The sequence below is a fragment of the Pseudomonas sp. NBRC 111127 genome, assembly GCF_001320345.1.
Taxonomy (GTDB): domain Bacteria; phylum Pseudomonadota; class Gammaproteobacteria; order Pseudomonadales; family Pseudomonadaceae; genus Aquipseudomonas; species Aquipseudomonas juntendi.
On the sequence record NZ_BCBD01000029.1, the window covers coordinates 1 to 44,840 of the forward strand.

Genomic DNA, 44,840 nt, shown 5'->3' on the forward strand with positions numbered 1-44,840 from the left:
TACAGCCTGGGCGGGCACAAGGTCAGCGCCGCCTGGCAGCAGCTGTCGGGCGACAGCGCGTTCCCTTATGTGGATGGCGCCGACCCCTACCTGGTCAACTTCGTGCAGATCAACGACTTCGCAGGCAAGGACGAGCGTTCCTGGCAGGCGCGCTACGACTACAACTTCGCCGCCCTGGGCGTGCCCGGCCTGACCTTCATGACCCGCTACATCAGCGGCGACAATGTCAGCCGCGCCGCCGGTGGCGAAGGCAAAGAGTGGGAACGCGACACCGAAATGAAGTACGTCGTACAAAGCGGCCCGTTGAAGAACGTGGCCGTGCGTTTGCGCAACGCCACATTCCGCTCCAACCTCGCCCGCGATGCCGACGAAGTGCGGCTGCTGGTGAGCTACAGCGTGGCGCTGTGGTAAGCCGCTAGCCTAACCCGATAACAACAACATTCACGGAGATCGACGATGACCTTTTCACTGCGCCGCCTCGTCCTCGCTACCGGCTGCCTGCTGTTGGCCGGCAACGCCCTCGCTGCCGAACCGAAACGCCCCGAATGTATCGCCCCCGCCTCGCCGGGCGGCGGTTTCGACCTGACCTGCAAGCTGGTGCAAAGCGCCCTGGTGCAGGAAAAGATCCTCAGCAAACCCATGCGCGTCACCTACATGCCCGGCGGTGTCGGCGCGGTGGCGTACAACGCCGTGGTCGCCCAACGCCCGGCTGACGCCGGCACACTGGTGGCCTGGTCCAGCGGTTCGTTGCTGAACCTGGCCCAGGGCAAGTTCGGCCGCTTCGACGAAAACGCCGTGAAATGGCTGGCCGCGGTCGGCACCAGCTACGGCGCCATCGCGGTGAAGAGCGACTCGCCCTACAAGACCCTCGACGACCTAGTCGCAGCACTGAAAAAAGACCCGAGCAAAGTGGTGATCGGCTCTGGCGGCACCGTCGGCAGCCAGGACTGGATGCAGACCGCCCTAATCGCCAAGGCCGCCGGGATCAACCCGCGCGACCTGCGTTACGTGGCCCTGGAAGGCGGCGGCGAAATTGCCACGGCCCTGCTGGGCGGCCACATCCAGGTGGGCTCGACCGATATTTCAGACTCCATGCCGCACATTCAGAGCGGCAACATGCGCATCCTCGCGGTGTTCTCGGAAAACCGCCTGGACGAGCCGGAGATGAAAGACATCCCGACTGCCAAGGAGCAGGGTTATGACATCGTCTGGCCGGTGGTGCGCGGTTTCTACCTGGGGCCAAAGGTCAGCGACGAGGATTACGCCTGGTGGAAGCAGTCGTTCGACAAGATGCTGGCTTCGGAAGACTTCGCCAAACTGCGTGACCAGCGCGAGCTGTTCCCGTTCGCCATGACCGGCGAAGAACTGGACGGCTATGTGAAGAAGCAAGTGGCTGACTACAAGACGCTGGCCAAGGAATTTGGCCTGATCCAGTAAGCCTGCCGGATCCACCACCCTCCCTGAGTAGGAGCGGCCTTGCGTCGCGATCGGCCGCTAAGCGGCCCCTGGAAATGCCTTGCGATGCTGCAGACAGATCGCAGTGGCTGGTTTTGCGGCCGCTTCGCGGCCGATCGCGACGCAAGGCCGCTCCTACAAGCGATCCCAACGAGGATTTTTTCATGATCCTGCAACGCATCTTCGCCCTGGTCTTGCTGGCGGTGTGCGCCGTGCTTGCCGTAATGGCCTGGCCCTACCAGGCGGCGTTTTCCTACGAGCCGGTGGGCCCGCGTGCCTACCCACTGCTGATGCTCGGCCTGATGGGCCTGGGCCTGCTGTACCTGGCTATCCGCCCGACCCCGATCGTGCGCAAGGACGACGAACCAGAACTGGACCGCGCAACCCTGATCAAGATCGCCGCGTGCGTCGGCCTGCTGCTGGTTTTCGCCGCCACCTTCGAACCCCTGGGCTTCATTCTCAGTGCCATCCTGGTAGGCCTGCCCATGGCGCGCCTGTACGGCGGCCGCTGGCTGCACAGCGCCATCGTGGTGGTGGGCATGAGCCTGTTCCTCTACTGGCTGTTCGACCGCGTGATGGACGTGCCACTGCCCCTTGGCCTGCTGAGCGTACTGGAGAACTGACACATGGATACCTTGAGCTATCTGGGCCAGGGCTTCGGCGTTGCCCTGTCCCCCTATAACCTGGTCACCGCCCTGTCCGGCACCTTGATCGGCACGGTGGTCGGCCTGCTGCCGGGCCTGGGCCCGATCAACGGCGTGGCCCTGCTGATCCCGATTGCCTTCGCCCTCGGCCTGCCGCCAGAATCGGCGCTGATCCTGCTGGCAGCGGTGTACCTGGGCTGCGAATACGGCGGGCGTATCAGCTCGATTCTGCTGAACATCCCGGGCGAGGCTTCGACCGTGATGACCACCCTCGACGGTTACCCGATGGCCCGCCAGGGCCTGGCTGGCGTTGCCCTGTCGCTGTCGGCCTGGAGTTCGTTCATCGGTGCGCTCATCGCCACCTGCGGCATGGTGCTGTTCGCCCCCCTGCTGGCCAAGTGGGCGATTGCCTTCGGCCCGGCCGAGTACTTCGTGCTGATGGTGTTCGCCATCGTATGCCTGGGCGGCATGGCCGGTGACAAACCGCTGAAAACCTTCATTGCCGCATTGATCGGGCTGTTCCTGTCGGCGGTCGGTATCGACGCCAACAGCGGCGTCTACCGCTTCACCGGCGACAGCGTGCACCTGGCCGATGGTATCCAGTTCGTGGTGTTGGTACTGGGCCTGTTCTCGATCAGCGAAATCCTCCTGCTGCTGGAAAAGACCCACCATGGCCACCAGGCGGTCAAGGCCACCGGGCGCATGCTGTTCAACTTCAAGGAGGCGGCTTCGGTGTTCGTGGTGAATATCCGCTGCGGCCTGCTCGGTTTCATCATGGGCGTGCTGCCGGGCGCTGGCGCCACACTGGCCAGCGCCGTGGCCTACATGACCGAAAAACGCCTCGCCGGCACCAGCGGCAAGTTCGGCAAGGGCGACGCCCGTGGCCTGGCGGCACCCGAAACCGCCATTGGTGCTTCCTGCTGTGGCGCCCTGGTGCCCATGCTGACGCTGGGCGTACCGGGCTCCGGTACCACCGCGGTGATGATCGGTGCACTGACCCTGTACAACATCACCCCAGGCCCCCTGCTGTTCGAGCAGCAGCCAGACATCGTCTGGGGCCTGATCGCCTCGCTGTTCATCGCCAACATCATGCTGGTGATCCTCAACATCCCGATGATCCGCATCTTCACCCGCATCCTGGCCGTACCAAACTGGGCGCTGGTGCCGGTGATCGCCATCATCACCGCAATTGGCGTGTACGCCGTGCATGCCACCACCTTCGACCTGTTCCTGATGGTCGGCATCGGTATCATGGGCTACATCCTGCGCAAGCTGGACTTCCCGCTGTCGCCGATCCTGCTGGGCTTCATCCTCGGCGGCCTGATGGAACAGAACCTGCGCCGCGCGCTGTCGATTTCCAACGGTGAACTGGGCATCCTCTGGTCAAGCCCCATCAGCCTGTCGGTATGGGTGCTGACCCTGTGCATGCTGACCCTGCCGCTGCTGCGCATCTGGCGCAAACGTGCGCAGCAGCGTCGGGCCATGGCCGATGCCTGACCGGTCACTGCCGCTGTACGTTGCAACCGGGCTGGTCGGCCTTGCTGGGGGTTTTGCCGCCAGCAAGGTCGGCTGGCCTTTGCCGTGGATGATCGGCTCGCTGCTGGCGATCATCCTGGTGCGCTGCCTGACGCCCTGGCAATTGCCGGAAATACCCAATGGCCGCAAATGCGGGCAGTGGGTCATCGGCATCGGCATTGGCCTGCACTTCACCCCGGCGGTGATTGAGCAGGTCGCCAGCCACTTCGTCCTGATTTTCTTCAGCGCGGTGTTCACTACCGTGACCAGCGTGATCAGCGTGTGGCTGCTCAGGCGCAGCGGCGAGGACCGCGCCACTGCGTTCTTCGCCAGCATGCCCGGCGGTTCGGGAGAGATGGTCAACCTTGGCGCGCGCAACGGCGCGGTGCTCAGCCAGGTGGCGGCCGCGCAGAGCCTGCGGGTGCTGGCTGTGGTGTTGTGCGTACCGGCAGTATTCAAGTACCTGCTGGGCGACGGCGTCGCGCTCAACCACGCAGGCAGCGTAAGTTGGAGCTGGTTGGCCCTGATTGCCCCGCTGGGCATTGCCGTGGCCCTGCTGTGGCAGCGCTTGCGCCAGCCCAACCCATGGCTGTTCGGGCCACTGCTGGTGGCGGCCTCGGTGAGCCTGGCCACCAACCTGCAGATCGCCCTGCCCAACGGCGCCAGCCAGATCGGCCAATGGTTGATTGGCAGCGCCCTGGCCTGCCACTTCAACCGCGAATTCTTCCGCCGCGCCCCATCGTTTCTCGCCCGCACCCTGCTGGCCACGGCATTGTGCATGGCCATTGCCGCCCTGGCTGCCTGGGCACTGAGCGTCCTGACGGCACTGGACTTGCGCTCGCTGACACTGGGCATGATGCCAGGCGGGATTGCCGAAATGAGCTTGACCGCAGAGACACTGCAGCTGTCGGTGCCGCTGGTGACGGCACTGCAGGTGATGCGGCTGCTGCTGGTGCTGTTCCTGGCCGAGCCGTTGTTCCGCGCGTGGAACGCCAGGCCTCGATGAACGCGGCGCCCGGCGAGCGGCGAACCCGCTGGCCAGGCGCTGCGCCAGTCCACATGACTACAACGGCGGCAACGCCCAGTTGATCGGCGCCAACCCGCGCTGCTCGAGGAAGCTGTTGGTGCGGCTGAAGTGCCCGCAGCCGAGAAAGCCGCGGTAAGCCGACAACGGTGACGGGTGCACCGACTTCAGCACCAGGTGCTTGGTGCCATCGATCAGCTTCTGCTTGCTCTGCGCATGGGCGCCCCACAGCAGGAACACCACGTGCGGGCACTGCTCGCTGACGACCTGGATGATCCGGTCGGTAAAGTGCTCCCAGCCTTTCTTGGCATGCGAGGCCGCATTCGCGCGCTCGACCGTCATGGTGGTGTTGAGCAGCAGCACGCCTTGCTCGGCCCAGCTTTGCAGGTAGCCGTGGCTGGCGATCGGGATGTTCAGGTCCCGCTGCAACTCTTTGTAGATATTGACCAGCGACGGCGGCGTGGCCACCCCGGGTTGCACCGAGAAGCACAAGCCGTGCGCCTGGCCAGGCCCGTGGTAAGGGTCCTGGCCGAGGATCACCACTTTCACCTGTTGCAGCGGTGTCGAGTTGAGCGCGTTGAAGATCAGCGGCCCTGGCGGGTAGATCTGCTTGCCGGCAGCGTACTCGCTACGCAGGAACTCGCGCAGCTGATGCATGTAGGGCTGGTCGAACTCACCGCGCAACGCGGCCTTCCAGCTGGGTTCGAGTTTGATACGGTCGTCGTCAGTCATGGGGCCTTCCATAAACAATGGCGCGACACTAGGTAAGCCCTACCCGCTTGTCAAACGATCCGACCGACGACCGGCATGATTGGCCAGGCAAGCCATACTTGGGCCATGACTTGCGCGAGGTAGTCCATGACCATTCATTGCGAGGTGCTTACCGGCGCCGATGGCGCCCGCATGGGCATCGCCACCCTCGATGCGCCCATGGCGCTCAATGCCCTGACCCTGCCGATGATCGAGGCGCTGGGCGACCAGCTGCAGGCGTGGGCGCGCGACCCCGGGGTGGTCTGCGTGCTGTTGCGTGGCAGCGGCGCCAAGGCATTCTGCGCGGGGGGTGATGTGCGCGCGCTGGCCCAGGCTTGCCGCGATCAACCTGGCAGCGTGCCAGCGCTGGCCGCCACCTTCTTCGCCGCCGAATACCGCCTGGACTACAGCCTGCACACCTACCCCAAACCGTTGCTGTGCTGGGGGCATGGCCATGTTCTGGGCGGCGGCATGGGGTTACTGCAAGGCGCCAACGTGCGCATTGTCACACCCAGCAGCCGTTTGGCCATGCCAGAGGTCAGCATCGGCTTGTACCCGGACGTGGGCGCCAGCTGGTTCCTGGCCCGGCTGCCAGGCAAACTGGGGCTGTTCCTTGGCCTGACCGGCGCCCCGCTCAACGCCCGCGATGCCCTGGACCTGGGTTTGGCCGACCGCTTCCTGGGTGAGCACCAGCAAGAAACCCTGGTCGATGAGCTGCTGCAACTGAACTGGCAGGAACACACCGCGTTGCAGCTCAACAGCCTGCTCAAGGCCGAACAGCACCGCGTGTGTGCCGAATTACCGGCCGCTCAATGGTTGCCGCGCCGGGCAGTGATCGACGCGTTGCTCGATGTTGCCGATGCGGCTGCCGCATGGCGCGCGCTGGAAAACCTGAAGCACCATGACGAACCATTGCTGGCCGACGCCGGCCAACGACTGCAGCAAGGCTGCCCGCTGACCGCCCATCTGGTTTGGGAGCAGATTCGCCGGGCGCGACACCTGTCACTGGCGCAAGTGTTGCAGATGGAGTACTGCATGAGCCTGAACTGCTGCCGCCACCCGGAGTTCAGTGAAGGGGTACGCGCCCGCCTGCTGGACAAGGACAACCAGCCGCGCTGGCACTGGCCGGATGTGGCGCAGGTGCCGGCAGCGGTGGTTGAGGCGCACTTCGCCAAGGTGTGGGAGGGCAGTCACCCGCTGGCGGACCTGGGTTAGTGCAGTGGCTGCCTAGCGCTGCCATTGCCCCTGCCCGCGCGGCCCATCACCTGGCCCACCGCCATTGCCTGGCCCATTGGATTGCCAGCCGCCCCGCGGGTAGCGCTGGCTGCCATCGCGGTAGTCGTGCCGGTCCCGGTCACCCCGGTAGTCATCACGCTGGCGGTTGCCATAGTCATGGCGCGGGTTTCCGTGCCACTGGGTCACCGGCGGGCGTGGCTGCGGCCGGTAGTTGGGTGCGGGCTGATAGCGGTAACGCGGGGCGGGCTGGTAGTAGTAGCGTGGTGCCGGCTGGTAGTAGTAGCGTGGCTGCGGCGCCACGTAGTAACGGTCATAACGATAGTACCCGGGCGCTGCATAGCGGTCGCTGGTGTAATAGTCGGAGCGGTAGTAGCTGCCACTCTCGTAGTAAGGCGCGCAGGCGGAAGTCATCGACCCCAGCAGGGCGATCAACAGGATTCGATAGGACATGGCGGCCTCCTGGACCGCTGGAGTGCCCGCACAGCGGCGCTGTCGGGCGTCGATGCGAAATGTGTTCACCGACATTGAATAAGACACCGGTAACAAGGTGCAGTGCCATTCCTGCAATAATTTGATACAGCTGCCCGGGCACCGAAAAACTTGCAGTCATTTCAGGGCCACCTCACTAGAATGGGCGGCTCGGCACACATCATGGGAAGATCATGCCTTTACGTTCCACCCTGTTTTCGCAGCGTTCGCTGATCTTCACCCTCCTGTTGCTGCTGGCCTGCGGCTTTCTCGCCACCTCGCTGCTCAGTTACTTCGCTTCGCGCAGCGCTATCCGTGACGGCATCATCAATACCGAGTTGCCGCTGACCTCCGACACGGTCTACTCGGAAATCCAGAAAGACCTGATTCGCCCGGTACTGATCGCCTCGATGATGGCCCAGGACACGTTTCTGCGCGACTGGGTGCTGTCCGGCGAGCAGGACACTGCACGCATGACCCGCTACCTGGGCGAGATCATGGGCAAGCAGGACACCTTCACCTCATTTTTCGTATCCGACCGCACCCTGACCTACTACCAGGCCAAGGGGGTGCTCAAGCATGTCGACCCTGGTGCCTGGCGCGACGCCTGGTACTTCCGCCTGCGTGACCTCAAGGCACCTTATGAGATCAACGTCGACTTCGACATGGCCAACCATGACAGCCTGACCGTATTCATCAACTATCAGGTGCATGACTATCAGCAACGCTTCATCGGCGCCGCCGGTGTCGGCCTGAGCGTATCGTCGGTGGTCAAGCTGATCGACCGCTACCAACAACGCTACCAGCGCGCGGTGCTATTCACCGACGCCAAGGGCAAGGTGCTGCTGACCGGCTCGGCAGGCGGCCCGCATGGCCTACAGGTGGGCCAGCAGCTCAGTGCCAACCCCGAGCTGCAAAACCTGCTGGCCGAACGGCGGGTACCCAGCGAAGGCAGCCACGAGTACCGTGACAGCGACCAGCACAGCCACTTCCTCAACGTGCGCCAGTTGCCTGAACTGGACTGGTACCTGCTGGTGGACAAACGGGAAACCGGCGCGCTCGATCGCATCCGTCACTCGCTGTACCTGAACCTGGCAATCTGCGCCATGATCACCCTGGTGGTACTGGCACTGGTACACGCCATGGTCCGCCGCCATCAGGCCAGCACAGAGGCCATGGCGACCCTCGACAGCCTCACCGGCCTGCTCAACCGGCGCAGCTTCGACCTGCTGGCTGCCCAGGCCCTGCGCGAAGCCCAGCGCGACAATGGCCCGCTGGTGGCATTGCTGTTCGACCTGGACCACTTCAAGGCGTTGAACGATACCCATGGCCACCTGGCAGGCGACGAAGTGCTGCGCCAGTTCGCCAATGTGCTGCAAAGCAGCCTGCGCCAGTCGGATATACTGTGCCGCTGGGGTGGCGAGGAATTCATCGTGCTGCTGCGTGAAGCCGAGGGTCGGCACGTCATCGAGGTGGCGGAAAAGATCCGCCAGCGCACCGAACAGCTGACCTTCAGCTACGACGACCAGCCACTGCGCCTGACCACCAGCATCGGCCTGAGCAGCCTGCGACCGGGGGATACCCTGCACACCCTGCTGACCCGCGCCGACCGTGCCCTTTATCGTGCCAAACAGGCTGGCCGCAACCGTGTCTGTAGCGAAACCCCATGACTGATCAGCAACACTGCCCCGCTTGCGGCGCGCTCAACCACTGCAGCCTGGCCGACCCACGCCGCGCCACCCAGGCCTGCTGGTGCTACGGTGTCACCATCGACCCGAGCGTGCTCCAGGCACTGCCCGCCGCGCTGCGGGACAAAGCCTGCCTGTGCCCGCGCTGCGCCGCCGTTGAAGACCAACTCCAATCACGCCCTTCCAGCTGACGCCAAGCCATGCGCCTCGATCGTTTCCTTGCCAACCTGCCCCACTGCAACCGTCAGCAAGCCCGGCTGATGCTGGCCCAGCGCCGTGTGCGCCTGGATGGCCAGGTCATCAGCGACCCGCTGGCCGAGGTGCGGGAGTTCAGCCGGGTGCAACTGGACGAGCAGTTGCTGCAGGCTGGCCGCCCGGCGCGCTACCTGATGCTGCACAAGCCGGCCGGCTGCGTGAGCGCGACCCACGACCCACAGCACCCCACTGTGCTCGAGCTGTTGCCGGCGGCGCTGCGTGCTGACCTGCACATCGCCGGGCGCCTGGACTTCAACACCACCGGCCTGATGATCCTGACCAACGATGGCCAATGGTCACGACGCCTGACCCAGCCAGCGACCAAGCTGCCCAAGCAGTACCTGGTGGAAACCGAGGACGAGATTGCCGAGCACTATGTGGCCAAGTTCCGTGAAGGCTTCTACTTCGCCTTTGAGAACCTCACCACCCAGCCCGCCCAGCTGGACATTCTAGGGCCGCGCCAGGCGCGGCTGGCGATTGTCGAAGGGCGCTATCACCAGGTCAAACGCATGTTCGGGTTTTTCGACAACAAGGTCGTGGGGCTGCACCGGGAGAGCATGGGGGCGATCCGGCTCGACCCGGGGTTGGCGCCCGGGGCCTTTCGGCAACTCACGCCGGAAGAAATAGGCACCGTCTAGCCCGCCCGCGAACTCACGCAACCTACCGCTGAGCGCTCGCCATACGACCGCTCAGCGCCAAACGTCACAATTAAGCCCGAACGGCACTTGCAGGATCCCCGCCCCCCTGCTTGAATCCCAATCGTCAGTCTGCATGTGACCGCTAAGTCACGATCGTAGACCCAGACACTTTTTGTCGGCCACCCAGGGCCTAGATGCCTTGGGGCACGGCAGATTGCCCGCCATACAACAACACCGTCGACGCAAGTGCCAAGGATCGACACAGGGCCCCGGTTACTCTTCAGGCGAATGCCTACCTGTCATAAAGAACGTGCACCCTGATGTCCTGTTTCGGGAATGCGCTCGCTTTGGGCCAGTGGCTTGAGTGTTCGGCCAAGCCGCCGCCAAAAGTGAACAACCCGTTGCCGCGACAAGCCACCAGGTGACGCGAATACCCTTTTTGCGCCAGGAGTCGATGACATGAGGCCAGAAATCGCTGTACTTGATATTCAAGGTCAGTATCGGGTTTACACGGAGTTCTATCGCGCGGATGCGGCTGAGAATACGATCATCCTGATCAACGGCTCGCTGGCCACCACAGCCTCGTTCGCCCAGACGGTGCGCAACCTGCACCCGCAGTTCAATGTCGTCCTGTTCGACCAGCCCTACGCGGGCAAATCCAAACCGCACAACCGCCACGAACGGCTGATCAGCAAGGAGACCGAGGCGCATATCCTCCTTGAACTGATCGATCACTTCCAGGCCGACCACGTGATGTCGTTCTCGTGGGGCGGTGCCAGCACGCTACTGGCACTGGCGCACCAGCCGCGGTATGTGAAGAAGGCCGTGGTGAGTTCGTTCTCGCCGGTGATCAATGAACCAATGCGCGACTACCTGGCGCGCGGTTGCCAGTACCTGGCCGCCTGCGACCGCTATCAGGTGGGCAACCTGATCAACGACACCATCGGCAAGTACCTGCCGTCGCTGTTCAAGCGGTTCAACTACCGGCACGTCAGCAGCCTGGACAGCCACGAATACGCGCAGATGCACTTCCACATCAACCAGGTGCTGCAACATGACCTGGCACGGGCACTGGAGGGCGCGCGCGCTATCGATATTCCGGTGTTGTTCATCAATGGTGAACGCGACGAGTACACCACGGCCGCAGATGCACGGCAGTTCGGCAAACACGTGGGGCGCAGCCAGTTTGGGGTTATCCGCGGTGCAGGGCACTTTCTGGACATGGAGACCAAGGCCGCCTGCGAGGACACCCGCAATGCCATGCTGGGCTTCCTCAAGCCAACCCTGCGTGAAGCCCGGCAACGTTACCAGCCGCTGCAACAGGGGCAGCATGCACTGGCTATCTGAGCAACTCGGCGCCTTGGTGCGGATACCCGCCGGCATGGGGCGCCGACACGCTTTTTTTATAACGTGGGCTTCTATTTCCCGCAGGGTTCTGGTAAAAAGTGCGGCGTAAGGCGGGTATAGTTTAGTGGTAAAACGAAAGCTTCCCAAGCTTTAGTTGAGGGTTCGATTCCCTCTACCCGCTCCACATTGCATTCCCCCGCATGGCGTTCCGGCAACGTCATCGCTGTCAAAAGGAGCGTTCGCTCCTTTTTTCGTTTCTGCCAATCGCTTCGATCTGCTGCTTTCGATGATCAGCAGCATGGCCAATTGCCTGTCGATCCGTTTCAATGCGCCCAGGGTTTCGTGAAACATTTCGAAAGGACGACGCATGTTGCTCTCCCGCTGGCTACCGGGCCTTGCCAACCTGCTGCACTACCGCCGCGAATGGCTGCACGCCGACCTGCAGGCAGGGCTGTCGGTGGCAGCCATCCAGATCCCGATTGCCATCGCCTACGCCCAGATCGTGGGCCTGCCGCCGCAGTACGGCCTGTACGCCTGTGTGCTGCCGATGATGGTCTATGCGCTGATCGGGAGCTCGCGCCAGTTGATGGTCGGCCCCGACGCGGCTACCTGCGCCATGATTGCCGGGGCCGTGGCGCCGCTGGCCCTGGGCGATCCGCAACGCACTGCCGAGCTGTCGGTCATCGTCACCGTGCTGGTCGGTGTCATGCTGATTGCCGCTGGCCTGGCGCGGGCCGGGTTCATCGCCAGCTTCTTCTCGCGGCCGATTCTGATCGGCTACCTCAACGGTATCGGCCTGAGCCTGATCGCCGGGCAGTTGTCCAAGGTGGTGGGGTTCAGCATCGAGGGCGACGGTTTCATCCTCAGCCTGATCAACTTCCTCCAGCGCCTGGGCGAAATCCACGGGTTGACGTTGTGCATCGGCCTGGCCGCACTGGGCCTGCTGATCTGGCTGCCACGCCGCTACCCGCGCCTGCCGGCCGCGCTAACGGTGGTGGCGCTGTTCATGCTGCTGGTGGGTCTGTTCGGCCTCGACCGCTTCGGCGTCGCCATCCTCGGCCCGGTGCCGGCCGGCATCCCGCAACTGGCCTGGCCACACAGCAACCTGGCAGAAATGAAAAGCCTGCTGCGCGACGCCCTGGGTATCGCCACGGTCAGTTTCTGCAGCGCCATGCTCACCGCGCGCAGTTTCGCTGCCCGGCATGGCTACGCCATCAACGCCAACCACGAGTTCGTGGCGTTGGGCGTGAGCAATCTGGCCGCCGGGGTTTCCCAGGGTTTTGCCATCAGCGGTGCCGACTCGCGCACGGCCGTCAACGACATGGTCGGGGGCAAAAGCCAGCTGGTCGGCATCGTCGCCGCCCTGGTGATCGCCTTGATCCTGCTGTTTTTCACCGCCCCCATGGCGTGGATCCCTCAGGCCGCGCTGGGCGCGGTGCTGCTGATGGCTGGCTGGGGGCTGATCGATATCAAGTCATTGGGCCACATTCGGCGCCTGAGCCGTTTCGAATTCTGGCTGTGCCTGATGACCACCGTGGGGGTGCTGGGGCTGGGCGTGTTGCCCGGCATCGTGTTTGCCGTGACCTTGGCGATACTGCGCCTGCTGTACAGCATCTACCAGCCTACCGACGCCGTGCTCGGCTGGCTGCCGGGCACCGAAGGCCAGGTCGACATTCGCAAGTTCAAGGATGCGCGGACGGTGCCCGGCCTGGTGGTCTACCGTTTTGACGACGCAATCCTGTTCTTCAATGCCGACTACTTCAAGATGCGCCTTCTCGAGGCGGTGCAAGGTGAGGCCCAGCCCAAGGCCGTGTTGTTCGATGCCGAGGCCGTGACCAGTATCGATGTCAGCGGCATGGCCGCATTGCGTGAAGTGCGCGATACCCTGGCCGCGCAGGGCATTTTCTTCGCCATCGCCCGTGCCCGCGGCAGCTTTCTGCGCATGCTGGTGCGCTCGGGCATGGCGCGCGAGATGGAGGACAAATTGCTGTTCGGTTCTGTGCGCGCCGGCATCCGGGCCTACCGGGTATGGCGTAACCGTAAGCGCAGCGTGCCGACGGCCAGGCAGGGTTGATACCCCTTGCCCCCGCCTGACATGCTAAAGTCGCCCCGCGCCCGCACCACCAATGGACCCAGCATGCCTGCACTCGACGCCCCTCTCCTGCCCTGGCCGGAACTTGCCGCCCGCCACCCCTGCGATGCCCTGCTGCTGGGTAACGGCGCCAGCCGCGCAGTGTGGAAGCCGTTCGGCTATTTCTCGCTGTTCGAGGAGGCGCAACGCGCCGGTCGCAAGAAAGGCCTGGCGATCAGCGACCAGGCCTTGTTCAAGTCGTTGGGCACGGAGCTGTTCGAACCGGTGCTCAGCGCGCTCAACACCACCGTGCGCGCCAATGCTGCGCTCGCCATCAACTCCACTGCGCCGCTCAACCGCTATTACTCGATCAAGGAAGCGCTAATCCACGCCGTGCGCACCGTGCATCTGCCCTGGCGGCTGATGCCCCCGGCAACCCTGGCCGTGCTCAATCAGGCCTTGCGTGGCTATCGCAGCGTCTACACCAGCAACTACGACCTGCTGCTGCCTTGGGCCCTGCAACATGCCCCGCAGGGCTTCGCCGACCTGTTCGACGAGCAGGGTTACTTCGATGTGCGCCGGCGCAGCATCGAGGGTACCCGGGTGATGCACCTGCACGGTGGCTTGCACCTGCTCAAGCAACCCGACGGCACCACCCGTCAACGCAGCGCCGAGAGCGCCGAGCTGCTGGAAGGTTTTGCCGTGAACATTCCCGGTGAGGTGCCGCTGTTCGTCAATGAAGACCGCAGCGACGAGAAACTACGCGCCATCCGCCACTCGGACTACCTGAGCTGGTGCCTGGGGCAGCTGGCCCAGGAACACCGTGGCCTGTGCCTGTTCGGCCAGCACCTGGACAGCACTGACCAGCACCTGCTCGACGCCATTCGAATGGCCGGGCCCAAGCACCTGGCGATCGCCATTCGGCCGTTGAGTGAAGCGTCGGTGATCAACCAGAAGCAGCATTTCGTCGATCGCCTGGGCGCCATGCCGGGCACGTCACTGCACTTCTTCGATGCCACGACCCATCCACTGGGGCAGGCATCGCTGTCTATCGAAGCCGTGGCCACCCGAGGTTGAGGCCAGCCTCAGGCGCCTGTTGAAGGGGCCAGGTCTGGCTCGCCAAGCACGCGTTCGTATGCTTTGGACACGTTAACGGCCATTGCCATGCGCGCAAGCTCCAACGTGCTCTTGCCGATCGGGTAGCTCCCTCGCGCCTGCAGCCATGGCAACACATCGGCCAGGTGCCACAGAGCGGTGCTGCCATCATGCACGGGTACTGGGAAGCTACCTGCATGGGCGAGCATCAATTTGCGCATGTTCTGCCGAGATACACCGATGAGTTCCGCCACGTCGCTGAGCCCGACCAGATCGGGGGTCGCTTCGATCAGGCGAGCGCCTGGAACCGCTCTGGCAACATCACTCAATGCGCTCTCGATGGCCTGCCTGGCAGATGTCGCCTGGCGAGTGAATGCCAATGCCAGACGCCCAGGTTGACCTACACCAGCCAATGCATCATCACATCCGTACTGAGCCAGGCGCTCCAGCAACGCATCGATATCTTCGTTCCCGCTCAGCTGATACCTGAGAGTGAACTCATACTCCATCGCTACTCCTCCTTGGGGGTACACATTGCCAGCCTGTCAGCCGAACAGTGATCAACCACACGCCTCAACTGTCGCGCTAAATTACCGGCGTTACGTGGCGTGCTCCATATGCTGGTAATGCAATACTCCCCGCATCGACAGTCGGCATCGTTGAAAGGGCAATACATTTTTCCCCAACAATGTCCCCCGCCTACCGCAACTCTCCATCCCTTTGATTCCGCGTGCCTCAAGGCCAGTTCGACCTCTTTCCTGGCATGACTGGGGCGGGCCATCAGCTTTTCTCCAGTGTGGACTTACTGCTCATGGGTTGTCAAATGACAACCCGGCTAACTGACTACTGAGCACGTCACACTACAGAAACGCTGATCAGAGAACTCCTTGAAAGGCACGGCTAGGAAATGCCCTACAAGCATTACCGATCAAGGGCAAAGGAATTCTGTAGGGATGGTAGGGATACGCGCCCGCTCAGAGCAGCCCGTCGCACCGCAACAGCGTCTCCAGGCAATGCTCCTGCACCCCATAGAACGCCTTGAGCTGGGCGATTTTCTCCAGCAGCGCACGGTTGTCGCCCGGCTGGCGCCGCTTCGCCGCAAGAATCATCTTGTTCTTGTTGGTGTGCTCCAGGGAGATGAATTCGAATACCTTGGTCTCATAACCACAGGCCTCCAAGTACAGCGCCCGCAAGCTGTCCGTGAGCATTTCGGCCTGCTGGCCCAGGTGCAGGCCGTATTGCAGCATTGGCTGCAGCAGGCCCGGGCTGTGCAGTTGCGGGCGGATCTGCTTGTGGCAGCACGGCGAACACATGATGATCGCGGCATTGCTGCGGATGCCGGTATGGATGGCATAGTCGGTGGCGATGTCACAGGCATGCAGGGCGATCATCACCTCGATGGCGTCGGGCACCACGCTGCGCACGTCACCACACTGGAACTCCAGGCCCGCATGCTGCAGCCGCACCGCGGCGGCGTTGCACAGGTCGACCATGTCCTGGCGCAGTTCAACCCCGGTCACCTGCGCTTCGCGGCCCAACGTATTGCGCAGGTAATCATGCATGGCGAAGGTCAGGTAGCCCTTGCCCGAGCCAAAGTCGGCCACCCGCAGTACCTGCTGTGCCGGCACCGGGGCGGTGGCCAGGGCGTGGTCGAAGACCTCGATGAACTTGTTGATCTGCTTCCACTTGCGCGACATGGACGGGATAAGTGCCCCCTGCGCGTCGGTTACGCCAAGATCGCGCAGGAATGGGCGCGACAGCTCCAGGTAGCGTTTTTTCTCACGGTCATGGCCACTGGCGGGCGCGGCCTCGCGCGGGGCTTGTGCGCCATGGCGCTGAAGCATCGGCTTGCCCTTCTTGCTGAAGGTCAGCTGTACTTCGCCGTCGGCATCGAAGAGGTGGGCGTTACGGAAGCTGCCCGGCAGCAACTCGGCCACCAGCGTCAAGGCATCGTCCAGGGCCAGGTTGCGGGTGATGTCTCGGGTCTGGTGACGGTAGACCAGCGACAGGCAGGGCTGGCCCTTGACCTGCAGCGGCTTGGCGATGATTCGTTGCAGGGTCTGGTCGGCACCGACATGGCGCGCCAGCACCAGCTTGCTTAACGTGCCGCCCTGCAGGGCAGCGTTCAGCAGGTCGAGGAACTGGGCGAGTGCGTCCGGCGCGGCGGAAGCGGAATGACTGGCGGGCATGGACAAAGGGGCCTTGGGTAGCGGAACGCTCATTCTACCGTGTGCCGTGCGGCCAGGCATACCTTGGCCACCCACGGCCGCGTCACGCCCAGGCCAGGCGCTGCATAGCTTGTGGCAAACACCTGCCGCAAGCGCGACGCGGCCTGTGTGGGAGCGGGCGAGCCCGCGAAGAACCCAACGCGGTGGCTGGCACCGGCTACGCCGGTGTTCGCGGGCGCGCCCGCTCCCACATGGGCCCGGCTGAATCAACAAGTTATGTATTGTTCAATAGGAGCTGACGATGGGCTGCACAGCAGCCCCTAACTGCCTGCCCTTATCCAAGTGCGCGCCTGCATGCTGCCTCAGTCGAGAATCACCAGGCGGTTTGGCAGCTCGTTACGCGCATGGGTCGGTGGCACCAGCTCGCTCAGTAACTCGCCGCAGGCCTCGATGCATTCGACAAAACCCTGCAGGGTCCGCCCCTGGCGCACCTGTTCGGCAAACCGGCTGACGAGTGCCGCCCGAGCGCTGGCATCCAGGCAGTGCTCAATGCCGCGGTCAACCAGTATTTCCACATGCCGCTCCGCCTCGCTGACGAAAATCAGCACCCCCGTGCCAGCCGCCGTGCGCTGCAGGTTCAGCTCGCGAAATTGCTGGTGCGCCAGGCGCGAAGCACGCCAGCGGCGCAGCACCCGGGGGATCAGCCAGCCGGCCAGGCGCGGGCTGCGCAGCAGCAGGCACAAGCCGACAAACAGCAGCATGTTGGCCACCAACAAGCCACGCACGCCCGGCCAGCCCAGCAGCCACTGCAGCAGGCCCGGCACGGCCAGTGCCAGCACGGCAGCCCAGAGCAGCGGCCAATACGCATAGTCGTCGGCACGCCGCGCCAGTACCGTCACCAGTTCGGCATCGGTGTGCCGCTCGGCACGGGCTATGGCTTCGGCAATCTGCCGCTGATCATACTCGTCAAAAGGGGTCATGCCGTCGGTCTCTGAGCTTTCTTATAGTTGTTGTCCCGGCATACGGGGCTTCGTCCGCGGGTGACATATTCAGGCATAATCGGCCGCTGGAAGCATTGCCTGCAAATCGTACAACAATAGCCGCCTGAAAACTTCGGCCGCGCGCGTACCACCCTGGATACGGCAGAGGCCCCACAACGGAACTGATGATGAAACTGTCTTTGCTGGGCCTGGCCATGGGCCTTGCCAGTCAGGCGGCCCTCGCCGCCACCTCCGCCCCGCCCCTGCAAGACAAGCAGGCCTTCATCGACCATCTGGTCAGCCAGATGACCGAAGCCGAGAAAATAGGCCAACTGCGCCTGATCAGCATCGGCCCGGAAATGCCGCGCGACAAGATTCGCGAGGAAATCGCCGCTGGCCGCATTGGCGGTACCTTCAATTCCCGCACCGCGCCGGAAAACCGGCCGATGCAGGATGCGGCCATGCGCAGCCGCCTGAAAATCCCGATGTTCTTCGCCTACGACACCGTCCACGGCGAGCGCACGATTTTCCCGATCGGCCTGGGCATGGCCGCCACCTGGGACATGGACGCGGTGGCCAAAGTGGGCCGCACCGCCGCCATCGAAGCCTCGGCCGACGCCCTGGACATGACCTTCGCCCCCATGGTCGATATTGCCCGCGACCCCCGCTGGGGCCGCACCAGTGAAGGTTTCGGCGAGGATACCTACCTGACCTCGAAGATCGGCCAGGTCATGGTGCGCTCGTTCCAGGGCAGCAGCCCGGCCAACCCCGACAGCATCATGGCCATCGTCAAGCACTTTGCCTTGTACGGTGCAGTAGAGGGCGGGCGCGACTACAACACGGTCGATATGAGCCTGCCGAAAATGTACAACGATTACCTGCCGCCCTACCGCGCCGCACTCGATGCCGGTGCCGGGGGCGTCATGGTGGCGCTGAACTCGATCAACGGTGTGCCGGCCACCTCCAACACCTGGCTGATGAACGACCTGCTGCGCAAGGAGTGGGGCTTCAAGGGTGTGACCATCAGCGACCACGGCGCCATCCAGGAACTGATCCGCCATGGCGTCGCCCGCGACGGCCGCGAAGCCGCCAAGCTGGCTATCAAGGCCGGCATCGACATGAGCATGAACGACACCCTGTACGGCCAGGAACTGCCAGGCCTGCTGAAGTCTGGCGAGGTGAGCCAGCACGAACTGGACCAGGCCGTGCGCGAAGTGCTGGGGGCCAAATACGACATGGGCCTGTTCAAGGACCCGTACGTGCGCATTGGCAAGGCCGAAACCGACCTGAAAGACTACTACGGCAGCGACCGCCTGCACCGCGAAGCCGCCCGTGACGTGGCACGTCGCAGCCTGGTGCTGCTGGAAAACCACAACCAGACCCTGCCGCTGAAAAAAACCGGCACCCTCGCACTGGTCGGGCCCCTGGCCGATGCCCCGATCGACATGATGGGCAGCTGGGCCGCCGACGGCAAACCGGCGCATTCGGTCACCGTGCGCGAAGGCCTGCGCCGCGCCGTGGAAGGCAAGGCCAAACTGGTCTACGCCAAAGGCTCCAACATCACCGGCGACAAGGCCATCCTCGATTACCTGAATTTCCTCAACTTCGACGCCCCGGAAATCGTCGACGATCCGCGCCCCCCTGCGGTGCTCATCGATGAAGCGGTCAAGGCTGCGCAACAAGCCGACGTGGTAGTGGCCGTGGTTGGCGAGTCCCGCGGCATGTCCCACGAATCGTCGAGCCGCACCACCCTGGAAATTCCTGCCAGCCAGCGTGAACTGATCAAGGCCTTGAAGGCGACCGGCAAGCCACTGGTACTGGTGCTGATGAACGGCCGCCCGCTGTCGATCAGCTGGGAACGTGAACAGGCCGATGCCATTCTCGAAACCTGGTTCGCCGGCACCGAAGGCGGCAATGCCATTGCCGACGTGCTGTTCGGTGACTACAACCCGTCCGGCAAGCTGGCCATCACCTTCCCGCGCTCGGTCGGGCAGATCCCGATGTACTACAACCACACCCGTATCGGCCGGCCGTTCACGCCAGGCAAACCCGGCAACTACACCTCGCAGTACTTCGAAGAGCCCAACGGCCCGCTGTACCCGTTCGGCTACGGCCTGAGCTACAGCAGCTTCGAGCTGTCGGGCCTGACGCTGTCGGCCAACAACCTCAAGCGCGGCGACACGCTGCAAGCCAAGGTCACGGTGAAGAACACCGGCAAGCTGGCAGGCGAGACCGTGGTGCAGTTGTACCTGCAGGATGTCTCGGCATCGATGAGCCGCCCGGTCAAAGAGCTGAAGAACTTCCAGAAACTGATGCTCAAGCCCGGTGAGACGCGCACCTTGAGCTTCCGCATCAGCGAGGAAGACCTGAAGTTCTACAATGGCCAGTTGCAGCGGGTTGCCGAGCCCGGGGAGTTCAATGTCCAGGTCGGGCTCGATTCCCAGGCGGTGCAGCAGCAGAGTTTTGAATTGCTGTAACTGAACGGTCGCCTGTACCGGCCCTTTCGCGGGCTTGCCCGCTCCCACAGGTACTCACGCGTGGGGGCGGGCAAGCCCGGGTAAGGGCCAGCCCCGATGTCCCAATGACCCGGATCCGCGCCATGCCCTTTTCCTTTCGCGCCCTGCGGCTGGGGCTGATTACCCTGCTGATCCTGCTAGGCACTGCCCTCAGTGCCGGTTGGGCGATGCACCAGGCCAAGCGCCAGGCCATGGAAAACGACGCACAACGTGCCCACCAGCAACTGGGCTTGTACGCCAATAGCCTGCATACGCTGATCGACCGCTACCGGGCCCTGCCAGCCGTGCTGGCGCTGGACCCGGAACTGATCGACGCCCTGCGCGGCCCGGTCAGCGAGACGGTACAAGGCGCCTTGAACCGCAAGCTCGAACGTATCAACGGTGCGGCCAACTCTTCGACCCTCGAACTGCTCGACCGCACCGGCCTGGCCGTGGCAGCCAGCAACTGGCGGCTACCCAGCACCTACGTCGGCTCCAACTACGGCTTTCGCCCCTACTTCAAGCAAACCCGCAGCCAGGGTACGGGCCGCTTCTATGCCGTTGGCGTGACCAGCGGGGTACCGGGGTACTTTCTGGCCAGCGCAGTCAACGACGAACATGGCCGTTTTCTCGGCGCCATGGTGGTCAAGCTGGAGTTCCCGGAGCTGGAACGCGAATGGCGCCAGGGCAGCGATATCCTGCTGGTCAGCGATGCCCGCGGCATCACCTTCATTGCCAACCAGGACGGCTGGCGCTACCGCGAGCTGCAGCCACTGAGCGGCGCCGACCGTGCCGAACTCGCCGAAACACGCCAGTACGACAAGCAGCCGCTGGTGCCGCTGCACCATCAGGTGCTCACGCGCTTCGCTGCCAACAGCACCCTCAGCCGCGTGCAAGGCCCCGACGGCAGCGCCGAGTACCTGTGGGAAAGCCTGCCGCTGGCAGGCGAAGGCTGGACCTTGCACCTGCTGCGCAAGCCGCAGGTGGCGGCAGACGGCCGCAATGCCGCCCTCGGCGCTGCTGCCGTATGGTTGAGCCTGGTGTTCGCGGCGTTGTTCATCAGCCAGCGCCTGCGCCTGGCACGCCTGCGCCAGCGCAGCCGGGAAGAGCTCAAGCGCCAGGTCGAGGAACGTACCCGCGAGCTGCGTACCGCCCAGGAGGGCCTGGTGCAATCCGCCAAACTGGCCGCGCTGGGCCAGATGTCGGCGGCCATGGCCCACGAAATCAACCAACCGCTGACAACCCAGCGCATGCAACTGGAAACCGTGCGCCTGTTGCTCGACAATGGCCGGCCTGCCGAAGCGCGGCAGGCACTCGAGCCGCTGGAACAGATGCTCACGCGCATGGCCGCGCTCACCAGTCACCTCAAGACCTTCGCCCGTAACAGCCCGATGGGCTTGCGCGAGCGCCTGGACCTGGCCACCGTGGTCGATCAGGCACTGCACTTGCTGGAAACGCGTATCCGCAGCGAAGAGGTCGAGGTCGCGCTGTACCTCGCACGCCCGGCCTGGGTACGGGGCGATGCCATCCGCCTGGAACAGGTGCTGATCAACCTGTTGCGCAACGCCCTCGACGCCATGGCCGACAAACGCTACAAGCGCCTGGAGATCCGCATCGAAGCCGATGGCGCACGGTGGCGCCTGAGTGTGCTCGACTCCGGTGGCGGCATAGCCGAGGCCGACCTGGCCAAGGTCTTCGACCCCTTCTTCACCACCAAGCCCGTGGGCGAAGGGCTGGGCCTTGGCCTGGCGATCTCCTACGGTATCGTCCATGAGGTCGGCGGCCAGCTGCAGGCCGAGAACCTGTCTGGCGGTGCACGCCTGAGCCTTACCCTGCCCCAAGACCTGGAGCCTGCATGTTGAATTCAGTGATCGTTATCGATGACGAAGCCAGTATCCGCACAGCGGTCGAGCAATGGCTGAGCCTTTCGGGTTTCAACGTGCAGCTGTTTGCCCGCGCCGAAGACTGCCTGAGCCAGCTGCCGAAGCACTTCCCGGGTGTGATCATCAGCGATGTGCGCATGCCCGGTATGGGTGGCCTGCAGCTGCTCGAACGCCTGCAGGCGGACGACCCCGACCTGCCAGTGATCCTGCTGACCGGCCACGGCGATGTCCCCATGGCCGTGGAGGCCATGCGCAATGGGGCCTACGACTTCCTGGAAAAACCCTTCACCCCGCAACATCTGCTGGGCAGCCTGCGGCGGGCTCTGGAAAAACGCCAGTTGGTGCTTGAGAACCGCCGCCTGCACGAGCAGGCGGACCTCAAGTCACGCCTGGAAGGCACGCTGCTGGGCATGTCCCAGGGCCTGCAACTGCTGCGGCGGCAGGTGCTGGACTTGGCCAGCCTGCCGGTCAATGTGCTGATCCGCGGTGAGACAGGCAGCGGCAAAGAACGTGTAGCCCGCTGCCTCCACGATTTCGGGCCACGCGCGGCCAAGCCATTCGTGGCGCTCAATTGTGCGGCCATTCCTGAGGCATTGTTCGAGGCCGAGCTGTTCGGCCATGAGAGCGGCGCCTTCACCGGTGCCCAGGGCAAGCGCGTCGGCAAGCTGGAATATGCCAACGGCGGCACGGTGTTTCTCGATGAAATCGAAAGCATGCCGCTGGCCCAGCAGGCCAAATTGCTGCGGGTGATCCAGGAACAGAAGCTCGAGCGCCTGGGAGCGAACCAGAGTATCAACGTTGACCTGCGCATCATCGCCGCAACCAAGCCCGACTTGCTGGAGGAGGCCCGTGCCGGGCGCTTCCGTGAAGACCTTGCCTACCGCCTGAACGTTGCCGAGTTGCGCCTGGCGCCTTTGCGCGAACGGCGCGAAGACATTCCGCTGCTGTTCGACCACTTCGCCCGCGCTGCTGCCGACCGGCTTGGCCGCGCTGCGCCGCCGCTGTCGGGCGCGCAACTGGCACAACTGCTGGCGCATGACTGGCCAGGTAACGTGCGCGAGCTGGCCAATGCGGCAGAGCGGCACGCATTGGGCCTGGGTTCACCGGGTACCGCGGTGGCCCCTGCCGGGCAATCGCTGAGCGAGCAGATGGAAGCGTTCGAGGCCCAGTGCCTGCGTGCGGCTTTGCGCCAGCATGGGGGCGCGATCAGTGCGGTGATGGAGGCGTTGCAACTGCCGCGGCGAACGCTGAACGAAAAGATGCAGCGGCACGGGTTGTCGCGGGACGATTTTACGGGCCGCTGATAAGCGGAATTCCGCCTATCACTGCCCGGCGATAGGCAAAATACCGCCCATGCACAGCGCTTTCAGCGCCCGGCTCGCAGGCGCGCGGCCGGCGAAATGCCCGCAAAGCGGCCTATTGCCCCGGTTTGGGTCGGCCCGCCCCGGTTTGGCACACCTTCTGCAAATGCTCGTGTCAGCTGCGCCCAGGCGCGCTCCACAACAACAACGAGAAGGTATCCCTGATGGATAACGCCACCTCCCTGCCCGCTGGGGCGGCCGCTGCGCCTGCCGCAGAAAAAACTACCGCCAGCCGCCTGAAGTCGATCTTCAGCGGGTCCATCGGCAACATGGTCGAATGGTACGACTGGTACGTCTACGCCGCATTCTCGCTGTATTTCGCCAAGGCCTTCTTCCCGGCCGGCGACTCCACTGCACAACTGCTCAACACCGCCGCGATTTTCGCCGTTGGCTTTTTGATGCGCCCGATCGGCGGGTGGCTGATGGGCCTTTACGCCGACCGCAAAGGCCGCAAGGCCGCCCTGATGGCCTCGGTACTGCTGATGTGCGCCGGCTCGCTGGTCATCGCCCTGACGCCTGGCTATGAAACCATCGGCTTCGCCGCACCGGTCCTGCTGGTCATCGCCCGCCTGATGCAGGGCCTGTCGGTGGGTGGCGAATACGGCACCTCGGCAACCTACCTCAGCGAAATGGCCAGCAAGGACCGCCGCGGCTTCTTCTCCAGCTTCCAGTACGTGACCCTCATCTCCGGCCAGCTCATCGCCCTGGCAGTGCTGATCGTCCTGCAACAGACCCTGACCACCGAGCAGCTGTATGCCTGGGGCTGGCGCGTCCCCTTCGTGATCGGTGCGCTGTGCGCCGTGGTCGCGCTGTACCTGCGCCGTGGCATGGAAGAAACCGCCTCGTTCACCAAGAAGGAAAAAGCCAAGGAAAGCCTGATGCGCACCCTGCTGCGCCACCCCAAGGAACTGATGACCGTGGTTGGCCTGACCATGGGCGGTACCCTGGCCTTCTACACCTACACCACCTACATGCAGAAGTACCTGGTCAATACCGTGGGCATGAGCATCAGCGACTCGACCACGATCTCGGCCGCCACGTTGTTCCTGTTCATGTGCCTGCAGCCTGTGATCGGCGGTCTGTCCGACAAGATCGGCCGGCGCCCGATCCTGATCGCCTTCGGTGTACTGGGCACCCTGTTCACCGTGCCGATCCTCAGCACCCTGCATACCATCCAGACCTGGTGGGGGGCGTTCTTCCTGATCATGGCAGCGCTGATCATCGTCAGTGGCTACACCTCGATCAACGCGGTGGTCAAAGCTGAACTGTTCCCGACCGAAATCCGCGCCCTTGGCGTGGGCCTGCCCTACGCACTGACCGTTTCGATCTTCGGCGGCACCGCGGAGTACGTGGCGCTGTGGTTCAAGAGCGCGGGCATGGAAAGCGGCTTCTATTGGTACGTCACTGCCTGTATCGCCTGCTCGCTGCTGGTGTACGCGACGATGAAGGACACCAAACAGCACTCACGTATCACCACCGAGTGACCCGGTAAGGCCGTTCTGCAAGGGCGCCCAACGTGCAGGGCGCCTTTTTTATGCCCCCTAATGCCCCATGAGCCGATTAGCTGAGCTATTCGGCTCATGGGATGGGTATGAAAGGCCGTTTACTGGGCAAGCGTGAAAGCATTGACCCGTTACCGCATCAACATTCAGGACATTTCCAGCGCCTGACGCGGTTCACGACGCTGGTACCAGCTGGCCATCAGTACCAGTACCAGCAGCACGCCACCCAGCACGGCCGATGAACCGACCGTGCCGAAGTCCAGCCCGCCCTTCACATGAGGTTTGATCAGGAAGTCGCCCAGAGCGGTACCCAAGGTCAGCGGCAGGATGCCGATCAGCAGGGCCGTACCGGTGGCATAGACCATGCCCAGGGTAGGGTCCATGAAGTCGGACATCGTGGTGCCGACGGTGCTGGTGGACTGAAAAATAGGTAGGTAAGCGATGAAAAAACGTTCATCGGTGATCTGCATCAGGTGTTCTTCTTAATCCCCTATTAATTGCCACCCTTCAGCCTTCACGGGCTGACTGATGAAGGGTGCATGCACCAACCCGTGCCCGGCCAGGCAAACGCCTATACGACGGTTACAGCACCCTGAAAGATCGAATAAGTCGATTATTTAGTGCGTATATTTGCGCTTTTTAATCAGCATATTGGGCATAATATTTAAGTCACGGAAACAAACAACCCACAAACCCCTGGAGCAATGACCATGAAAAACAAACTGATCCTCACCCTGGCCCTATCGGTTTTCGCCACTGGCGCCTTTGCCGAAGATGGTTTCGACCGGACCAATGCCCACACCTTTGCCGCAGCCCAGACCCAGTCGGCCAGCTACGCTGAAGACGGCTTCGATCGCACCGGCGGCCAACGCTTCGCCGAAGACGGCTTCGACCGCACCGGCGGCCAACGCTTCGCCGAAGACGGCTTCGACCGCACCGGCGGCCAACGCTTTGCTGAAGACGGCTTTGATCGCACCGGTGGCCAACGCTTCGCCGAAGACGGCTTCGACCGCACTGGCGGCCAACGCTTTGCTGAAGACGGCTTCGACCGCACCAACGCCAACCGCATCAGCTGATCCCTGCTGCGAGCGCCCAGCCCGGCTTTTGCCGGGCTTGATCATTTGCAGGCAAGCAAAGGCTTGGCACACTAGGCTTCTTGTCTACCAGGAGGTAGGGCCAGTAAGCCCAGCACAATGTATTACTACGAACCCGCCAAAGGCCACGGCCTGCCCCACGACCCCTTCAACGCCATCGTCGGCCCTCGTCCCATCGGCTGGATCTCTTCGCAAGACCGCGAGGGACGCTTGAACCTGGCGCCCTACAGCTTCTTCAATGCCTTCAACTACATCCCGCCGATCATCGGTTTCTGCAGTGTCGGGCGCAAAGACAGCCTGAACAATATCGAGCAGACCGGTGAATTCGTCTGGAACCTGGCCACGCGATCGCTGGCCGAGCAGATGAACCAGAGCTGTGCGCCGGTGGCTGCCGAGGTCAGTGAATTCGAGTTGAGCGGCCTCACCGCCACACCGTCAAGCCTGGTCAAGGTGCCGCGCGTGGGCGAAACCCCAGTCGCGTTCGAGTGCAAGGTCAGCCAGATCGTCCAGCTCAAGCGGGCCGACCAGGCGCTGGTGCCCAGCTGGCTGATTCTTGGGGAAGTGGTGGCTGTGCACATTGCCGACCACCTGCTGAAGAACGGCATCTACGATACCGCGGCAGCCGAACCTATCTTGCGCGGTGGTGGCCCGGCGGACTATTTCGAGCTGGGCAACCTGTTCAAGATGGCCCGCCCGCCGGCCTGATCACCAGACCAGCTCACCCTCAGCGCTAACGCCTTGCAGGCGCTGCAGTTCGGCCGTGGCCGCTTCGTCGGCGGCCACGGCGCCCTTGAACACCTGGCCGTCGAGCACCTTGTGAAAACGCGGCGCGCCGCCCATACCCAGGGCTTTGACTGCGATGGCCGCGTGATAGCCACCACCTTCGGCCGGCACCATCGCCGACACCGCTTCGAACTGCGGGAATTCCCTACGTGCCATGTTGCTCTCTGCCTGCTTGATCATGGCCCGGCATGTTAACCCAAACCCCAGCTAGCGCGCGCCCTGTGGGAGGGGGCCATGCCATCAGTCGAATGTATGCAAGTCCAGGCTGCTGACCACCTGCGCCTGTACCAGCTCACCAAACACCTCCAGCGTGGGCGACGCAAAATAGCCGCTCATCGCCTGTTGGTCCTGCCAACTGCCGCTGAGCAGCCACAGGTCAGCGTCGGCCTGCGAACGCTGTACGCTGAAACTCAGGCAACCCGGCGCACGCAGCGACGGCTCGAGCAGGTCACGCAGGCGCGCGCCAAGCTCCGCCGAGCGCCCGCTGCTGGCACGAATGAACGCAAGATGGGTGACCGGTTGTTTTAGGGCCATTGCACAATCTCCTTGAAGCAAGCGGACGAAAAAGCCAGGCTGCCAAGGTTAGGGGTTCGGCCGCACGACACGTTAGGCCATTACTGCTCGCCGCTTGCCTGATCCTGCGGCGCGGCAGGATCAGGCAAGCGACGTGCAGCTTTCGACTAGCGTCGGCCGTTGCCCAAACCTATGCTGCGACCGTCAGCAGAGGAAAGCATCATGACCATCGCCACGCCCACCGACCCGACCCTGGAACTGCAGCGCCTGGAGCTGGCCGAGCTGATTACCCGCCACGCCGGCGAGCCCCACGGCCCGGCGTCGGCCATCGCGGATCTGTACCTGGTGCGCTACACCGAGAATGTGCGCTCGGTCCCCACCCTGGCGCAACCGGCCTTGTGCATCCTTGCACAAGGCAGCAAAAGCCTGTTTCTGGGTGACGAGCAGTATGCCTACGATCCACTGCACTACATGGTGGTTTCGGTCACCCTGCCGTTGAGCGGCGTGCGGCTCGATGCCAGCCCCGAGCACCCCAGCCTGGGTTTGCGCATGGACCTGGACCCGGCCGAGATCAGCCAGTTGATCGCCGAAAGCGGCCCGATGCTGGTGCCCAACAAGCCATCGGGCCGTGGCCTGTACGTGGATAAAACCGATGCGGCGTTGCTCGACGCCCTGTTGCGGTTGCTGCGCCTGCTGGATAGCCCACGCGACATCTCCATGCTGGCGCCACTGGTCCGCCGTGAGATCCTCTACCGCCTGTTGCGTGGGCCGCAGGGTTATCGGCTGTACGAAATCGCCTTGGCGAACAGCCAGACCCACCGGGTTTGCCAGGCCATCGCCTGGCTAAACAACCACTACCAACAGCCACTGCGTATCGAGGACCTGGCCCGTGAGGTCAACCTCAGCACCTCGACCTTGCACCACCGCTTCAAGGCGGTTACCTCGATGAGCCCGCTGCAGTACCAGAAGCAACTGCGCCTGCAGGAGGCACGGCGGTTGATGCTCAACGACGGGCTCGAGGCGGCGGTGGCGGCCTACCGGGTGGGCTATGAAAGCCCTTCGCAGTTCAGCCGCGAGTACAGCCGGCTGTACGGCGCGCCGCCCATTCGGGATGTGGCTCGGTTGCGGGCCAATGCTGGCTGAAGTTCAGGGTGGCTGTACCGGCCCCATCGCTGGCAAGCCAGCTCCCACAGGGATCGCGTCAGGGCTGTCGATGGTTGTCACAAGTTATGCAGCGCCTGTGAAACCGAGCGCCGCGCGGGCGGCGCTCGATCTCACAGGCGCTGAAGATGCTGGGCTACCATTGCCAGAAACCATAGAATCTCCCACAGGTATGCGCAGGTCCCATGGCCTGTGGTGATCTTGGACTGCCCCCAAGAAATTGGATTGGTGTCCAACTTCTTGGGGGCAGTCCACCCTGTGGGAGCTGGCTTGCCAGCGATAGGGCCGGCACCAGCAACCCAAGACTCAAGGTTCAACCGACAACCGCGCCCTGCCACTGGTGCTGGTCTACCTGGATCAATGTCGGCCCCTTGCGCTCCACCGCCTGCCCCAGCGCCGCCTGCAATTGCGCCACATCCGCCACGCTCTGCGCTGCGGCCCCCAACGCCCGCGCCACGCCGATGAAGTCTGGGGTATGGATATCCACCCCGACCGGCTCGATCGCCCGGTTGAGCATGTACTTCTTGATCTCTTCGTAGCCCTGGTTATTCCACAGCAGCACGATCAACGGCACCTGCGCCTCCACGGCACTGGCCAACTCCGGCAGCGTGAATTGCAGGCCGCCATCGCCAATCAGGCACACCACTGGCGCCCGCTCAGCAGCGTGCTCGGCACTGCCCAACCAGGCACCCATGGCCGCCGGCAAGGCATAGCCCAGGGTGCCGTAGCCCGTCGAGGCGTTGAACCAGCGGCGCGGCTGGTCCATGTCCAAGGTCAGGTTGCCGGTGTAGACCGGCTGGGTAGAATCGCCCACCAGCACAACACCGGGCAGGCGCTGCACGATGGCCGTCAACAAGCGTGTCTGGCTCAGGGTCGGCTGGTCCCAGCCGGTTGCCAAGGCTTCCCGCAGCCTGGTCACGCGAGCCCGCCCCCAGTTGCGGTCGTGTACCCCCTGCGGCTGCGCCTGCAAGGCCGCCAGCAGCGCTTCGGTAGCCAGTTCGGCATCGGCCACCAGTGCCAGTTCCGGCAGGTAGTTGCGCACGGTCTGGTCCGGGTCGATGTCGATGCGCAGCAGGCTCCCCGGGATGTCGAAACCGCCTTTGAAGGTCACGTCATAATCGGTTTCGGCCAGTTCGGTACCGATCGCCAGCACCACGTCGGCCTCGGCCACCAGCGCCCGCGTAGCCGGTAGCGACTGGGTCGAGCCAATCTGCAGCGGGTGGCTGGATGGCAGCAAGCCCTTGGCATTGATGGTCAGGGCTACCGGTGCCTGCAGGTGCTCGGCCAGGCGGGCCAGCGCAGCACCTGCTGCCAAGGCACCCCCACCGGCGAGGATCAATGGCCGCCGCGCGCTGGCCAGGCGTTCAGCCATCTGCGCCACGGCCAGCGGTGCAGCCCCTGCACGGTTACCCCGTACCGGGCGGCCCGGCAACAGTTGGTCGGCGGGCTGAACCAGCACATCCAGCGGGATCTCGATATGCACTGGGCGCGGCCGGGCGCTGTCGAATACCGCGAAGGCCCGCGCCAATACCTGTGGCAGGTCGGCTGCATTCATCAGGGTGTGCGAAAACGCCGCGACACCCGCCACCAGCGCCGCCTGGTCAGGCAACTCGTGCAGCTTGCCACGGCCACCGCCCAACTGGTCACGCGACTGCACGCTGGAGATCACCAGCATCGGAATCGAATCGGCATAGGCCTGGCCCATGGCGGTGGCGATGTTGGTCATGCCCGGGCCGGTAATGATGAAGCACACCCCAGGCTTGCCGCGGGTGCGCGCATAGCCGTCAGCCATGAACCCGGCGCCCTGCTCGTGGCGCGGGGTGATATGGCGAATGGACGAGCCCGCCAGGCCTCGGTACAGCTCCACCGTATGCACGCCGGGGATGCCGAAGACATGGTCCACGCCATAGCCTTCAAGGAGTTTGACCAGCACTTCGCCGCAGGTTGCCATCGGGGTTCACCATCGATCTTGTTGGGTTATGCGCTTATTGGACCCAAGCCACGGCTATCGCCACAATGCAAAAAAACACATACTAGCCATGTCCTGAAGTCATGGCTTATTGCGATGAAACGCCTCCCGCCCTTACCCGCCTTGCATACCTTCCTGATCACCGCCCAGTGCTGCAATTTCACCCGCGCCGGGCAGCAGTTGCACATCACCCAGGGCGCCGTCAGCCGGCAGATCGCCGCCCTTGAGCAGCACTTGGGTTATGCCCTGTTCCAGCGCCAGGCCCGCGGTTTGAGCCTGACCCGTGAAGGCCAGGACTGGCTGCCACGGGTGCAACAGGTGTTTTCGCTGATCGAACAAGGGCTGCGTGAGGTGGGAGAGCACAGCACGACCCTGCAGTTGAAGGCCCCCACGTGCGTGATGCGCTGGCTGCTGCCGCGCCTGATGGAGTGGCAGGCACTGCGCCCGGATGTACCGGTGGAACTGACCACGACCGTTCAGCATGGCGTGGATTTGCGCCGCGAGGGCTTTGATGCCGCGGTGGTCTATGGCGAGGCACCGAGCCACGGGCTGCAGGTGCGCAAGCTGTTCGATGAGCAACTGACGCCGGTGTGCGCACCGTCTTTGCGTGAGGGGCCGCTGCCCTTGCAGCAGGTTGAAGACCTGGCGCGGCACATGTTGCTGCACCCCTCGCGGGATGAGCATGATTGGCGATTATGGCTGCAGGCGGCTGGGGTAACGCTGGCTGCGCAGGGGCCGAAGCAGCACTTCGAAACGCTGGACATGGCCATGGCCATGGCGTCGCAGGGGACAGGCGTGGCTATCGGTGATTGGTCGCTGATTGGCGATGACTTGCGCGGCGGGCGGCTTTGCATGCCGTTTGCGCTGAAGGTGCAGACCGGTAAAGGCTACTACCTGGTTAGCCAGGCCAGGAACCTGCCGGCGGGGTTGCTGGAGTTGCTGGACTGGCTGGAGGGCCAGGCCAGCTTGTGAAGGCCTGTTCGCGGGCTCGCCCGCTCCCACAGGTGACGCACAGGATTTGAAACCTGTGCACTACCAGTGGGAGCGGGCGAGCCCGCGAAGCAGGCGACTCAATACCCGACCGTGAACCGCTGCCGCGAATGCTGCGGTTTCTCCAGCTCATCCAGCATCGCAATCGCATAGTCGGCAAAGGTGATCCAGCTCTTGCCATCCGCACCGATCAGCAGATGGTCCTTGCCCAGCGTGTAGTGCCCGCTGCGCTCGCCTTCAACAAACTCCGCCGAGGGTGAGAGGAAGGTCCAATCCAGGTCCTGCTCGCCCTGCAACGCCTCCAGAAAACGCACACCGCCCGTGGCCTCGGCCTTGTAGGCCTCCGGGAAATCAGGGCTGTCGATCACCCGCTGCCCCGACGGCAGCAACAGGCTGGCGGCGCCGCCATCCACCAGCAGGCGCTTGACCCCGGCACGCTTGACCGGCTCGATGATCGCCTGCGGCTCGATGGTGGAGAAGTGCGCTGCACTCAGTACTGCGTCCACACCTGTCACCGCTGCTTCCAGGGCTGTGCCGTCCTTGACATCCAGCGCCTTGATGGTCACCCCGTCACGCCCCTGCAGCTGCGACGGGTCGCGGGCAATCGCCACCACGTTATGGCCACGGCGCAGGGCCTCTTCCAGCAACTGGCTGCCAGCACGACCGGTGGCGCCGATGATTGCAATCTTGCTCATGTCATACGCTCCATCAATTGAACGGGATTACCACTTCATTTCGCCCTTGGCGACCTTGGCCCCCAGCTCCAGCGAGCTTTCATCGGCCAGGCCCGGGTAACGCTGCTTCATCGCCTTGATCAGCGCGCCGGCATCTTTCGCCTTGGCGGCCTCGCTGTCGAAATCGCGAATGTAGTTGGCCGTGAAACGCACGGCCTCCAACGAACGGCTGCTATCGCCCAGGTAGTGGCCCGGGACGACCGTGCGCGGCGCCAGCGCTTCGATGCGCGCCAGGGTGCTCAGCCAGTCGGCGTGGGACTTGGGCGTTTGCGTATCCGCCATCCACACATGAATGTGTTCGGCTACCACGACACCGCCGACCACGGCCTTGATCGAAGGGATCCAGACGAAACTGCGGTCAGGCTGGGGGCCGTCCAGGCCGACCACTTCCAGGGCTTGCCCCTCCAGGGTCAGGCGGTCGCCTTCGAGCACCTGAGGCAGCACCAGCCGCGCCGGTTTGTCGGCGCCCATCTGCGGCCCCCAGTAGGCCAGCTTGGCCTCCATGGTCTGGCGGATGTGCGCAACGGTGGCAGCCGAAGCCAGCACCTTGGCGTCGGGGAACGCCTGGGTAAGGGTATCCAGGCCAAAGTAGTAATCCGGGTCACCGTGGCTGATGTAGATGCTGGTCAGGTGCTTGCCACCCGCCCGCAGGCGTTGCACCAGTTGCTCGGCCTGGGCCTTGCCGAACTGGGCATCGACCAGCACCGCATCGTGCTCGCCACTGACGATTACCGAGCTCACCGGGAAAATAGCGTCGTGGCCGGGATTGTAGACTTCCAGGTGCAAAGGCTCGGCGGCCATGGCCGGACCAGCGAGGGTGACGCAGGCCAGCAAAAGGCCACGCAGTGGGGTGAACAGGGACATTGGGTAAGCCTTCCGCTAGATCGATGACCCACAGCTTAGTTGCCCGATCCGTAACAAAAAATGCGATGCTTGGACATAGTTTGTTTCTGAAAGCGAGCAAGTCATGGACCGTCTGAACGCCATGCGCGTCTTTGTCACCGTTGTCGACCTGGGCAGCCAGTCAGCGGCGGCGGATCACCTGCAACTGTCACGTCCGGTCGTGTCGCGTTACCTGGCCGAGCTGGAAGACTGGGTAGGGGCACGCCTGATGCAACGCACCACACGCAAGCTCAGCCTGACGGCCGCCGGCCAGGAAACCCTGCCCCGTTGCCGGCAATTGCTGGACCTGGCAGGTGACCTGCAGGCCGCAGTACAACAACCGGACGATGCCCCCAAGGGGGCATTGCGCATCAGCGTCAGCACCTCGTTCGGCCAGGCCCAACTGGTGGATGCCATCGCGGCTTATGTGCAGCGTTATCCCGGTGTGAAGGTTGAACTGCAGATGCTCGACCGCACCGTCAACCTGGTGGACGAGCGCATCGACCTGGCCATCCGCACCAGCAACGACCTGGACCCCAACCTGATTGCCAGGCGGCTGAGCGTGTGCCGGTCGGTGGTCTGTGCGGCACCCGCCTATCTGCACGAGCATGGCACCCCGCAACAGGTCGAGGAACTGAGCCGGCACAACTGCCTGACCCATGCCTACTTCGGCCATAGCCTGTGGCACTTCGACGTGGCCGGCCAGCAGGTGAGCGTGCCGGTGGCCGGCAACATCAGCGCCAATGAGGCAATGACCTTGCAGAAGGCGGCACTGGCTGGGGCCGGCATCGCCATGTTGCCGACCTACCAGGCCGCCGACGCCCTGCGCAAAGGTGAACTGGTGCGGCTGCTGGCACACGCCAGGCCGCGCGAGCTGAACCTGAATGCGGTGTACACCTCGCGCAAGCACATGCCGGCCACCTTGCGCAGCATGCTGGATTTTCTGGTGGAGCGGTTCAAGGACGACCCAGAGTGGGACCGCGATCTGTCATGGGCATGATGGCATCGCCGGCCAGCCTGCATGGACTATGCTCCTTGGTATCACCTATCGCTGTACCAGGAGGTGAACACCATGGGCATCAAATCAAGAAGAGTCGCCCTTGTCATGGCCCTGAGCGCAGTAGCAGCACTGTACGGCTCGGCCTGCTGGCGCGCCGAACTGCTACGCAGCCAGCCCAGCGCCGCCGCCAGGTGCGAGCAGGCACACTGCGTGCCTCACACTGCCACCTTGAGCGCCGTCCGTTGAGTTGACGGCGCCCTGCCGGTCACTCCTCGACGCTCATGTACTCCTTGGCCCAGCGGATGTAGTCCTCGGGCTGGGTGTAGGTGTGCGAGAGTTCGGTAGCACTGAGGTTGTCCGACTTGTTCTGCTTGCCGCGCTGCAGCCGCAAGCAGTCGTAGGTGGCTTTGATTGCAGCAAAGTACGCCGCGTGGCCATCGACGGCAATGCGCACGCCCAGGCGCGCCAGGCGCTCGTCGTCATGCAGGTTCGGGTTGCCATAGGTGACCAGCATCAGCGGCACGGTCAGGTGCTCGGCGATCTTTTCGAGCTGCTCGAAGTCCTTTACGCCCACCATGCAGATGCCATCGGCACCGGCCTTCTGGTAGCTCTGGGTACGCACGATGATTTCTTCGGTGGTGAGCACGCCAGCATTGGTACGGGCGATGATCGACAACGACGAATCGACCCGGGCCTCCAATGCCGCCCGGATCTTGCCAACGCCCTCATCAACCGGGATCAGGTCGGTGGACTTGCGCCCGAACTGGGCTGGCAGCAGGGTGTCCTCGATGGTCAGGGCAGCCACCCCGGCGCGCTCCAGCTCGATCACCGTGCGCATCACGTTCAGTGCGTTGCCATAGCCATGGTCGGCGTCGGCCAGCACCGGCAACTGCGCCACGCGGCCAATCCGGGTGGCCTGCTCGACGAACTCACTGAGGGTGATCAACGCAAAGTCCGGCGCAGCCAGCACCTGCAACGAGGCGACCGAGCCGCCGAGGATACCGACCTCGAACCCCAGGTCAGCCGCAATGCGTGCCGACATCGGATCGAACACCGAGGCGGTGTGGTAACAGGAACCTGAAGCGAGCAGCTCGCGGAAGGCAAAACGCAGATCTTGATGGGAAGCCTTGGGCATGATCACTCCGCAATTATGTGCAAATTTTGAACGGTAACTACCGACCCCTGCAATCGGGTCTACCTGACCTGTTCCAACCGTCGCCATGTGGGCGGTCATGCTCGGCATGCAGGCAGAGGAATAAAAGGTGTGGGAGACAGGGGCCCGTGAAACCTCCGGCATAATGTTGCACCAAGCTGGTGCAACCCGCGGCATTCGGCCCCTGTGGCATACCAACGATATCACGCGGCCATGCTGCACTGGATGAATACGCCAATGCCGATTCGGCATAGGGGATGCAGTTAGTACATAGGAAGCTACCTAACTCGGGTTACAATTCGAGGGCCTGTTCGCGGGCACGCCCGCTCCCACAGATACGGCTCATGCTCGAGCCTGATCTTTACCTGTGGGCGCGGCCATGCCCGCGAAGATGCCAAAACCGATAACCAAGGTACCCCCGTGACCGCCGCCCTGCCCCCCACCACCCTGCGCAACGTGCTCACCGCCCTGATGCTGGCGATCTTTCTCGGCGCCCTGGACCAGACCATTGTCGCCGTCTCGCTGCCAGCCATCTCGGCCCAGTTCAACGACGTCGGCCTGCTGGCCTGGGTCATTTCCGGCTACATGGTCGCCATGACCATTGCCGTGCCCATCTACGGCAAACTGGGCGACCTGTATGGCCGACGGCGCATGATCCTGACCGGCATCAGCCTGTTCACCCTGGCCTCGATCGCCTGCGCGCTGGCCCAGGACATGCAGCAACTGGTGCTGGCCCGGGTACTGCAAGGTATCGGCGCAGGTGGCATGGTCTCGGTCAGCCAGGCGATCATCGGTGACTTCGTGCCGCCCCGCGAGCGTGGCCGTTATCAGGGCTACTTCAGCAGCATGTATGCCGTGGCCAGTGTCGCCGGGCCCGTGCTGGGCGGTTGGTTGACCGAATACCTGTCATGGCGCGGCGTGTTCTGGATCAACCTGCCGCTGGGGCTGCTGGCCTTGTGGTCGATTCAGCGAGCCTTGGCGGGCATGCCGGTACAACGCCGCCAGGCCCAGGTCGACTACCTTGGCGCTGTACTGTTGATTCTCGGCCTGGGCAGCCTGCTGCTGGGCATCACCCTGGTCGGCCAGGGCCATGGCTGGGGCCACCCGGCCGTGCTGGCATTGTTCGCCTGCGCCGTGCTGGGCCTGGGCTTGTTCATTGCCCACGAAAGCCGCTGCGCGGAACCGTTGCTGCCACTTGGCCTGTTCGGCAATCGGGTAGCCGTGCTGTGTTGGGGGGTGATCTTCTTCGCCAGCTTCCAGTCCATTTCCCTGACCATGCTCATGCCCTTGCGCTACCAAGGCATCACCGGTGCAGGGGCCGACAGCGCCGCCCTGCATCTACTCCCGCTGGTGATGGGGCTGCCCATGGGGGCGTTCACCGGTGGGCGCATGACCAGCCTCACCGGGCGCTACAAACCGCAGATCCTTGCCGGCGCAATATTGATGCCGCTGGCCATCGTCGGCATGGCCTTCACCTCGCCGCAGTCGGCGTTGCCCAGCGCACTGTTCATGCTGTTGACCGGGATAGCCTGTGGCCTGCAGTTCCCGACCTCGCTGGTAGCCACGCAAAGCGCGGTGGCCAGCCAGGACATCGGCGTCGCCACCAGCACCACCAACCTGTTCCGCTCGCTGGGCGGGGCCATGGGCGTGGCATGCATGTCCAGCCTGTTGCTGGCACTGCTGCACCAGGGCGGTTTCGAATTGCTCGGTAACCCGTTGCTGGGGAGCTTGAAGGCAGGCGAGGTGGACGTGGCCACCCAAGGGCGGTTGCTGCAGACATTCCGCCAGCTGTTGCTGGGCAGCGCGGTGGTCGCGGTGCTAGGGCTGATCGCGGCGGTGGCGTTACCGGACCGGCAACTGCGCGGCCGTTGAGCACCTGGCCATGGTGCAGGCACGGTGCCTGGCTGAGGGAACGCAATGCATTAATCGTCCCTTAATACAAAGCGGAAACACTCCCTCACAATCCTTAACAAAGAGTCATTTGCGCAGCGCCGGGCTCAAGCGCAGCATATCCAGCCCGGTGTCGACCCATTTGTCGACATCCGCCAACAGGTCAATGCTGTCCGGCAACAACAGCCAGCGCCCGATCAGGCCATCGACATAGGCAAACAGGGCCACCGCCGCGCGCTCGACATCCAGCTCGCCCGGCAACTGGCCCCGGCGCACGGCATTGGCCAGGGCCAGGGTAATGCCCCTGTGGCAATCCAGCACTGCGGCCTGGCGCTGCTGGCGAATCTCACACATGTCATCGGTGAACTCGCACTTGTGATGCAGGATCTCATTGATACGCCGGGTTCGGGCATCGAGCACCAGCTCGTTGAACACTTGCAACAGCAGCTTGCGCATGCAGCCCAGCGGGTCGACTTCGTCCTCGCTTTCGCTCGCGCGCGCCAAATGGTCATGGGTTTCATGCAGGCTGTCGAGCAACGCCTGCACCAGTTCGGCCTTGTTGTTGAAGTGCCAGTAGATCGCCCCGCGGGTCACCCCCGCCAACTCGGCGATGTCGGCCAGCGTGGTTCGCGCAACCCCGCGCTTGTAGAAGGCCTTTTCCGCTGCCTCGATGATCTGGGCGCGGGTTTCCTGGGCTTCCTCTTTGGTTCGACGGACCATGGCAGTACAACCTCATCGGGCCCGAACGCGCGCTGCGCACGGGGGGACATTTCGCGGGCACCTCTGCAGGGCGCCTCGCGGCGGGGCTAATCACGGGCTGTGGCGGTACCTGGGTACAACCAAGCGGTATTTACAAACAACCATGAATGTAAGTATATTCCTTAGCAAGCTATTTATCTACCGGATAGCAAATTTCTCCAGATCTCGACTCTTCCATTATTCTTGAGCGTCTACCTGCTCCTGCGACCCGAGGATCCTCATGCAATTCAAGCCAGCCGTTACCGCTCTGGTTTCCGCCGTCGCCCTGGCAACACTGCTCAGTGGCTGTAAGAAAGAAGAAGCAGCGCCAGCGGCGCAGGCTCCTCAGGTCGGCGTCGTAACCATCCAGCCACAACCTTTCACCCTGACCTCGGAATTGCCGGGGCGCACCAGTGCCTACCGCATTGCCGAAGTGCGCCCGCAGGTCAATGGCATCATTCTCAAGCGCCTGTTCAAGGAAGGCAGCGACGTCAAGGAAGGCCAGCAGCTCTACCAGATCGACCCTGCCGTGTACGAGGCAGCGCTAGGTAACGCCCAGGCCAACCTGCAAGCTACCCGCTCGCTGGCCGAGCGTTACAAGCAACTGATCGACGAGCAGGCCGTGTCGAAGCAGGAATACGACGACGCCAATGCCAAACGGTTGCAGGCAGAAGCATCGCTGAAAAGTGCACAGATCGACCTGCGCTACACCAAGGTGCTGGCCCCGATCAGCGGGCGTATCGGCCGCTCAGCGGTCACCGAAGGTGCGCTGGTGAACAACGGCCAGACCAACGCCATGGCCACCATCCAGCAACTCGACCCGATCTACGTCGACGTTACCCAGTCCACTGCCGAGCTGCTCAAGCTGCGCCGCGACCTGGAAAGCGGCCAGTTGCAGAAGGCTGGCGACAACGCCGCCTCGGTACAGCTGGTGCTCGAAGACGGCAGCCTGTTCAAGCAGGAAGGCCGCTTGGAGTTCTCGGAAGTTGCAGTCGACGAGACCACCGGCTCGGTGACCCTGCGTGCGCTGTTCCCCAACCCAGACCACACCCTGCTGCCCGGTATGTTCGTGCATGCGCGGTTGAAGGCTGGGGTCAACGCCAACGCCATTCTGGCCCCGCAACAGGGCGTTACCCGCGACCTGAAAGGTGCGCCAACCGCGCTGGTGGTGAACAAGGACAACAAGGTCGAACTGCGTCAGCTCAAGGCCAACCGAACCCTGGGCAGCGACTGGCTGATCGAAGAAGGCCTCAACCCGGGTGACCGCCTGATCACCGAAGGCCTGCAGTACGTGCGCCCTGGCGTCGAGGTCAAGGTCAGCGAAGCCACCAACGTCAAGAAGCCGGGCAGCCCTGATCAGGCCAACGCGGCGAAAGCAGACGCCAAAGCGGAGTAAACCATGTCGAAGTTCTTTATCGATCGCCCGATCTTCGCCTGGGTGATCGCCTTGGTGATCATGCTGGTCGGGGCCTTGTCGATCCTGAAGCTGCCGATCAACCAGTACCCCAGCATCGCGCCGCCGGCCATCGCCATCGCCGTGACCTACCCGGGCGCTTCGGCGCAGACCGTGCAGGACACCGTGGTCCAGGTGATCGAGCAGCAGCTCAACGGTATCGACAACCTGCGTTATGTGTCGTCGGAAAGCAACTCCGACGGCAGCATGACCATTACCGCCACCTTCGAGCAAGGCACCAACCCCGACACCGCGCAGGTGCAGGTGCAGAACAAGCTGAACCTGGCCACCCCGCTGCTGCCGCAGGAAGTGCAGCAGCAAGGTATCCGTGTTACCAAAGCAGTGAAGAACTTCCTGATGGTGATCGGCCTGGTGTCCGAAGACGGCAGCATGACCAAGGACGACCTGGCCAACTACATCGTCTCCAACATGCAGGACCCGATCTCGCGTACTGCCGGTGTGGGCGACTTCCAGGTGTTCGGTGCACAGTACGCCATGCGCATCTGGCTCGACCCGGCCAAGCTGAACAAGTTTCAGCTGACCCCGGTCGACGTCAAGAATGCCGTGGCTGCGCAGAACGTGCAGGTGTCCTCCGGCCAGCTTGGCGGCCTGCCGGCCATGCCGGGTACCCAGCTGAACGCGACCATCATCGGCAAGACCCGCCTGCAGACCGCCGAGCAGTTCGAGAAGATCCTGCTCAAGGTCAACAACGACGGTTCCCAGGTGCGCCTGGGGGATGTCGCCGAGGTTGGCCTGGGCGGTGAAAACTATGCCATCAGCGCCCAGTTCAACGGCAAGCCGGCCTCCGGTCTGGCCGTGAAACTGGCAACCGGGGCCAACGCCCTGGACACGGCCAAGGCGCTGCGCCAGACCATCAGCGACCTGGAACCCTTCTTCCCGCCTGGGGTGAAAGCGGTATTCCCGTATGACACCACGCCGGTGGTCACCGAGTCGATCAGTGGCGTAATCCATACGCTGATCGAAGCCGTGGTGCTGGTGTTCCTGGTGATGTACCTGTTCCTGCAGAACTTCCGCGCCACCATCATCACCACCATGACCGTGCCGGTGGTGTTGCTGGGTACCTTCGGCATCCTTGCCGCTGCGGGTTTCAGCATCAACACCCTGACCATGTTCGCCATGGTGCTGGCCATCGGTTTGCTGGTGGACGACGCCATCGTCGTGGTGGAGAACGTCGAGCGGGTCATGTCCGAAGACGGCCTGCCGCCCAAGGAGGCGACCAAGCGCTCCATGGAGCAGATCCAGGGGGCCCTGGTGGGTATCGCCCTGGTGCTGTCGGCGGTTCTGCTGCCCATGGCGTTCTTCAGTGGCTCCACCGGCGTAATCTACCGGCAGTTCTCCATCACCATCGTTTCGGCCATGGGGCTGTCGGTGCTGGTGGCGCTGATCTTCACCCCTGCCCTGTGCGCGACCATGCTCAAGCCGCTGAAAAAGGGCGAGCACCACACCGCCAAAGGTGGCTTCTTCGGCTGGTTCAACCGCAACTTCGACCGCAGCGTCAACGGCTACGAGCGCAGCGTGGGCGCCATCCTGCGCAACAAGGTGCCGTTCCTGCTGGCCTATGCACTGATCGTGGTTGGCATGATCTGGCTGTTCGCCCGCATCCCTACCGCGTTCCTGCCCGAGGAAGACCAGGGCGTGCTGTTCGCCCAGGTGCAGACCCCGGCTGGCTCCAGTGCCGAGCGCACCCAGGTGGTGGTCGACCAGATGCGTGAATACCTGCTCAAGGATGAAGCCGACACCGTGTCGTCGGTATTCACCGTCAACGGCTTCAACTTCGCCGGCCGTGGGCAAAGCTCGGGCATGGCATTCATCATGCTCAAGCCATGGGGTGAACGGTCCCAGGAAAACAGCGTGTTCGCCTTGGCCCAACGCGCCCAGCAGCACTTCTTCACCTTCCGCGATGCCATGGTGTTCGCGTTTGCCCCACCGGCGGTGCTGGAACTGGGTAACGCCACCGGTTTCGACGTGTTCCTGCAGGACCGCGGCGGTGTCGGCCATGCCAAGCTGATGGAAGCGCGCAACGAGTTCCTGGCCAAGGCGTCGCAGAGCAAAGTGCTCAGTGGCGTACGCCCGAACGGCCTGAACGACGAGCCGCAGTACCAGCTGACCATCGATGACGAGCGTGCCAGCGCCCTGGGCGTGACCATTGCCGACATCAACAACACCCTGTCCATCGCCTTGGGTGCTAGCTACGTCAACGACTTCATCGACCGTGGCCGGGTCAAGAAGGTGTACATCCAGGGCGAAGCCAACGCGCGGATGAGCCCTGAAGACCTGCAGAAGTGGTACGTGCGCAATGGCGCTGGCGAGATGGTGCCGTTCTCCTCCTTCGCCAAGGGTGAGTGGAGCTACGGTTCGCCCAAGCTGTCGCGTTACAACGGTGTGGAGGCCATGGAGATTCTCGGTGCCCCGGCGCCTGGCTACAGCACCGGTGAAGCCATGGCCGAGGTCGAGCGCATTGCCGGCGAACTGCCTAGCGGTGTGGGCTTCTCCTGGACCGGCATGTCCTACGAGGAAAAACTCTCCGGCTCGCAGATGCCGGCACTGTTCGCCCTCTCGGTACTGTTCGTGTTCCTGTGCCTGGCAGCGCTGTATGAAAGCTGGTCGATTCCGATCGCCGTGGTGCTGGTGGTACCGCTGGGTATCATAGGTGCACTGATCGCCACCAGCCTGCGCGGCCTGTCCAACGACGTGTACTTCCTGGTCGGCCTATTGACCACCATCGGCCTGGCGGCGAAAAACGCCATTCTGATCGTCGAGTTCGCCAAGGAACTGCACGAGCAGGGTCGCAGCCTGTACGACGCCGCGATCGAAGCCTGCCGCATGCGTCTGCGCCCGATCATCATGACCTCGCTGGCATTCATCCTTGGCGTGGTACCGTTGACCATCGCCAGCGGCGCGGGCGCCGGCAGCCAGCACGCCATCGGCACCGGCGTGATCGGCGGCATGATCAGCGCGACCGTGCTGGCAATCTTCTGGGTACCGCTATTCTTCGTCGCAGTGTCGTCGCTGTTCGGCAGCAAAAAGCCGGAAAAAGACGCCACCCCTGAAACTCCACGTTATGAGGCTGGGCAATGACCAAGTCTTTGTTGTCCCTGGCGGTAACCGCTTTCATTCTGGGCGGCTGCTCGCTGATCCCTGACTACCAGACCCCGGAATCGCCGGTGGCTGCGCAGTGGCCGCAAGGCCCTGCATATTCCCCCACGCAGTCGGCAGACGTCGCCGCTGCCGAACAGGGCTGGCGCCAGTTCTTCCGTGACCCGGCACTGCAGCAGCTGATCCAGACTTCGCTGGTCAACAACCGCGACCTGCGTGTTGCCGCACTGAACCTCGACGCGTACCGCGCGCAGTATCGCATTCAGCGGGCCGACCTGTTCCCGGCGGTTTCCGCCAACGCCAGCGGTAGCCGCCAGCGGGTACCGGCGAACATGTCGCAAACCGGTGAGTCCAGCATCACCAGCCAATACTCGGCCACGCTGGGTGTCAGCGCCTATGAACTGGACCTGTTCGGCCGGGTCCGCAGCCTGACCGAGCAAGCCCTGGAAACCTACCTGTCCAGCGAACAGGCACGGCGGTCCACGCAAATTGCCCTGGTGGCCAGCGTGGCCAACGCCTACTACACCTGGCAGGCCGACCAGGCGCTGTTCAAGCTGACTGAAGAAACGCTGAAGACCTACGAGGAAAGCTACAACCTCACCCGTCGCAGCAATGAAGTGGGCGTGGCCTCGGCACTGGACTTGAGCCAGGCACGCACCGCCGTGGAAGGGGCCCGGGTCAAGTATTCGCAGTACCAGCGCCTGGTCGCCCAGGACGTCAACAGCCTGACCGTGCTGCTGGGCACCGGCATTCCTGCCAACCTGCCCAAGCCGCTGGAGCTCGACGCCGATCAACTGGCGGAAGTACCGGCCGGCTTGCCGTCCGACATCCTCCAGCGCCGCCCGGACATCCAGGAAGCCGAACACCTGCTCAAGGCCGCCAATGCCAATATCGGCGCCGCCCGCGCAGCGTTCTTCCCAAGCATCAGCCTGACGGCCAACGCCGGCAGCCTGAGCCCCGACATGGGCCACCTGTTCTCGGGCGGCCAGGGCACCTGGCTGTTCCAGCCGCAGATCAACCTGCCGATCTTCAACGCCGGCAGCCTGAAGGCCAGCCTGGACTACTCGAAAATCCAGAAGGACATCAACGTCGCCAAGTACGAAAAGACCATCCAGACGGCCTTCCAGGAAGTCTCCGATGGCCTGGCAGCGCGCAAGACCTTCGAAGAGCAATTGCAGGCGCAACGCGACCTGGTGCAAGCCAACCAGGACTACTATCGCCTGGCCGAGCGCCGCTACCGTATCGGTATCGACAGCAACCTGACCTTCCTCGACGCCCAGCGCAACCTGTTCAGTGCCCAGCAGGCACTGATCGGCGACCGCCTGTCGCAGCTGACCAGCGAGGTCAACCTGTACAAGGCGCTGGGCGGTGGCTGGTACGAGCGCACTGGCCAAGCCAACCAGCAAGCCGCGGTGGATACGCCCAAAGGCTGACCTGGCTCGGTACAGCACAAGGCCCACCCTGGCGGTGGGCCTTTTTCATGGCTGCTGCAAAATGTGTCAGTAATTAACCAACTGGAACATTCCGTTCGATTATCGCCCCCTTCCGTTTGCGACGAATTGCCTCACCCCCGCCTCACGCCGCACCATCCCCCCACGCAACGCCCCATAAAAACAAGAGATCCACGACAGATGAGCACTTCGCAAACCGCACGCCAGCTGCTGCCCGGCCTGTTGGCCATGTCCTGCGCCCTCCCCGTCTTCGCTGCCGACCAAGGCGGTTTCCTGGAAGACGCCAAGGCCACCCTCAACCTGCGCAACTTCTACATCAACCGTAACTTCGTTGACCCGGCCAACCCACAGGGCAAGGCCGAAGAATGGACGCAGAGCTTCATTCTGGATGCCCGCTCCGGCTTCACCCAAGGCACCATCGGTTTCGGCGTGGACGTGCTGGGCCTGTATTCGGTCAAGCTCGACGGTGGCAAAGGCACCACCAACACCCACCTGCTACCCGTGCACGACGATGGCCGCCCAGCCGATGATTTCGGCCGCCTGGGTGTGGCGTTGAAGGCCAAGCTTTCCGAAACCGAACTGAAGGTCGGGGAATGGATGCCGGTGCTGCCGATCCTGCGTTCGGACGACGGCCGTTCGCTGCCGCAAACCTTCCGCGGTGGCCAGCTGACCTCCAGGGAAATCGCCGGCCTGACCCTGTACGCCGGCCAGTTCCGCGGCAACAGCCCGCGCAACGATGCCAGCATGGAGGACATGTCGATGAACGGCAAAGGCGCGTTCACCTCCGACCGGTTCAACTTCGGTGGCGGCGAATACACCTTCAACGACAAACGCACCATGATTGGCCTGTGGGATGCCCAGCTCAAGGACATCTACCACCAACAATACCTGAACCTGACCCACAGCCAGCCGCTGGGCGACTGGACCTTGGGCGCAAACCTGGGCTACTTCATCGGCAAGGAAGACGGCGCCGAGCGCGCCGGTAAACTGGACAACCGTACCGCCTCGGCACTGCTCTCGGCGCGCTACCAGGGCCATACGTTCTACGTGGGCCTGCAAAAGGTCAGCGGCGACGATGCCTGGATGCGGGTCAATGGCACCAGCGGCGGGACCCTGGCCAACGACAGCTACAACTCCAGCTTCGACAATGCCAAGGAACGCTCCTGGCAGGTGCGCCATGACTTCAACTTCGCCACCGTTGGCGTTCCCGGCCTGACCCTGATGAACCGCTATATCAAGGGTGAGAACGTGACCGTCGGCAACGTTGATGATGGCAAGGAATGGGCCCGGGAGACCGAATTGGCGTACGTGATCCAATCGGGCAGTTTCAAGGACCT

At 63.5% G+C, this 44,840-nt stretch carries 40 protein-coding genes, 1 tRNA gene and 1 pseudogene; 27 read left to right on the top strand and 15 right to left on the bottom strand.

All coding sequences use genetic code 11. The features are described 5' to 3' along the window. The 5 genes from APH30_RS08040 to APH30_RS08060 all read left to right on the top strand — a co-directional run. Nucleotides 1–411, top strand: a 411-nt coding sequence (locus APH30_RS08040; protein ID WP_156326393.1) for an OprD family outer membrane porin, incomplete at its 5' end; no start/stop codon positions are given. A 45-nt stretch (nucleotides 412–456) separates the two neighbouring features. After that, complete coding sequence (locus APH30_RS08045; RefSeq protein WP_054912178.1) at nucleotides 457–1,437, top strand: tripartite tricarboxylate transporter substrate binding protein; 981 nt, start codon at nucleotides 457–459, stop codon at nucleotides 1,435–1,437. Between the two features lie 182 nt (nucleotides 1,438–1,619). Next, nucleotides 1,620–2,078 carry a tripartite tricarboxylate transporter TctB family protein gene (locus tag APH30_RS08050; RefSeq protein ID WP_054912179.1) on the top strand — a complete coding sequence of 153 codons (459 nt, stop codon included), beginning with the start codon at nucleotides 1,620–1,622 and terminating at the stop codon, nucleotides 2,076–2,078. Nucleotides 2,079–2,081: 3 nt separating this feature from the next. Next, the gene (locus APH30_RS08055) at nucleotides 2,082–3,596 is read left to right on the top strand and encodes a tripartite tricarboxylate transporter permease (RefSeq protein WP_009683064.1); all 1,515 of its coding nucleotides are present in this window, start codon (nucleotides 2,082–2,084) and stop codon (nucleotides 3,594–3,596) included. Beyond that, nucleotides 3,589–4,620, top strand: coding sequence for an AbrB family transcriptional regulator (locus tag APH30_RS08060; RefSeq protein ID WP_054912200.1), 1,032 nt, complete (start codon nucleotides 3,589–3,591; stop codon nucleotides 4,618–4,620). The genes APH30_RS08055 and APH30_RS08060 overlap by 8 nt, the downstream gene beginning before the upstream one ends. Before the next feature lie 57 nt (nucleotides 4,621–4,677). On the opposite strand, the gene ung is transcribed toward APH30_RS08060, so the two are convergent. After that, nucleotides 4,678–5,370, bottom strand: coding sequence for a uracil-DNA glycosylase (ung, locus tag APH30_RS08065; protein WP_009683066.1), 693 nt, complete (start codon nucleotides 5,368–5,370; stop codon nucleotides 4,678–4,680). Nucleotides 5,371–5,496: 126 nt separating this feature from the next. Between ung and APH30_RS08070 the strand changes: the two genes are divergently transcribed. Continuing rightward, nucleotides 5,497–6,603 (top strand): enoyl-CoA hydratase/isomerase family protein, encoded by a 1,107-nt coding sequence (locus tag APH30_RS08070; RefSeq protein ID WP_054912180.1) that lies wholly within the window; start codon nucleotides 5,497–5,499, stop codon nucleotides 6,601–6,603. A gap of 12 nt (nucleotides 6,604–6,615) precedes the next feature. Here the strand turns inward: APH30_RS08070 and APH30_RS08075 are convergent, their stop codons facing one another. After that, the gene (locus tag APH30_RS08075) at nucleotides 6,616–7,074 is read right to left on the bottom strand and encodes a hypothetical protein (protein WP_029886127.1); all 459 of its coding nucleotides are present in this window, start codon (nucleotides 7,072–7,074) and stop codon (nucleotides 6,616–6,618) included. 212 nt (nucleotides 7,075–7,286) lie between these two features. On the opposite strand from APH30_RS08075, the gene APH30_RS08080 reads away from it, so the two are divergent. The 5 genes from APH30_RS08080 to APH30_RS08100 all read left to right on the top strand — a co-directional run bounded on the left by APH30_RS08080 (nucleotide 7,287) and on the right by APH30_RS08100 (nucleotide 11,204). Then, nucleotides 7,287–8,762, top strand: a complete 1,476-nt coding sequence (locus APH30_RS08080) for a sensor domain-containing diguanylate cyclase (RefSeq protein WP_054912181.1) — start codon at nucleotides 7,287–7,289, stop codon at nucleotides 8,760–8,762. Next, entirely contained in the window at nucleotides 8,759–8,971 is a 213-nt protein-coding gene (locus APH30_RS08085) for a cysteine-rich CWC family protein (protein ID WP_009683070.1), read from the top strand. Before APH30_RS08080 ends, APH30_RS08085 begins: the two co-directional genes overlap by 4 nt. A 9-nt stretch (nucleotides 8,972–8,980) precedes the next feature. Next, nucleotides 8,981–9,673, top strand: a complete 693-nt coding sequence (locus APH30_RS08090) for a pseudouridine synthase (RefSeq protein WP_009683071.1) — start codon at nucleotides 8,981–8,983, stop codon at nucleotides 9,671–9,673. A 459-nt stretch (nucleotides 9,674–10,132) separates the two neighbouring features. After that, the gene (locus APH30_RS08095; protein WP_054905104.1) at nucleotides 10,133–11,020 is read left to right on the top strand and encodes an alpha/beta fold hydrolase; all 888 of its coding nucleotides are present in this window, start codon (nucleotides 10,133–10,135) and stop codon (nucleotides 11,018–11,020) included. A gap of 110 nt (nucleotides 11,021–11,130) precedes the next feature. Then, nucleotides 11,131–11,204 (top strand) — tRNA-Gly (locus APH30_RS08100). Here the strand turns inward: APH30_RS08100 and APH30_RS27655 are convergent. After that, a complete protein-coding gene (locus tag APH30_RS27655) occupies nucleotides 11,171–11,389 on the bottom strand; it encodes a hypothetical protein (RefSeq protein ID WP_082416126.1) in 219 nt (72 codons plus the stop codon). The two genes, APH30_RS08100 and APH30_RS27655, sit on opposite strands and share 34 nt — an antisense overlap. Here APH30_RS27655 and APH30_RS08105 point away from each other — a divergent pair. Both APH30_RS08105 and APH30_RS08110 read left to right on the top strand, forming a co-directional pair. After that, nucleotides 11,388–13,094 carry a SulP family inorganic anion transporter gene (locus APH30_RS08105; RefSeq protein ID WP_054912182.1) on the top strand — a complete coding sequence of 569 codons (1,707 nt, stop codon included), beginning with the start codon at nucleotides 11,388–11,390 and terminating at the stop codon, nucleotides 13,092–13,094. The two genes, APH30_RS27655 and APH30_RS08105, sit on opposite strands and share 2 nt — an antisense overlap. A gap of 63 nt (nucleotides 13,095–13,157) precedes the next feature. Further along, a complete protein-coding gene (locus APH30_RS08110; RefSeq protein ID WP_054912183.1) occupies nucleotides 13,158–14,168 on the top strand; it encodes a DUF4917 family protein in 1,011 nt (336 codons plus the stop codon). 8 nt (nucleotides 14,169–14,176) lie between these two features. Here APH30_RS08110 and APH30_RS08115 read toward each other — a convergent pair whose 3' ends face one another. The 4 genes from APH30_RS08115 to APH30_RS08125 form a co-directional block, all read right to left on the bottom strand. Then, nucleotides 14,177–14,695, bottom strand: a complete 519-nt coding sequence (locus tag APH30_RS08115; protein WP_054912184.1) for an AlpA family transcriptional regulator — start codon at nucleotides 14,693–14,695, stop codon at nucleotides 14,177–14,179. A gap of 2 nt (nucleotides 14,696–14,697) precedes the next feature. Further along, a complete protein-coding gene (locus APH30_RS29460; protein ID WP_082416127.1) occupies nucleotides 14,698–14,967 on the bottom strand; it encodes a hypothetical protein in 270 nt (89 codons plus the stop codon). 193 nt (nucleotides 14,968–15,160) lie between these two features. After that, nucleotides 15,161–16,375, bottom strand: coding sequence for an SAM-dependent methyltransferase (locus tag APH30_RS08120; protein WP_054912185.1), 1,215 nt, complete (start codon nucleotides 16,373–16,375; stop codon nucleotides 15,161–15,163). Between the two features lie 341 nt (nucleotides 16,376–16,716). Then, nucleotides 16,717–17,334, bottom strand: a complete 618-nt coding sequence (locus tag APH30_RS08125) for a TPM domain-containing protein (RefSeq protein WP_054912186.1) — start codon at nucleotides 17,332–17,334, stop codon at nucleotides 16,717–16,719. A 185-nt stretch (nucleotides 17,335–17,519) separates the two neighbouring features. Between APH30_RS08125 and bglX the strand changes: the two genes are divergently transcribed. The 4 genes from bglX to APH30_RS08145 all read left to right on the top strand — a co-directional run bounded on the left by bglX (nucleotide 17,520) and on the right by APH30_RS08145 (nucleotide 24,557). After that, nucleotides 17,520–19,811: a beta-glucosidase BglX gene (gene bglX, locus APH30_RS08130; RefSeq protein WP_047149744.1), complete on the top strand. Its 2,292-nt coding sequence runs from the start codon at nucleotides 17,520–17,522 to the stop codon at nucleotides 19,809–19,811. A gap of 122 nt (nucleotides 19,812–19,933) precedes the next feature. Continuing rightward, nucleotides 19,934–21,691 carry an ATP-binding protein gene (locus tag APH30_RS08135; RefSeq protein ID WP_054912187.1) on the top strand — a complete coding sequence of 586 codons (1,758 nt, stop codon included), beginning with the start codon at nucleotides 19,934–19,936 and terminating at the stop codon, nucleotides 21,689–21,691. After that, a complete protein-coding gene (locus APH30_RS08140; protein ID WP_054912188.1) occupies nucleotides 21,685–23,016 on the top strand; it encodes a sigma-54 dependent transcriptional regulator in 1,332 nt (443 codons plus the stop codon). The genes APH30_RS08135 and APH30_RS08140 overlap by 7 nt, the downstream gene beginning before the upstream one ends. A 221-nt stretch (nucleotides 23,017–23,237) precedes the next feature. Beyond that, nucleotides 23,238–24,557 (top strand): MFS transporter, encoded by a 1,320-nt coding sequence (locus tag APH30_RS08145; protein WP_009683086.1) that lies wholly within the window; start codon nucleotides 23,238–23,240, stop codon nucleotides 24,555–24,557. Between the two features lie 164 nt (nucleotides 24,558–24,721). Here the strand turns inward: APH30_RS08145 and APH30_RS08150 are convergent. Then, nucleotides 24,722–25,012 (bottom strand): annotated as a pseudogene (locus APH30_RS08150) (hypothetical protein); the annotation flags it as partial. Between the two features lie 273 nt (nucleotides 25,013–25,285). On the opposite strand from APH30_RS08150, the gene APH30_RS08155 reads away from it, so the two are divergent. Together APH30_RS08155 and APH30_RS08160 are read left to right on the top strand one after the other, a co-directional pair. Continuing rightward, nucleotides 25,286–25,651, top strand: a complete 366-nt coding sequence (locus tag APH30_RS08155; protein WP_054912190.1) for a hypothetical protein — start codon at nucleotides 25,286–25,288, stop codon at nucleotides 25,649–25,651. A 117-nt stretch (nucleotides 25,652–25,768) separates the two neighbouring features. Continuing rightward, complete coding sequence (locus tag APH30_RS08160) at nucleotides 25,769–26,374, top strand: flavin reductase family protein (RefSeq protein ID WP_009683089.1); 606 nt, start codon at nucleotides 25,769–25,771, stop codon at nucleotides 26,372–26,374. Here the strand turns inward: APH30_RS08160 and APH30_RS08165 are convergent, their stop codons facing one another. Further along, nucleotides 26,375–26,632: a hypothetical protein gene (locus tag APH30_RS08165; RefSeq protein ID WP_009683090.1), complete on the bottom strand. Its 258-nt coding sequence runs from the start codon at nucleotides 26,630–26,632 to the stop codon at nucleotides 26,375–26,377. Nucleotides 26,633–26,692: 60 nt separating this feature from the next. After that, the gene (locus APH30_RS08170) at nucleotides 26,693–26,986 is read right to left on the bottom strand and encodes a putative quinol monooxygenase (protein WP_054905633.1); all 294 of its coding nucleotides are present in this window, start codon (nucleotides 26,984–26,986) and stop codon (nucleotides 26,693–26,695) included. Between the two features lie 201 nt (nucleotides 26,987–27,187). On the opposite strand from APH30_RS08170, the gene APH30_RS08175 reads away from it, so the two are divergent. Further along, a complete protein-coding gene (locus APH30_RS08175; RefSeq protein WP_029884879.1) occupies nucleotides 27,188–28,108 on the top strand; it encodes an AraC family transcriptional regulator in 921 nt (306 codons plus the stop codon). A 331-nt stretch (nucleotides 28,109–28,439) separates the two neighbouring features. Here APH30_RS08175 and APH30_RS08180 read toward each other — a convergent pair whose 3' ends face one another. Beyond that, a complete protein-coding gene (locus APH30_RS08180; RefSeq protein ID WP_054912191.1) occupies nucleotides 28,440–30,077 on the bottom strand; it encodes a 5-guanidino-2-oxopentanoate decarboxylase in 1,638 nt (545 codons plus the stop codon). Between the two features lie 114 nt (nucleotides 30,078–30,191). Here APH30_RS08180 and APH30_RS08185 point away from each other — a divergent pair, with 114 nt between their 5' ends. Further along, nucleotides 30,192–31,067 carry a LysR substrate-binding domain-containing protein gene (locus tag APH30_RS08185; protein ID WP_054912192.1) on the top strand — a complete coding sequence of 292 codons (876 nt, stop codon included), beginning with the start codon at nucleotides 30,192–30,194 and terminating at the stop codon, nucleotides 31,065–31,067. 98 nt (nucleotides 31,068–31,165) lie between these two features. Here APH30_RS08185 and APH30_RS08190 read toward each other — a convergent pair whose 3' ends face one another. Both APH30_RS08190 and APH30_RS08195 read right to left on the bottom strand, forming a co-directional pair. Further along, entirely contained in the window at nucleotides 31,166–31,780 is a 615-nt protein-coding gene (locus tag APH30_RS08190; protein WP_054912193.1) for an NAD(P)-dependent oxidoreductase, read from the bottom strand. Between the two features lie 27 nt (nucleotides 31,781–31,807). Then, nucleotides 31,808–32,683 (bottom strand): MBL fold metallo-hydrolase, encoded by an 876-nt coding sequence (locus APH30_RS08195; protein ID WP_054912194.1) that lies wholly within the window; start codon nucleotides 32,681–32,683, stop codon nucleotides 31,808–31,810. Nucleotides 32,684–32,786: 103 nt separating this feature from the next. On the opposite strand from APH30_RS08195, the gene APH30_RS08200 reads away from it, so the two are divergent. Beyond that, a complete protein-coding gene (locus APH30_RS08200; RefSeq protein ID WP_054912195.1) occupies nucleotides 32,787–33,701 on the top strand; it encodes a LysR family transcriptional regulator in 915 nt (304 codons plus the stop codon). 265 nt (nucleotides 33,702–33,966) lie between these two features. Here APH30_RS08200 and APH30_RS08205 read toward each other — a convergent pair whose 3' ends face one another. Beyond that, the gene (locus APH30_RS08205) at nucleotides 33,967–34,836 is read right to left on the bottom strand and encodes an oxaloacetate decarboxylase (protein WP_009685607.1); all 870 of its coding nucleotides are present in this window, start codon (nucleotides 34,834–34,836) and stop codon (nucleotides 33,967–33,969) included. Between the two features lie 438 nt (nucleotides 34,837–35,274). Here APH30_RS08205 and APH30_RS08210 point away from each other — a divergent pair, with 438 nt between their 5' ends. Continuing rightward, nucleotides 35,275–36,726, top strand: a complete 1,452-nt coding sequence (locus APH30_RS08210; protein WP_054912196.1) for an MDR family MFS transporter — start codon at nucleotides 35,275–35,277, stop codon at nucleotides 36,724–36,726. Between the two features lie 105 nt (nucleotides 36,727–36,831). On the opposite strand, the gene ttgR is transcribed toward APH30_RS08210, so the two are convergent. After that, entirely contained in the window at nucleotides 36,832–37,464 is a 633-nt protein-coding gene (gene ttgR, locus APH30_RS08215; RefSeq protein ID WP_054912197.1) for an efflux transport transcriptional regulator TtgR, read from the bottom strand. A 259-nt stretch (nucleotides 37,465–37,723) separates the two neighbouring features. Here ttgR and ttgA point away from each other — a divergent pair, with 259 nt between their 5' ends. The 4 genes from ttgA to APH30_RS08235 form a co-directional block, all read left to right on the top strand. Next, entirely contained in the window at nucleotides 37,724–38,878 is a 1,155-nt protein-coding gene (ttgA, locus tag APH30_RS08220) for a toluene efflux RND transporter periplasmic adaptor subunit TtgA (protein WP_009685610.1), read from the top strand. Nucleotides 38,879–38,881: 3 nt separating this feature from the next. After that, on the top strand, nucleotides 38,882–42,034 hold the full coding sequence (ttgB, locus tag APH30_RS08225) for a multidrug efflux RND transporter permease subunit TtgB (protein ID WP_029887533.1): 3,153 nt from the start codon (nucleotides 38,882–38,884) through the stop codon (nucleotides 42,032–42,034). Further along, on the top strand, nucleotides 42,031–43,485 hold the full coding sequence (locus APH30_RS08230; RefSeq protein WP_054912198.1) for an AdeC/AdeK/OprM family multidrug efflux complex outer membrane factor: 1,455 nt from the start codon (nucleotides 42,031–42,033) through the stop codon (nucleotides 43,483–43,485). Before ttgB ends, APH30_RS08230 begins: the two co-directional genes overlap by 4 nt. 198 nt (nucleotides 43,486–43,683) lie before the next feature. Continuing rightward, nucleotides 43,684–44,840: OprD family porin (locus APH30_RS08235; RefSeq protein ID WP_054912199.1), on the top strand; the 1,157-nt coding region annotated here is incomplete at its 3' end.

Coding starts and splice junctions, on each gene's coding strand:
- APH30_RS08045 (WP_054912178.1), top strand. CDS start 457: ATGACCTTTTCACTGCGCCGCCTCGTCCTCGCTACCGGCTGCCTGCTG.
- APH30_RS08050 (WP_054912179.1), top strand. CDS start 1,620: ATGATCCTGCAACGCATCTTCGCCCTGGTCTTGCTGGCGGTGTGCGCC.
- APH30_RS08055 (WP_009683064.1), top strand. CDS start 2,082: ATGGATACCTTGAGCTATCTGGGCCAGGGCTTCGGCGTTGCCCTGTCC.
- APH30_RS08060 (WP_054912200.1), top strand. CDS start 3,589: ATGCCTGACCGGTCACTGCCGCTGTACGTTGCAACCGGGCTGGTCGGC.
- ung (WP_009683066.1), bottom strand. CDS start 5,370: ATGACTGACGACGACCGTATCAAACTCGAACCCAGCTGGAAGGCCGCG.
- APH30_RS08070 (WP_054912180.1), top strand. CDS start 5,497: ATGACCATTCATTGCGAGGTGCTTACCGGCGCCGATGGCGCCCGCATG.
- APH30_RS08075 (WP_029886127.1), bottom strand. CDS start 7,074: ATGTCCTATCGAATCCTGTTGATCGCCCTGCTGGGGTCGATGACTTCC.
- APH30_RS08080 (WP_054912181.1), top strand. CDS start 7,287: ATGCCTTTACGTTCCACCCTGTTTTCGCAGCGTTCGCTGATCTTCACC.
- APH30_RS08085 (WP_009683070.1), top strand. CDS start 8,759: ATGACTGATCAGCAACACTGCCCCGCTTGCGGCGCGCTCAACCACTGC.
- APH30_RS08090 (WP_009683071.1), top strand. CDS start 8,981: ATGCGCCTCGATCGTTTCCTTGCCAACCTGCCCCACTGCAACCGTCAG.
- APH30_RS08095 (WP_054905104.1), top strand. CDS start 10,133: ATGAGGCCAGAAATCGCTGTACTTGATATTCAAGGTCAGTATCGGGTT.
- APH30_RS08105 (WP_054912182.1), top strand. CDS start 11,388: ATGTTGCTCTCCCGCTGGCTACCGGGCCTTGCCAACCTGCTGCACTAC.
- APH30_RS27655 (WP_082416126.1), bottom strand. CDS start 11,389: ATGCGTCGTCCTTTCGAAATGTTTCACGAAACCCTGGGCGCATTGAAA.
- APH30_RS08110 (WP_054912183.1), top strand. CDS start 13,158: ATGCCTGCACTCGACGCCCCTCTCCTGCCCTGGCCGGAACTTGCCGCC.
- APH30_RS08115 (WP_054912184.1), bottom strand. CDS start 14,695: ATGGAGTATGAGTTCACTCTCAGGTATCAGCTGAGCGGGAACGAAGAT.
- APH30_RS29460 (WP_082416127.1), bottom strand. CDS start 14,967: ATGGCCCGCCCCAGTCATGCCAGGAAAGAGGTCGAACTGGCCTTGAGG.
- APH30_RS08120 (WP_054912185.1), bottom strand. CDS start 16,375: ATGCCCGCCAGTCATTCCGCTTCCGCCGCGCCGGACGCACTCGCCCAG.
- APH30_RS08125 (WP_054912186.1), bottom strand. CDS start 17,334: ATGACCCCTTTTGACGAGTATGATCAGCGGCAGATTGCCGAAGCCATA.
- bglX (WP_047149744.1), top strand. CDS start 17,520: ATGATGAAACTGTCTTTGCTGGGCCTGGCCATGGGCCTTGCCAGTCAG.
- APH30_RS08135 (WP_054912187.1), top strand. CDS start 19,934: ATGCCCTTTTCCTTTCGCGCCCTGCGGCTGGGGCTGATTACCCTGCTG.
- APH30_RS08140 (WP_054912188.1), top strand. CDS start 21,685: ATGTTGAATTCAGTGATCGTTATCGATGACGAAGCCAGTATCCGCACA.
- APH30_RS08145 (WP_009683086.1), top strand. CDS start 23,238: ATGGATAACGCCACCTCCCTGCCCGCTGGGGCGGCCGCTGCGCCTGCC.
- APH30_RS08155 (WP_054912190.1), top strand. CDS start 25,286: ATGAAAAACAAACTGATCCTCACCCTGGCCCTATCGGTTTTCGCCACT.
- APH30_RS08160 (WP_009683089.1), top strand. CDS start 25,769: ATGTATTACTACGAACCCGCCAAAGGCCACGGCCTGCCCCACGACCCC.
- APH30_RS08165 (WP_009683090.1), bottom strand. CDS start 26,632: ATGATCAAGCAGGCAGAGAGCAACATGGCACGTAGGGAATTCCCGCAG.
- APH30_RS08170 (WP_054905633.1), bottom strand. CDS start 26,986: ATGGCCCTAAAACAACCGGTCACCCATCTTGCGTTCATTCGTGCCAGC.
- APH30_RS08175 (WP_029884879.1), top strand. CDS start 27,188: ATGACCATCGCCACGCCCACCGACCCGACCCTGGAACTGCAGCGCCTG.
- APH30_RS08180 (WP_054912191.1), bottom strand. CDS start 30,077: ATGGCAACCTGCGGCGAAGTGCTGGTCAAACTCCTTGAAGGCTATGGC.
- APH30_RS08185 (WP_054912192.1), top strand. CDS start 30,192: ATGAAACGCCTCCCGCCCTTACCCGCCTTGCATACCTTCCTGATCACC.
- APH30_RS08190 (WP_054912193.1), bottom strand. CDS start 31,780: ATGAGCAAGATTGCAATCATCGGCGCCACCGGTCGTGCTGGCAGCCAG.
- APH30_RS08195 (WP_054912194.1), bottom strand. CDS start 32,683: ATGTCCCTGTTCACCCCACTGCGTGGCCTTTTGCTGGCCTGCGTCACC.
- APH30_RS08200 (WP_054912195.1), top strand. CDS start 32,787: ATGGACCGTCTGAACGCCATGCGCGTCTTTGTCACCGTTGTCGACCTG.
- APH30_RS08205 (WP_009685607.1), bottom strand. CDS start 34,836: ATGCCCAAGGCTTCCCATCAAGATCTGCGTTTTGCCTTCCGCGAGCTG.
- ttgR (WP_054912197.1), bottom strand. CDS start 37,464: ATGGTCCGTCGAACCAAAGAGGAAGCCCAGGAAACCCGCGCCCAGATC.
- ttgA (WP_009685610.1), top strand. CDS start 37,724: ATGCAATTCAAGCCAGCCGTTACCGCTCTGGTTTCCGCCGTCGCCCTG.
- ttgB (WP_029887533.1), top strand. CDS start 38,882: ATGTCGAAGTTCTTTATCGATCGCCCGATCTTCGCCTGGGTGATCGCC.
- APH30_RS08230 (WP_054912198.1), top strand. CDS start 42,031: ATGACCAAGTCTTTGTTGTCCCTGGCGGTAACCGCTTTCATTCTGGGC.